Raw genomic sequence first — 57,671 nt, forward strand, 5'->3', positions numbered from 1 at the left:
AATAATATTTCTACCGGTTCTGTCAAAAAGTCGTACACTAAGTTCTTCTTCAAGTTTTTTGATTGCATAGCTGATTGAAGGCTGTGGCACCATATTTTTCTTTGCAGCATTAGAAAAATTCTCTAATTCTGCGGCATCTTTAAAGTATTTAAGCTGAAGTAATTCCATATCGAACCTCCTGTAAAACGATTCTAATATATAGGTTAATAAAATGCAAATATAATTCATAAAGTATTCTTTATAATTATATATAGAAAAAAGTATTTTTTATATTTGCAAAAGTAATATACAATAATAACGTGCGATTGTTGATTCCTATAGCAACAAAGAAAGGCAGGCCTCCGGGTCTGCCAATTTTCTTTTGTAGGATGAAAACGTTTTAACTACATCTAATATCAACAATATTTGATGCAAAAGTCAAAAAATTTAAAAAATAAAAAGGCGGGGAATAAAAGTGGAAATTATATTGAACATCATTTGTGTGCTACAATTTGTATTATTTGCGATGCTAAGTTGTGCAGAGATTTATTTGCTAAAAACAAAGTTAAAAAAAAGAAAAAAGAATAAAACAAGGTGAAAAACAGGAAAGAAAAATAATAAACAATAAAACAATAGGAAAAATAGCATATTTTAGTAAAAAAAATGTAAAATCAGTTGAAATTAAATATATTTATAAAGTATAATAATCTCCAAATAAAAAAATATCAGGAGGTAATTATGAAAAAGATTACAAAACTATTAACAGTTGCTTCAGCTATGCTTGTTATGATGTTAGCAATGACATTTACAACCATGGCAGCAACTACAGTAACACCAACACGATCAATGACAGGTAGTGAGAAGGCAGTAACACAGTCTTATACTTTTACTCAGAATACAGTTTTAGATACTGAATTTACTTTATATAAGACAGCAGGAGTTGTAATTCCTGTTAAGGTCAGCGAAAGTGGTGCATTAGAAATAAATGTAAAGGCAAACAAAGTAGAAAAGATTTTTTACATGACACTTTACACAGATGCAGCTTGTACAAACAAGGTATCAGGCTTGTATGATAGTTTTAATGTGGGAGATTCAAACATCACAAAATATGTAGCTTTAGGTTCAAAGAATACATATTATTTACGTTTGGAAACAAACTCATTCTATACACCTAATAATGAGCAGTTTACTGACTCAATTACAGTATCATATAGATTTTTCCCAAGAGCAGAAAGAACTATTAAGTCTGGTCAGACAATTAAGTATTACAGAAATCAGGGCTCAGATATTTATACATTTAAGTATAAGGCAGAAGCAACAGGAAAAGTTACAGTATCATTACCATATAAGTGGGGAAGTTATTTAACATTTAAGAATCAGAAGAAGAGTGATATTCTTACTGAACAGTGGGTATCATCAATTTATAGTTACAAATATAATGTTTATGTAAAGAAGGGGGCAGTTTACTATTTTGTAACAAAATCAAATGGTATTAATGCCAATACTTTACAGTCTATTAGTATTAAGAATACAGCCGTAAAAGTAAAAATGGCTACAAATAGAAAAAAAGCAATTACTATTAAGAATAAAAAGTCAGCAAAATGTTTAATTACACCGGGAGATAAGTCGGCAAAATGGTATAAGATTTCCTTAAAGAAGAATCGCCATCCTTATTTTGACTTGAGTGGTGATGTAACAGGAGTTTGGAAACTTCAGATTTGCAATAAAAAAGGAAAAGCAATAAAGAACATGACATTTAGATGGTATGGTAGCAAGAGCAAGATAACAACATGGGGTGGCTGGAAGAAAGGTACATACTATTTCAAGGTTACACCAGCTGATTCAAAATCATATGGTCTTGCAACATTTAAATATAAACAGGCAAAATAATTTCATAAACAGACAAAATAACTTTGAGGGGCATACAGCCCCTCATTTTTTGTAATAAGAAATTCCTTCAGAATGTCGCAAGTAACATTCTTTGTTTAAATTTCAGATTTTCGTTGCATAAAAATATTTTTAAAATTATACTGATTGTAAATTACGAAAGAAAAGTGGGGCAGATATGAAAAACATAAAGAAGAAGATACTTATTGTTGAGGACAGTGAGTATTATATGAATCTGGTAACAGATAGTTTGATTAACATAGAAAATACTATTCTTTATAAGGCAGTAAATATTTCTGAAGCTTATAGAATCGCAATGGAAAAGAACATTGATGTGTTCATTGTTGATGTGGTTTTAGACACGAAAGTTTTAGGAGATGTATCAGGGATTGTTTTTGTAGATCGTATTCGAACAGTTCCAAGATATAGATTTTCGCCTATTATCATTACTTCATCTTTGGAAGATCCCAAGTATCACGCATATAATTATCTGCATTGTTTTAGATATTTTGAAAAAACGTATGACGTTTCAGAATTGGTGGAAACTGTAAAAGAAGCTCTAGAATTTAAGCAAAGTGAAGACATAGAAAAAATAATATATTATAAAAGACAGGGAATTCTTTTCTCTTTAAGAACAAAGGATATTGTGTATGTTGAAAATCATAATAAATATATTGTTTATTGTTGTAGGGATGGTAAATATAAAGCACCATACAAGTCCTGTAAGAAAATAGTGGAAGATATAGCATCAAAGGATTTTATACAGTGTAACAAAAATACAGTTGTAAACCGGCAGTATATTCATAATATCGATGGAACAAACCGTTATATTACACTTGTTGAAAATCGGGGAAAACTGGAAATTGGACCACGTTTGAAAAAAGAGTTTTTAAGGAGATTAGAGAATGATTGAGTTCTTATTTTTACTGGTAGAAATACTGGCTATTGTTTATTTAATACATAATATAGTAGGTGTTTCAGTTAAAGTTGATGTGTATTTAATTATGTTGTTAGCAATTGGCTTAGGAATAACAATAGCTATTATTAATGATTTAATATGGGATAAAGGGGTTTGCATAGTGTATGGACTTCTTGGACTATACGTGGTTGTAGAACTGAAGAAAAGAATGGTGGATGCAATATGTATTTGTGGTGTGGCATTGTGTCTGGTTACAGTTTTGCAGACAGTTTTGTTCTTGCCAATGGGGTTGCTTTACTATTTGGTGCCTTATGAAGATTTGCTGGTTCTAATAACTAATGGCGGAGTTTTTATTATTTTAAAATTACTAAAGAAAACTAACATATACAGTAAGACTAAGGAATTTCTTGAAAATAGCGGGATAAAAATAATTATATCTATGTTTGTTCTAATATACATTTATTTTTATTTTGCCCATATTTTCAAAATTACAGGTAAAATTCCTATTGAAATATATGCCATGATGTTGGCGTTCATGTTGGTTACTGCGTATATAATTTACAGTTTGCAAAAGTCCAATTACATGCTGAAACTTAAGGAAGATGAAATAAATATTTCAAGAATGTGCAGTGAATCTTTTGAACAGCTGATTAATCATGCAAGGAAAAATCAACATGATTTTCATAATCATCTTTTAGCAATCAAAGGGATGCAACATTCAATAAAAGATTTTGATGAATTAGTAAAAAAACAAGAAAAATATATTCAGAAAATAAAAGAAAATAACAGATACGACAGTATATTGTATACAATACAGGAACCTATTTTGGCAGGCTACGTTTTTAACAAAGTTTCAGAAATAGAAAATGAAAAAATCAGAGTTCATTATAATTTTGCTGTTACCACAAAAAGAATCGAATATATATCAATATTTCATTTAAATGAAATAATTGGAATACTTTTAGATAATGCTAAAGAAGCAGTTGAACAAATGGAAGAAGCTAGGCGAAATATTAATTTTCATATAATGGAAACAGTGGATAAGCTGACCATTAAGGTTACAAACATTAGTGAAAAAATAGAACAGAATAAAATTATAGAACTGTTTAAGGAAGGGTACAGTTCAAAAGAAAATCATGGTGGACTTGGTCTTAGAAAAATTAAAGAACTAGCAGACAAGTACAGCTATGATATTATGCCTTATAATCAAATGATTAATAATGAAAATCATATTGTATTTGAAATTGTAATTTACAAGTAGAACATATTAAGTTGGAATTATAAACCAAATACAAACAATATTGTATATAAAATTTCAAGATATAACTAGAATGAAAATAAAAGATGAAGTGCTTTTGTTAAACAGAAACACTTCATCTTTTTCTTTTAATTATTCTTCAAAATCAGGATATTCTGGCTCGCCTAAAAGACATAAACTGAATTTTGAAAATCTAATCCAAATAGTTAATGCAAGACAAAAATTGCAAATTGTATGCATTGTAGATAATTTGATTTTTCTCATTAATACAGACCTCTCTTTCGTAAAATTTTGGCAACTACAAGTTGAAAAACATGAAGCAGAATAGTTTGGTAAATAACCTGTATATATAAATTCCCAATTTCCATCAAATTGAAAATGCCAGCTAAAATAATAAAAAATATAATTACACTAACAGAAATAATCTTGCATTGGATAATTGTTTTCTCGTTTGCCTTAGGTCTGAGAGGTGAGGCTATAGGACCGACTTTTAACAATGCATGTATAAAAATAAAAGAGGAAACAACCATAGAACCATACGAAACCGTAACTAAGTCAGGCAAAATCATAGTAGTCATCAGGAACAGAAAAAGTGTTGAAATAAAGCACATAAAGTAATTATTAAAATGTAGACCACCGCCATTAGTTCTAAGAATAAATAGAAAAATAAATGAAATTGCAAATACATCTAGTCTATGTAAAAAATAAAATATTATTGCAAGTAAAAAAATTTTACTGGCTTCATAAACAATACATGTAAGAACATACTTTGCCATTAGCAGTTCATTATGAGTGTAGTTGTATTCAGTTTCAAGTTCACTAAATATATTCATTTAAAACTCCCATACTTTTATTAGCCCAAAAGCCATTTAAGTATAGAAGCAATTACAGGAAGTAAACGAAAATTATGAAAAAGTATGTTAAATGGCAAAAAAACGCACAATAAAAATAATAGAACAAGGGAACAGAGCCGCTAGGCAGGAAAAATATAATCACCTTAATTTTAAAATTATGGTATAATACAATGGTTACATATTTATTAATTATAAGATGGAGAATATATGAACTTAGATAACGAAAAAAGTAGTAAAGGAAAGTTCTTTGGATATTTAATATGTACAGACTGTGATGGAACACTTACCTATGATATTGGAAAGGTTTCAGAAAAGAACGTTGGGGCAATTAAATATTTCCAAAGTGAAGGTGGACTGTTTACACTTGCAACAGGTCGTTTTCCTAATCATTTGGAAATGTTTAAAGGACAATTTGAAATCAATGCCCCTATGGCTTCTTTAAATGGAACATTATTATATGATACAAAAAATAATAAGCCCATAAAAACATGGACGGTTTCATCGAAAAAGTGTCTTAATATGATTAAGTACATATTAGAAAAATATGATATATGGGAACTTTGGATTAATGGTGTTACAAGTGAAGGCAAATTCACCGGTGTGGGTTATAAGCCTTCTGAACATAAAAAAGGTGATGGCAGTATAGATGAAACATTTAATGAGATGCCTTTTGAAATATTTAAGATAGTAGTAATGCAACCGGAGAATTTAACATATATTATTCAAAAGGATTTAAAAGAAAAGTTCGGTCAGGAATTTAGATTTGATACAAGCTGGGCTAACGGGCTTGAAATACAAAGTATTGACAGCGGAAAAGGTGTTGCTGTTAAGTACATGAAGGAAAATGTATGCAAAAATGTTCATACTACTATTGGCATAGGTGATTATGAAAATGATTTGTCATTACTTGAAAGCTCTGACATTGGCTATGCTGTAGATAATGCTATAGACAGTGTGAAAGAAGCAGCAGACAGAATAACAGTTGCAAATACAAATGATGCAATAGCTGCCATAATTGAGGAACTGGAAAATAACATAGATGCAAAACAATAGGAGAAAAGAATGAATAAGAAAGTTAAAATAACAGCTATAGCGTTAGTGGTTATAGTGCTTTTAGTAATACTTGTAACTTGCTTTAGTAATAAAGAAGATACGAATAATATAAATGAAACAACTGTTGAAACAACATCAGCTAAAGAAAAAATAAAAACAAATTTTACCACAGAGAGAGAAGAAGAAGAAGAAGAAGAAGAAGAAGAAACAGACACAAAAGAGTATGCAACTTTACCTGAAGTAACTGAAACAGAGAATAATGAAACAACTGATTATTTTCAGAATGTAAGTGTGTATGAGGAAACAACAAAGAAAAGTAAAAAATCAAAAAAGAAGAAGAACACAGATAAAAAAGAGTCAGAAGCATATCCTGGTGAAAATGATGGTTGGTCACCAATTGTATCTCCTGATGATTTAGATTAAAAACAGGAATAGAGGTATAAAATGGATGACAAATTAGTTGTAAAAACCGCTGTAAAAGTATCAACAGTGAGTATTGTACTTAATATTGTTTTAAGTATGTTAAAATTATTGGCAGGAATATTTGGAAAATCAATGGCAATGCTTTCTGATGCCATACATTCCCTTTCAGATGTGTTTGGCTCCATAATTGTAATAATTGGGGTGAAAGTTTCAAAAAAGAAGGAAGATGCAGACCATCCTTTCGGTCATGACAGATTAGAATGTCTTGCAAGCCTTGCCCTTGGTGCAATATTGTTTTTTACCGGTGCAATGCTAGCCTACGAAGGAATTAATAAAATATACACTAAGGCACCAATAAGCACACCTGGAAAAATAGCATTATTTGCAGCCATTGTATCAATTATTGCAAAGGAAGGAATGTTTTGGTATACAAAGATTAATGCTAACAGAATTAATTCCGATGCATTAAGGGCAGAAGCATGGCACCACAGATCCGATGCACTTTCATCTGTAGGAAGTTTGATTGGTGTAGCAGGTGCAATGTTAGGACTAAAGATTTTAGATCCTATTATGGGTTGCGTTATTGGCTTGGTAATCATAAAAGTTGCCTTTGATATTGCAAAAGAAGCCATTGATAAAATGGTTGATAAAGCCTGTGATGATGAAACAATAGAAAAAATGAAAAAAGAAGTGCATAATGTTGACGGAGTAAAAGGGCTTGACTTAATAAAGACAAGAATGTTTGGAACAAAAATTTACGTTGAAATCGAAATAAGTGTCGACGGAAATTTAATTTTAAAGGATGCACATGCTATTGCAGAGCAGGTTCATGACAACATTGAAAAGAATTTTGAATATGTAAAACATTGTGTTGTACATGTGAATCCGTATGGTTATAAGCATAAAAAGAAGCAATAGTTATCAATAAGGTACTTTATTCAACAAAAAAGCAGTTTTTTTGAAATAGTCGGTTTACACCGGCTATTTTTTGTGTATAATATATGTTGGACCGACAGATACTTAAAAAAGAAACAAAGTTTCGATTTTAGAAAGGACATTGCATTGAAACAACAAGATTTTAATCAGAAAATTGAGGAATTAGTTGCAATTGGTCAGAACAAAGCTGGCAAATTAACAACAGAAGAAATCAGAGAATTTTTTAGTAAGGACAAGCTTACTGCTAAGCAGGAAAGTACAGTTCTTACAAAAATTAAAGAACATAATGTTGCTGTTGTTATAGCCAAGAAGGATACAAGTTCTGATAATACAGCTCCTCAGAAAGAAGAAACGGAAGTAAAGGATATGTCAGACAGTGATGAAATGGTAGAAATTAATGTTGATTTAATTACTGATGTTACAGAACCAACTGACGAAGATATTGCTTCGGTAGCTGAGGACGAAGAGGATTTATTGGATTCTACAGACGAGAATTTTGAAGACGATAAGGAAAGTTCAGCAGAGTTAGATGCTATTGATTTGCTCGAGGGTGTAGGAACAGAAGATCCTGTTAGAATGTATTTAAAGGAAATTGGTACTGTTGCTTTGTTAACAGCAGAGGAAGAGTTAGAACTTGCAAAACGCAAGACTGAGGGAGATCCTATTGCAAAAGAAAAATTAATAGAGGCAAACCTACGTCTGGTTGTAAGTATCGCAAAGAGATACACAGGACGTGGAATGAGTTTTCTTGACTTAGTTCAGGAAGGTAATTTAGGTCTTATAAAGGGCGTTGAAAAATTTGATTACACTAAAGGTTATAAGTTAAGTACATATGCTACATGGTGGATTAGACAGTCGGTTACAAGAGCATTGGCGGATCATGCCAGAACAATCCGTGTACCTGTTCATATGGTAGAAACTATTAACAGAATGTCAAAGATGCAAAGAAAGCTTACTTTAGAGTTAGGTTATGAACCATCAACTAAGGAATTAGCAGATGCACTTGAAATGACAGAAGAAAAAGTATTAGAAATTATGCAGATTGCAAGAGAACCTGCATCACTTGAAACTCCTATAGGAGAGGAAGATGATTCAAACCTTGGCGATTTCGTAGCAGATAATAATACTGTTACTCCTGAGGCAAACATTGAATCAGTAATGCTTCGTGATCATATAGATGTTTTATTACAGGATTTAAAAGATAGAGAGCGTGAGGTTATTATTCTTCGATTTGGTTTAAGAGACGGTCATCCTAGAACACTTGAAGAAGTTGGTAAGATTTTTAGTGTTACAAGAGAACGTATCAGACAGATTGAAGCAAAAGCCTTAAGAAAGTTAAGAAATCCCGTTAGAAGTAAGAAAATTAAAGACTTTTTAGGCGAGTAAACTTAACTAAAAAAGAAAAAATGCATATTAAACTTAATTTTGTTTGACAAACGTGTCGAAATAGTTTATAAAATTAAGTAGAGATTAATGAGGGTACAAGGAAGTACATAGGTAAAATAGCTTATGGTTCTTTGTGCCCTTTTTCGTTTATTATAAAGAATATTTGTTGAAGATGATAAACAAAGAAAACAAACCATAAGAGCTATTGGTAATGTCTTTATAATAAACTCATTGATAGATAAATTAAGGAGGAAAAATCATGGATCAGAATGTACTATTCAAAGAAGCTGAAGAAAATGGACTATATGATTCTCGTTTTGAACACGATAACTGCGGTATTGGAGCTGTAGTAAACATTAAGGGAAAAAAGAGTCATGAGACAGTTGAAAATGCACTTAAAATTGTTGAAAACCTAGAGCATCGTGCTGGTAAAGATGCTGAAGGTAAAACAGGTGATGGTGTTGGTATTATGCTTCAGATTTCCCACAAGTTTTTTAAGAAGGTAACAAAGCCATTAGGTTTTGATATTGGAGAAGAAAGAGAATATGGTGTGGGAATGTTTTTCATGCCACAGGATGACTTAAAGCGTCATAGAGAAATGAAGATGCTTGAAATCATTACTGAAAAAGAAGGCCTTGAATTTTTAGGTTGGAGAGAAGTTCCTGTTCATCCTGAAGTATTAGGTTCAAAAGCTTTAGAATGTATGCCTTATATTATGCAGTGTTTTATTAAGAAACCTGAAGATGTTGAAAAAGGATTAGCATTTGACAGAAAACTTTACATTGTAAGAAGAGTTTTCTCACATAGTAATGCCGGAACTTATACAGTGTCAATGTCAAGCAGAACAATTGTATATAAGGGGATGTTTTTAGTTGACCAGTTAGGACCTTTCTTTGCAGACTTAATGGACAAAAATTATGAGTCAGCAATTGCTTTGGTACATTCAAGATTCTCAACAAATACACAGCCAAGCTGGAGAAGAGCTCATCCTAACAGATTTATTGTTCACAACGGTGAAATCAATACAATTAGAGGAAATGCTGATAATATGTTAGCCAGAGAAGAATCAATGACTAGCGAATACATGGAAAGTTCATTACAGAAGGTCATGCCTGTAGTTGATGTAAACGGTTCAGACTCAGCAATGCTTGATAATACATTAGAATTTTTAGTAATGAATGGTGTTGATCTTCCTTTAGCAGTAATGATGTGTATACCTGAACCATGGGAAAAGAATGATACAATCAGCCAGTCAAAGAGAGATTTTTATCAGTATTATGCAACAATGATGGAACCATGGGATGGACCTGCATCAATACTTTTCTCTGATGGTGATTACATGGGAGCAATCCTTGATAGAAACGGACTTCGTCCTTCAAGATATTACATTACAAGTGATGACCAGTTAATTCTTTCATCAGAAGTAGGGGTACTTGATATACCTGCTGAAAAAATAGTTGTAAAAGAACGTCTCCGTCCGGGCCGTATGTTACTGGTAGATACAGTTAAAGGAAAATTAATAGATGATGATGAATTAAAAGAAAGCTATGCAGCAAGAAAACCATATGGTGAATGGTTAAACAACAACTTAGTTTATTTAAAAGACATTAATATACCAAATGTAAAAGTAGAAACTTATGACAAAGAGGAACGTCAGAGATTACAGAAAAACTTTGGATATACATTTGAAGATTTAAAGAGAATTATTCCAATGGCAAATAATGGAATTGAAGCTACAAAGGCAATGGGTAAGGATACACCACTTGCAGTTTTAAGCGAGAGAATTCATCCATTATTTAACTACTTTAAACAGTTATTTGCACAGGTTACAAACCCTCCTATTGATGCAATTAGAGAAGAGATTGTAACATCAACATCTGTTTACATTGGAAAGGACGGAAATATATTAGAAGAGCAGCCTGAAAACTGTAAGGTTCTCAAGATTAAACATCCAATCCTTACAAATACGGATATTTTAAAGTTAAAGAACATTAACAAGCCGGGATTTAAGGCAGCAGTTGTACCAATTGTTTATTACAAAGGTATAGACATTGAAAAAGCTATTGAACAGGTATTTGTGGAAGTTGATAAGGCTCATAAGGATGGAGCTAATATTATTATTCTTTCAGATAGAGGAGTAGATGAATATCATGTACAGATTCCATCACTTCTTGCAGTTTCAGCCGTTCATCAGCATTTAGTAAAAACAAAGAAGAGAACAACATTATCATTAGTTCTTGAAAGTGGTGAACCAAGAGAGGTACATCATTTTGCAACATTGTTAGGATATGGTGCCAGTGCAATTAATCCATATCTTGCACATGAAACAATCAAGCAGATGGTTGATGAAGATATGATTCAAAAAGATCCATATGCAGCAATTGATGATTACAACAAAGCTATTTTAGGTGGTATTGTAAAAATCGCATCTAAGATGGGTATTTCAACAATTCAGTCATATCAGGGTTCACAGATTTTTGAAGCTATTGGTATTAGCAAAGAAGTAATTGATAAATACTTTACAGGTACAGTTAGTAGAGTTGAAGGAATTACAATGAAAGATATTGAAGATGGAGTTGAGGAACTTCATTCAAAGGCATTTGATCCATTAGGATTAGATGTAGATTTAACATTGGAAAGTAATGGCGAGCATAAGCTTAGAAGTGGTAAGGAAGAACATAAGTATAATCCGGCTACAATCCATACTTTACAGCAGGCTACATGGACAGACAATTATCAGTTATTTAAACAGTATACACACATGATTGATGAAGAAATGGCACCATTCCATTTACGTGGATTAATGGATTTCAATTATCCTGAAAATGGTGGCATTCCACTTGATGAAGTAGAAAGTGTTGAATCAATTATGAAGAGATTCAAAACAGGTGCAATGTCATACGGTTCTATTTCGCAGGAAGCACATGAAACAATGGCAATTGCAATGAATATGATTGGCGGCCGTTCAAACTCAGGTGAAGGTGGAGAATCAATTGAACGTTTAACAATTGGAGAAGACGGTCTTAACAAATGTTCAAAAATTAAGCAGGTTGCTTCAGGACGTTTTGGTGTAACATCAAGATATCTTGTAAGTGCCGAAGAAATACAGATTAAGATGGCTCAGGGTGCAAAGCCTGGTGAAGGTGGACATTTACCAGGTAAGAAAGTTTATCCATGGGTTGCTAAAACAAGATATTCAACACCGGGTGTAAGTTTAATTTCACCACCACCACATCATGATATTTACTCAATTGAAGATTTAGCACAGCTTATTTATGATTTAAAGAACTCAAACAGAGATGCAAGAATTTCAGTTAAGTTAGTATCAGAGGCAGGTGTTGGTACAGTTGCAGCAGGTGTTGCAAAAGCAGGTGCTCAGGTAATTTTAGTTTCAGGTTTTGATGGTGGTACAGGTGCCGCTCCTGAAAACTCAATTTACAATGCAGGACTTCCTTGGGAATTAGGTTTGGCAGAAGCACATCAGACATTAATTGCAAATGGTCTTAGAAATAAGGTAGTTGTGGAAACTGATGGTAAATTAATGAGTGGTAGAGACGTAGCAATTGCAGCTATGCTTGGTGCAGAAGAATATGGTTTTGCAACAGCTCCACTTGTAACTATGGGTTGTGTAATGATGAGAGTTTGTAACTTAGATACATGTCCTGTGGGTGTTGCCACACAGAACCCTGAACTTCGTAAGAGATTTAAAGGAAAACCAGAATATGTTGTAAACTTTATGAAGTTTATTGCAGAAGAACTTCGTGAATATATGGCAAAACTTGGTGTTAGAACATTAGATGAGTTAATTGGCAGATCAGACTTACTGAAGGTTAAAGACGGAGTAGACCAGAAGAAAGCAGCAGAAGTTGATTTAAGCAAGATTTTAAGCACTGACTTTGCACATGAAAGGGTTAACTACAGTAAGAAGAATGTATATGACTTTAAGCTTGAAAGCACAAAGGATATGACAGTGCTTCTTCCAAAAATGAAGAAAGCTCTTGATGAAAAGAAAGCAGCTTCAGTTGAAGTTAATGTAACAAATATTGACAGAGCATTAGGAACAATTTTTGGCTCTGAAATTACAAAGAGATACAATGACACATTACCTGATGACATGTACACAGTTAAGTGTTACGGTGCCGGAGGTCAGAGTTTTGGTGCATTTATTCCAAACGGTATGACAATGGAACTTACAGGTGATAGCAATGACTACTTAGGTAAAGGTTTATCAGGTGGTAAGATTATTGTTAAACCACCAAAGGAATCTACATTTAAGCAGGATGAAAATATCATTATCGGTAACGTTGCATTCTATGGGGCAACAAGTGGTAAGGCTTATATTAATGGTGTTGCAGGTGAAAGATTCTGTGTAAGAAACTCAGGTGCAACAACAGTTGTTGAAGGTGTAGGAGATCATGGATGCGAATACATGACAGGTGGTCGTGTAGTCGTAATCGGTAAAGTTGGAAAGAACTTTGCAGCAGGTATGAGTGGCGGTGTTGCTTATGTACTTGATGAAAATAATGATCTTTACAGAAAGACAAATAAGTCACTTGTTTCAACAGAAGAATTATCAAACAAGTATGATGTATTAGAACTTAAGGGAATGATTGAAGATCATGTTAAGTATACTAATTCAGTAAAAGGTAAAGAAATTCTTGATAACTTTGAAGAATACTTACCTAAGTTTAAAAAGATAATTCCATATGACTATAAGAAGATGCTAGAAACAATTGCAAAAATGGAACAAAAGGGATTAAACCCTGAACAGGCACAGATAGAGGCGTTTTACGCAGCAACAAGATAGGAGGATAAAATAATGGGAAAGCCAACAGGATTTTTAGATTATGAAAGAGAAGAAGCTAAAGCAATTTCTCCGAAAGAAAGAATAAAAAACTTTAATGAATTCCATGAACCTCTATCTGTTGAAAAACAGAAATGTCAGGCTGCAAGATGTATGGATTGTGGCGTGCCATTTTGTCAGAACGGACAGGTTATTGCAGGTATGGTATCAGGTTGTCCTCTAAACAACCTGGTTCCTGAATGGAATGATTTATTATATATGGGAAATATGGAGCAGGCATATAACAGACTTCATAAAACAAATAATTTTCCAGAATTTACATCACGTGTTTGTCCTGCACTTTGCGAAAAAGCATGTACATGTGGACTAAACGGTGATCCGGTTTCAGTAAGGGCAAATGAACATTTAATTATTGAAAATGCTTATGAAAAAGGATATGCAAAAGCAAAGGCACCGGCAGTCAGAACAGGAAAAACAGTAGCTGTTGTTGGTTCCGGACCATCAGGACTTGCAGTTGCAGATCAGTTAAATAAAAGAGGTCATAGTGTTACTGTTTTTGAAAGAGATGACAGAATCGGCGGTCTTTTAATGTATGGTATTCCAAACATGAAATTAGAAAAGCATGTTATTGATAGAAAAATTGCCATTATGAAAGAATCAGGCGTTGAGTTTAAAACAGGTGTAAACGTAGGAAAAGATGTTAAAGCAAATGAGTTATTAAAGAAATACGACAAGGTTGTATTAGCTTGTGGTTCAAGACATGCAAGAGACATTAAGGCACCGGGAAGAGATGCTAACGGAATTTATTTCGCAGTAGATTTCTTAACATCTACAACAAAGAGTCTTTTAAATAACAACGGCAAGTTGGTTGATGGAACTTATGTATCAGCAAAAGGAAAAGACGTTGTTGTTATCGGCGGTGGTGATACAGGTAATGACTGTGTAGGTACAAGTATTCGTCATGGAGCAAAGAGTGTACTTCAGTTAGAAATGATGCCAAAAGCACCAGATGAAAGATTAGAAAGTAATCCATGGCCTGAATGGCCACGTATCTGCAAAACAGATTACGGTCAGGAAGAAGCTATTGCAATGTTTGGACATGATCCTAGAGTTTATCAGACAACTGTAAAAGAGTTTGTTAAGGATAAAGCAGGCAATCTTAAGAAGCTTGTATTAGTCAAGTTAGAAGCTAAGAAGGACGCAAAAACAGGTCGTTTGAACATGGTTGAAATAAAAGGCTCAGAATATGAGGTTGATTGCCAGTTAGTTCTTATTGCGGCAGGATTTCTTGGCAGCGAAGACTATGTTACTAAAGCATTTAAGGTTGAAACTGATGGAAGAACAAATGTAAAAACAGAACCTGGTAAATATGCTACAAGTGCAGAAAATGTATTTACAGCAGGAGATGTTCATAGAGGACAGTCATTAGTAGTTTGGGCAATTAGAGAAGGAAGAGATTGTGCAAAAGAAGTTGACCAGGCACTGATGGGTTATAGTAATTTATAATTAAAAGGATTGGAAACTTACAGTAAATGACATAATATTATAGCTCCAAGGTATTTTAGTGTTTTAATGCCTTGGAGCTTTTTATACTTGAAAATGGAACTAGAAATCCATCATTGAAACTCTTGAAACGTCTTGCACATGGTATGGGAATACAATTAAAAATTGAATTTGTGCCGATACAAAAACAGTTAAGAAAATAGTCTGTATAGTTGTTTTATGTCAGGCTTAGATAATATGATAAGATTATTAAAACACAAAATGGGTTGTCAGCGACAACCCATTTTGTGTTTATTATATCTATCTGTCTACTTCCATATTTTTTGGAAGAATTAAGTTAAGTACAATTGCCATTATAAATACAACAGCTACACAGTTTTCTGCAAATACTGTTTTAACAATTTGTGGGAAAATATTGAAAATCTCAGGAACCTGTGTAAATCCAAGTCCAACACTGAGAGACAAAGCTACAATAGTGATGTTTCTTTGAGAATATCCACATTTACCAAGCATCTGCATACCACTGATTACAATATTACCAAACATCATAATAGTACAGCCACCTAGAACTGCATCAGGAAGTGTGGCAAGTATTGCACCGATAACAGGGAAAAATCCTGCTAAAATCATAATAATTGCACCTGCGGCAATAGCAAAACGGTTTACAACTTTTGTCATTGCTACAAGACCAACGTTCTGACTAAATGATGTAATTGGAAGACATCCGAATAAAGATGAAATGGCACTGACAAAGCCGTCACAGCCAATAGAACCTGAAGTTTCTTTTGTAGTTGCATTTCTATCTAATGCTGATGATGCAAGAGCACTTGTATCACCAATAGTTTCAGTTGCCGAAACCAAGAAAATAAGTGTTACTGAAATAATGGCATTCCAGTTAAATTCCATTTTAAAAGGCATAAAATGTGGTAGGGCAATAAATGAGCTTTCAGTAATAGCTGTAAAATCAATCATCCCCATACATGTTGCAACAATGTAACCAACAATTAATCCAAATAAAACAGATAACTGTTTCCAAAAGCCTTTTGCAAATATGTTAAATAAGATACAAGCAAGTAAAGTAATGCATCCTAGAATCCAATGTTGTGCAGAACCAAAAGTTTCACTTCCACTTCCTCCACCAAATGATGAAGCACCAACAGATAAAAGTGAAAAACCAATGGCAGTAACTACGCTGGCAGCAACAACCGGAGTAATAAGCTTAATCCAATATTTTGCAAAAAGTCCAAGAGTACCTTCAATGATACCACCAACTAAAACCGCACCCATTATGGCACCGTAGCCATACTTAGGTCCGATAAAACAAAAAACAGATACGAATGTAAAACTAATTCCCATTACAATAGGAAGTCCTGAACCGATTTTCCAAACAGGGAAAAGCTGTATTAAAGTTCCAATACCTGCAATAATCATGGCACATTGAATAAGCATTGCTGTTTGTGAAGCTTTAAGTCCACAGGCACCTGCTACAATTGAGATAGGTGCAATATTAGCTACAAACATTGCAAGAATGTGCTGAAGTCCAAAAGGAATCGCTGTTTTTACAGGAATCTTTCCATCAAGCTGGTAAAGATTTTCTGTGTTTCCAGATTGTTTTGTTTTGTTCATAATAAATATCTCTCCTGTATTTTATAGAAATTCCATAGTTTGTAACACTAATTTATACTAAAAATCAATGGAGTTTTTCATATGATTATTTGCGTTATTATTTGCAAATAAATTATTGTTCGCGAAATTCAATAGTTCCATTTTCTGCATCCATGTTGTCTACAATGGCAAGAGATTCCAGACGATAACCAAGATTTCTAATCATACGGCCACCTGCCTGGAAGCCTTTTTCGATGGCAATGCCAATACCTTCAACAGTTCCACCAGCTTCACTGACAATAGAAATTAATCCCTGAAGAGCACAACCATTAGCAAGGAAGTCATCAATAATAAGAATATGGTCATCTTCATTTAAAAATTTCTTTGAAACAATAACCTGATTCTTGCACTTATGTGTAAATGATTCGACTTCGGCTACATACATATCACCGTCAATATTAATGCTCTTTGATTTTTTTGCAAAAACAACAGGCACATTAAAATATCTTGCAACAATACATGCAATACCAATACCAGATGATTCAATAGTTACGATTTTTGTAATGTTTGCATCAGCAAAACGATGTTTAAATTCAGCACCCATTTCTTCAAATAAATTAATGTCCATCTGATGATTTAGGAAGCTGTCAACTTTTAATACATTGCCTTCTTTAACAATGCCGTCTTTTACAATTCTTTCTTCTAAAAAGTTCATTGTGAAATCCTCCAATTGTATATTTTTAATTCTTAAAAAGTTTTCATAAAGAATAGGGTATCAAATTTATGAATATATTACAATAGAAGAAAACATATAAATATAAAGAAAATTGTGTTATAATACCAAAGGTTAAAAGATTAAGATTTAAAATTGGTATGTTTATTTTTTGGAGGAAATATATGAAGGTATTAATGTTTAACGGTAGTCCGAAAGCAAAAGGATGTACATATACAGCTTTGGAAGAAATGGCAAAGGTTTTAAATGAAGAAGGGGTAGAAACAGAAATCATGCATGTGGGTGCTCATCCACAGGGAAGCTGCATGGGCTGTGGTGGATGTAGTAAGACCGGTGAGTGCGTGTACGGCGGCGAAGTTGTAGAGGCAGCAAAGAAATTAAAGGATGTTGACGCAGTAGTGTTTGGAAGCCCTGTGCATTATGCTTCAATTAGTGGAAACATGATGGGATTTATGCATAGACTTTCATGGAGTGCAGGAAAGGATTTGAAGTATAAACCGGCTGCAATGGTTGTAAGTGCAAGAAGAGCAGGTACAACAACAGCACTTGATGAGATGGTAAAGATACCTGAATTTTTCCATATGCCTTTAATCAATGGAAATTACTGGCCAATGGTTCATGGAAGTAATCCTGATGAAGTAAAACAGGATTTAGAAGGTCTTCAGATAGTTAGAAATATAGGCAGAAACATGGCTTGGATACTTAAATGTATTGAACTTGGAAAAGAAAACGGAATTGTTCATCCTGAACCTGAAGCACCGGTAAAAACTAACTTTATCAGATAAAACACAGAATATTCACATTATTCTTACAAATCATTTATTGCATAACGGAGTTGCTTCTATTATACTAGAACGAGTGGTGAAAACCAAAAGAAAGGTATGAACATGAATAAAGACAATATTAACAATAATGAAATTACAGAAGAAAACAATTCTGTATACGATTCAAAAAACAATACAACTGAAAACAGTTCAGAAAATAATTTTGAAGAAGGTGAAGCTTTAGACAATACAGAAACATCTGGTGAAGAAACAGCCAAGTCCGAAGATTCAAGTAATCAAAATAAAGAGACCAAAAAGAAGGGTAAAAAAAATAAAAAGGATCAGCAGGAGTTTAGTCTTGTAAGAGAAATTTTAAGCTGGGTTAAAATTTTTGTAATTGCAGTGGTAATTGCTTTTGTTGTAAACAACGTAATTATTATGAATGCAAATGTTCCATCAGGTTCCATGCTTAACACTATCCAGATTGGAGATAGAATGATAGGACTTAGAACTGCATATTGGTTCTCAGATCCACAGCGTGGTGACATTGTTATTTTTGAAAATCCTGATTTTAACGAAAACAGCCCAAGCGATGAAAAATACTATGTTAAACGAGTTATTGGTTTACCTGGTGATAAAGTGGTTATAAAGAATGCAAAGATTTATATAAACGACAGTAAAACACCTTTAGAGGAACCTTACTTACCTGAAGAGTGGACAGAAGTTAATGGATCAGACGAGCCATTAACATATAATGTTCCTGAAGACAGTTATTTTATGTTAGGTGATAACCGAAACAGATCAAGTGATGCAAGATATTGGACTAATACTTTTGTAAAGCGAGATGGCATAATTGCAAAAGCAGAGTTTAAATATTGGTCACAGGGAAAAGTTGATGTTGAAAAGTTTGAGCATGAAACATACTCAATTGATAATAAAAGCAGCAAATAAGAATTAAAAAGTTAATAACTGACAGTAAAAAAAAATGACAGTGAAATAAAGATTATAGTAAAAATTCAGAACAGAAATTATAAAATAAAAAGCCTATAAAGTATGTGGCATGAACTGATATCCGAAAGGTTGGATTATAAAATCTAACTTATAGGGGGGTCACAAGCCGGTTACTTTATAGGCTTTTACTATAGGTTACAGATGTTTCCTTTTCTACAAATCCCATTTTTGTATAAAGTTTGTAAGCGGGTATGTTTCCTTTTTCCACATGTAAAACTACAAAGTGATAGTCTTTTGAAATTTTCCTGAAAACAAATGCGAGAAACTTGTAGCCATAGCCTTTGTTTTGAAAATTGTCATCAATGGCAACTTCCGATATGCAGGCACAATCAGGAAGAATTGAAGTAACAAGACAGCTTCCAATAGGAATATTATCATTATATAAATAAAAATATCCATCCTCATATTCGTAATCTATATTTTCAATAGTGTTGTGATTTACAAAATCTTTTAAATCCAATTCCATTAATACATTAGAATTATTATATTGAAAAGCTAAAGTATTAATGTAATTTTTTCCAAAAATATTGTTTGGATGAATGCTTGTTTCCACATAGAAGTTTATGTAATCTTCCTGAAATTCCATAAAAAGATTTCTACCAAGATGCCCACCACGATATTTAGGCATAACAAACATACAGATTTCACAATGGGAATCATCTATTACAAAAACAGAAAGAAAGCCAACAATTTTTTCGTTAAAAGTTCCATAGTATAATCGTGGAAGATTTTTACATATTGAAAAGTCGTCTTCCAAAAAAAATTCATATTGAAGATTATCCACAGTGGAACAGATTTTGTGAATATTTTTGCAGTTTTTTATTAATCCTAATGTAAAAGCACTGGTTCTGTTTATAACATAATCAGGGTTCATTGTTTCACCTCATTTCTAACAGAAAAAGTTATTTAAAATAATTTAATCACTGTTGCCATAAAGAAAATGTTCGTTTTTTATTATAACAAACCTAATAGAAAAAATACACTATCTGTGCTATATTAAAAAAGCGTCTGTATGTAAAAAATGTACGGCGGGAAAGGATAGAAATATGTTAAAAATAGGTTCTCATGTAAAAATGAGTGGAAAAGACATGCTTTTAGGTTCAGCAAAAGAAGCTAAGACTTACGGTGCGAATGTATTTATGGCATACACAGGAGCACCACAGAACACAAGAAGAAAAGACATAAGCGAATTAAATATAGATAAGGCATGGGAGTACATGAAGGAAAATGATATAGAAGAAATCATAATTCATGCACCATATATTATTAATTTAGGAAATACGATAAAACCTGAAACTTTTGAGATAGCAGAAACTTTTCTTGGCACAGAATTAGAAAGAAGCAGTGCAATGGGAAGTAAAGTTATGGTTTTACATCCGGGATCTCACGTTGGTGCAGGCGTGGATGTAGGCATCAACCAGATTATAAAAGGATTAAATAATGTGTTAACAAAGGACACAGATGTATATGTGGCACTTGAAACAATGGCTGGAAAAGGCAGTGAGATTGGAAGAAATTTTGAGGAACTTGCAAGAATTTACGATGGAGTAAAATACAATGACAAGTTAAGAGTTTGTTTTGACACATGCCATGTAAATGACAGCGGGTATGACTTAGTTAATGATTTAAGCGGTACTTTTACACAGTTTGACAAAATAATAGGTGCTGACCAAATTGCTGTTTTCCACATTAATGACAGTAAAAATCCATGTGGTGCCGGAAAAGACAGACACGAAAATATTGGTTTTGGAAACATTGGCTATGATACTTTAAGAGAAATTATATATATGAAGGATTTTGAAAATGTGCCTAAAATATTAGAGACACCTTACGTCAAAGATCCTGAAAACTCAAAGAAATCATACGCCCCTTACGGTTATGAGATTGCCATGATTAAAGAAGGAAAATTCAATCCCAACTTACAAAATATTATTTTGGAAAACAGCAAGTAGAAAAGAGATGACATAAATGGATAATTTAATTTATAGTTTAAACGCAACAGTTCCTGTTTTTGTAGTTATTGTTGCAGGTTACATATTTAAGAAAATAGGTTGGATAAATGATGGCTTCATTAAAGCATCAAACAAATTAACATTTACGGTAACATTACCACTTTTGTTGATTCAGGACATGATGAATAATGATTTCCTAAAAAAGTTTGATTTAACATACGTTTTGTTTTGCTTTTTTGTTACGTTGCTATGTTGTATAGGAACAACTATTGTTACCAAGATAGTAATGAAGGACAAAAGCATAATTGCAGAATTTGTACAGGCATCTTATAGAAGTAGTGCAGCAGTTTTAGGAGCAGCTTTTATTTTAAATATTTATGGAGACGCAGGAATGTTACCGTTAATGATAATCGGAGCAGTGCCTCTTTATAATGTGTATGCGGTTATAATTCTTACTGTTGAGTGTCCTGAAAAGGGAGCAAAACAGGAGAAAACATTAGCAAAAACATTAAAGGGAATAGCTACAAATCCAATTATTTTAGGTATTGTAATAGGTGTTATTTTTTCAGCGTTAAAAATAAAATTTCCACCAATGCTTGATAACACAGTAAACAACTTTGCAAAAATCACAACACCTTTGGCGCTTTTAGCCATCGGTGGTAGTTTCGAATTTGGAAAAGCAATAGAGAGAATGAAACCGGCAGTAATTGCCACAGCTTTAAAATTAGTTGGCTGGCCATTAATATTCCTTCCAATTGCCATAAAAATGGGCTTTAGAAACGATGAATTAATGGCACTTGTAATTATGCTAGGCTCACCAACAACACCAAGTTGCTATGTAATGGCTAAGAGCATGAGGTCAGAAGGAACATTAACAAGTAGCGTAATTGTTCTTACAACTTTATTCTCAGCATTTTCAATAACAGGCATAATTTTTGTTTTAAGAAGTTTGGGATATTTGTAGAAATTAGTGATATTAATGAAAGCTTAGAATGTTTGTAGAAGTTTGTACATTAATGGAAGTTTGGGATATTTGTAGAAGTTTATGACATTAATGAAAAATTGGGATATTTATAAAGGAAAGAGTGTAATATGAAAAGATCAGAACAAAAAATTAACGACACATGGAACATGGAAGATATGTTCCCAAGTGATAAAGTTTGGGAAGAAGATTTTGAAAAGGCTACAAAAGAAGTAGCTAAGTACAAAGAGTTTTCAGGAAAAATAAAAGACAGCAAAGATAAACTAATAGAGTTTTTGAAATTTAATGATGAAATAAGTTTGCTTGCTGAAAGACTTTATGTTTATGCAAATCAAAAATATCATGAAGACATGGGTAATGGAAAGTATCAGGCATATTCAGGAAAAGCACAGAAACTTGTTGTAGATATTGGCAGTGCAAGTGCATTTTTTGAACCAGAGGTTCTTGAAATAGATGAAGCCACAATTAACCAGTGGTTAGAAGATGAAAAATTAAACAACTATAAAAGATATATTGAAGAAATATTAAGAAGTAAAAAGCACACTTTAGATAAGAAAACAGAAGAAATATTGGCAAAAAGTAAAAAGATGGCAAATGCCGCTGATAATATTTATGCCATGTATAATGGAGCGGACATTGATTTTCCTACAGTTAAGGATAGTGAAGGAAAAGAAATAAAAATTACTCATGGAAATTTTGTCCCGATTTTATCAGGAGAAGATAGAGAATTAAGAAAGAATGCTTTTACAGGACTTTACAATACTTATGGTGCAATGAAAAATACAATTGCGGCTACTTATAATGCAAACGTGGAACAGGCAAATTTTTATGCTGACGTAAGAAAGTATCCATCTTCAAGAGCAATGTATCTGGATGGCAGCAATATTCCTGAAAGCGTGTACGATAATCTTATAAAAGTTGTTCACGAAAACATGGATTTAATGTATAGATATGTAAGGCTTCGCCAGAAAGCTTTAGGTGTAGAAGAGCTTCATATGTATGATATTTACGCACCAATTGCAAAGGCTCCAAGTAAAAAATATTCCTTTGAGGAAGCTAAGACAATAGTAAAAGAAGGTCTTGCACCTATGGGAGAAGAATATTTAAGTAAACTTCAGGAAGGTTTTGATAACCGTTGGATTGATGTGTACGAGAATGAAGGAAAAAGAAGCGGTGCATATTCATGGGGCGCATACGGAACACATCCTTATGTACTTTTAAATTTTCAGGGAACTTTGGACCATGTATTTACTTTGGCACACGAAATGGGACATGCTCTGCACTCATATTATTCAGATGCAAACCAGACCTACATTAATGCAGGTTATAAAATCTTTGTGGCAGAAGTGGCATCTACATGCAATGAATCCCTTTTAATTCACGATTTATTAAAGAAAACAAAAGACAAAGAAACAAGAGCGTATTTAATTAATCACTTTTTGGAACAGTTTAAAGGAACATTGTATCGTCAGACAATGTTTGCTGAATTTGAAAAAATAACACACGAAATGGTTCAAAAAGGAGAAACACTAACAGCAGATGTATTGTGTGAAACATATTATGATTTGAACAAATTGTATTTTGGTGAGGATATTGTACTTGATAAGGAAATCGCTTTAGAGTGGGCAAGAATACCACACTTTTACAATCCTTTTTATGTATATCAGTATGCAACGGGAATTTCAGCTGCAATAACTCTTTCAAGAAAAATAATGAAAGAAGGAGAAGCAGGAGTAAAAGATTATATGAAATTCTTAACAGGTGGTGGTTCAAAAGCTCCAATTGATTTGCTTAAATTAGCAGGTGTGGACATGACAAAAAAAGAACCTGTAAGAGAGGCATTGCAATTGTTCAGGGAACTTCTTGATGAAATGGAAGCATTGATTTAGAATTTACAGATTATTTCCAATCTCACTACAGAAACAAATGAATATTACGAAAGCACGCTCCCGCTGCTCTTCGCTCGTAGCGGTTCTACAAAGCCGACTACGCTGCCTTTGTGAACCGACGGCTCCGCAGCACTTTCTTAAATATTCATTTGTTCCATTAGTAGGTTTGACATTACTGTATATGGTTTATAAGAAATATTACGAAAGGAAAAGGGATGATTGAGAAAGCACAGGGATTGATTTTTGATTTAGATGGGACTATAATTGACAGTTCCTGGGTATGGGATATGGTTGATATAAAGTTTTTGGGAGACAGAGGTTTTCAGGTTCCTGAAGATTATGTTGAGACAATCTCTCCAATGGGAGCAGAAAATGCAGCAGTTTATACAATTGAAAGATTTGGACTTTATAAGGAAAGACCGGAAGATTTAGTTCGCGAATGGTTTGATATGGCAAAAAAAGAATACAAGGACAAGGTTCAATGTAAGCCCTATGCAAAAACTTTTATTAAGAAAATGAAAGAGCAGGGTAAGAAGCTCTCAATTGCCACATCTTCCGACAAGGAACTATTTATTCCAACACTTGAACGAGAAGGAATAATTGACTCCTTTGATGAAATTATTACTGTTAATCAGGTGCCAAGAGGAAAGAATCATCCTGACATATACATAGAAGCAGCTAAAAGAATGGAAATAGAAAAAAATAGCTGCGTGGTATTTGAAGATATCATAACAGCAATAGAATCGGCAAAAAGAGGCGGTTTTGGAGTTGTAGCTGTAGAAGATGAAAAGTCATTAATTAATAAAAGGGCAATTATGGAAATTGCTGATAAATATATAACAACGTTTAAACAATTATTGTAATTAAAGTTGCTTCTACCATTGTTACAATGGGAAAAGCAGTAGGCTTAATTGGAGAATGGATGGATAAAAGATATTCATTTGTATCTAAATACTTTTGCCGGTTTTTGTAGGTAATTGGGCTAAAACAATTGCTATAAAAATAAGTCCGCAGCCGCAGAGTTGTTTAAGTCCCATGGTCTCACCGAGAATAATCCAACCTGCCAGAACTGAAAAAACTGATTCTAAACTTAAAAGTAACGAGGCGACAGTAGGATTCATACCTTTTTGTCCGATAATCTGACCTGTATAGCCTACACCACAAGACATAATTCCGGCATATAGAATAGGAATCCAGGCACTAGGGGATGTAAAAACTTTTGCCCATGTGCCGATGTTTGCAAAAGAGTGTCCCATTTCAGAAAAAAACATTGGCACCAAACCTAAAATTCCGCAAACAAAGAATTGTATGCATGATAATTTTATTCCATCTACCAACGGCGAAAAATAATTAATAACTAAAATATGTATGGCAAAAAATAAAGCACAAAGTAACAAAAGTAAATCCGCTACTTTAAAAGAAAAAGAACCGTCAAAACACAACATATATAATCCAATTAAAGTAAGTACAACACCTATCCAAATATTTATGCCGCATTTATTTTTGAAAAACAAACCGATAATTGGCACTAACAGAATATAGCAGGCTGTTAAAAATCCGGCTTTTCCGGCAGAAGCCCCCAGATATAAGCCAAGCTGTTGAAGTGTACTTCCTAAGAAAAGGCATGCACCGCAACATAAGCCACCTAAAATTAAAAACTTTCGTTGTTTATTTTTTGAAGTGAAAGGTGATTGACTGTTTTTTGAAAAAATAAAAATAACAGGTATTAAAACTAATGCACCTATAAAAGAACGGATGCAGTTAAAAGTATAAGGCCCCAGGCTGTCGCCACCAACACTTTGAGCTACAAATGCCACACCCCATATTAATGCCGTTAAAATTAAAATAAGTGAATTTCTGATTTTTAATGAATTCATTGCGTGTCTCCTTTGTAATAATCGCAGTTATCAGTATAAATGGAAGAGAGAAAATTTGCAAATTTTGGAAAGTAGCCGGGAACTGTTTGGAGTACAATACCTGTTAGAATTGGAGTTGGTACGGTTACTGCGGTGCTTGGTGTGGGAAGAGTTATTGCATTATTTAACTACATATTTATGAGAAAATTTGTTAAACTGGAAATTAAGTAAATTGATTAACGCTAGTAGAAAAATGAGGAGAAGAAAAATGAAATTAATATCATGGAATGTAAATGGAATAAGAGCTTGTGTAACAAAAGGGTTTATGGATTTTTTTAACGAAATTGATGCAGATATTTTTTGTATACAGGAATCAAAAATGCAGGCTGGGCAGTTAGAAATTGATATGCCCGGATATTATCAGTATTGGAATTATGCAGAAAAGAAAGGCTATTCAGGAACTGCTATTTTTACAAAAAAAGAACCTATGTCAGTAAGTTATGGTATTGGGATAGAGAAACATGACAAGGAAGGGCGAGTAATAACTTTAGAGTTTGAAAAGTTTTATATGGTTACCTGTTACACACCAAACTCACAAAATGAACTAAAACGTTTGGATTACAGAATGGAATGGGAAGATGATTTCAGAGCCTATCTCAAGAAATTGGAAGAAACAAAGCCGGTTATTATATGTGGAGACTTGAATGTTGCTCATAAAGAAATCGATTTAAAAAATCCAAAAACTAACAGAAAAAATGCCGGTTTTACAGATGAAGAGCGAGAAAAAATGACAACGCTTTTGGAAGCCGGTTTCATTGACACATTCAGATATTTTTACCCGGAAGATGAAGGCCGCTACAGTTGGTGGTCATACAGGTTCAAGGCAAGAGAAAAGAACGCAGGCTGGCGCATAGACTATTTTCTTGTTTCAAAAGCACTGGAGAAGAATATAAAGGGCGCAGATATTCACAAAGATGTAATGGGTTCGGATCATTGTCCTATAGAGTTGGAAGTGGAGATGTAAAAAGGCTATATTAAGAAAATGGAAAAATAATTAGTCCATCAGAAATATATGATATAGATGTTTCAAAGGTGTTACAAGAAGCATTAATGGCAAGATTGGGAGTTACAATATAAATTATTGTTATATAGAAGTATAAAGGAGAACAGAAAAATGCCGAAGGGAAAACCAAATAGTCAGACACTTGCATCGCAGAAGTGGAATGCAAAAGCAGGATACGTTGCAAAAACATACAAATTGAAAAAAGATGTGGCATATGCGTTTGCAGAAACATGTGATAAGTTAGGAGTAAGTAAAGCAAGTCAGCTTACAAGAATGATGACAGAATTTATTGAAGAGAATAAGTAATTTAATGCTATCAGACCATCAACCTATATAGACTGATGGTCTGATAGTATTATTTAGAACAAAAGATGAGTAAAAAAATATTGGTAAGATAATCGGAGGTTTAGTGATGAAAAAAATTATTTTAATGGGTGTAATCTGTGGTTTGATGTTATCTGTTTCAGGTTGCAATACAAGTGATAATAAAGAAAAAGCTGTAAGGTATATAACTGAAAAGAAATCTGTAGAAAAAACAGAAACAACTACTGAAACTAAAGACTACAAAAAGCTTATAAATACTGTGTACGCACAGTTAGGTAATAATGATAAAAAAAGTGTAGTGAACATTAATGAGGCGAAAGTTAAAAAAATTAACATTAAGTCTGAAAAGAACATTGCGTTAGTTGATAAAAATAAAAAATTGCCAGAGGAAAGTTTTAAAATTATATATCAAACAGATGATGCAATATTAGGAGATTTAGTTGTATATGTTGATGCTTCAAATAATAAAATAATTGCTTATGGGTTAAGGGATTAAATATTGATAGGAAAATTGTAATAGTTTACGTTAGCGAGTTACTTGATATGGAAAGTAATTTAATAAAAGAACTTAATATGTAGTACATACTAATATTTAATAAAGGAGGAATACTAATTATGAACAAATTAAAAAAAATAACATCAATAGCTCTTGCGGTTTTGCTAGTATTTGCTAGTATACCTACAATAAATGTAAGTGCGGCAAAAATTAAACTTAACAAAACCAAAATAACTATTTATGTTGGAAAAACAGTTACTTTAAAGGTGCAAAATAATAAAAAGAAAGTAAAATGGACAACATCAAATAAGAAGATTGCAACAGTCACAAAAAAAGGAAAAGTAAAGGGTAAAAAAAGTGGAAAGGCTACAATTACTGCCACTGTAGGAAAAAAGAAATATAAGTGTAAAATTACAGTAAAAAAAGCAAAAAATGTTAGCAAACCAACAAAGAAACCTATAAAAGAAAATATTCCTACAACTACAAAGCAGGAGGAACAAACCTCAAAGAATAACCAACAGGAATCTACAATTGTACCAGAGACAACAACAAGGGCAACAGAAGAGACAACAACGAAGGCTCCTGAAACGGAAAATACAAAATTAAATGAAAATGATGTAAACGCATTACAAGAAATAATTAAAAATCAAAGGAATAGTGGTGCAACAGTAAACACAGATGTTTCAAACAAAGAAGAATATACATGGTCAGATGGTAGACTTATTAGTATTAATTGGACATACAAAAAACTAGCAGGCACATTGGATATTACAGGATTAAGTGAACTTAGAACATTAAATGTAAGTGGCAACAGTTTGACTGGCCTAAATGTGGAGAACAGTAGTGAACTTGAAGTACTAGAATGTTTCGAAAATCAATTAACAAGTCTTGATATAACAAATAATCAGAAGTTAAAAGCTCTTAGTTGTGCGAATAATAAACTGAAATCATTGAATGTAACAAACAATAAAAAATTATCTTCATTGAATTGTTGTTATTGTAATATTGAAAACATTGATGTAGCTGGCAATGAACAGTTAGTTTCACTTTATTGCAATAATAATGAATTAGTTCAAATAAATGTTTCAAACAATGAACATTTGGAAATTTTATATTGTGGAAATAATAAATTAAAAGATTTAGATACTATACATAATCCACGCTTGAAAAAATTAGATTGTGGATATAATGAAATATCCAATTTGGATACATCAAAAAATTTAGCTTTAGAAGAACTTAATTGTGCTAATAATAAAATTACAAAGCTGGATTTATCCAATAATGTTCTGTTAGAAACTTTACATTGTGATGATAATGTAAATGTTGTGAGAATGGAAAAATAATACTGTAAAAAATGTTGTAATTTATCATTGAAAAAATAATATAAAAGACATTTTAATTTAATAGAGTAATTTAAAATAGATGAGGCAAAAATGTCGCATCTATTTTTTTATACTTTATAAAGACAACAGAAATATTAAAGAACGAATATAACACTACTGTTGAACGAAAAACTATCAAAAGAAACATTATGAATCTTATTGATTTTGGATATGAAATTGAATACACAAAGACAGTTCGTTATGTAAAAAACAGAGAGGGAGTTAAGGAAGAGAGCTCGATACTATCTGACTTTTATTTAAAAAGAGAATTTACGGACAGTGAGCTACGACTTCTAATTGACAGTTTATTGTTTAACAGATATTTACCGGCTAGACAATGCAAAGACATGATTGCAAAGATTGAGGGATTGTCTAATGAATTTTTTAAATCACGTGTTAAACATATTCAGAATTTGCCGGACAATATGCCACGCAATAATCAGCTATTTTTTACACTGGACATATTGGATGAAGCAATAACAAAACACAGGAAAGTTGCTTTTACATACAATGAATACGGAATGGACAAGAAACTTCATCCAAGAAAAAGTGAACCTTATATAATTAATCCGTATCAAATGGTGGCTGTCAATGACAAATACTATTTAATTTGTAATGTGGATAAATATGATAACGTGGCTCATTTTAGAGTTGACCGAATGACAGATATAAAGATGCTTCAAGAAAAGGTTAAACCGCAAAAACAGGTTAAAGGCTTGGAAAACGGAATTGATCTTCCAAAACATGTTATGGAACACATATATATGTTTAGCGGCGAAAGCATACGTGTGAAGTTTAAAGCTAAAAAATACATATTGAGCGAAATCTTTGACTGGTTTGGGAAAGAGGTTCAGTTCATGGACGAAACAGACGATGAAGTAACATGTTCGGTGTACGTGAATGAAATGTCAATGAGAAAATGGGCGTTACAGTATGCATTGCATATAAAGGTATTAAGTCCACAAAATCTGGTAGATAACATTAAGGCAGATTTAAAAGCAGCAATGGATAAGTACGAGGAAAATTAAGAGAAATAAAAAAGACTGACTGAAATAATAGATAGTTTTTATGGACAAAAAAATAAAGCTTACGTGGGACTATTAGGCATGGTTAAGCAGGCAGGAAAAATTAGAGACAAAGGAGAATGATTATGAGCAAAACAGAACAATTAGATAATTTATTTGATGAATGGAGAAGGAAGCAGGCAGATGAATGGCAACAATGGAATGAAGGGAAGAAGGACAAGAGTAGCTATTTAAAAAGGTATATGGAACATGAGAATCTGAAAAAAATCAATCCGGCTAAATCATTTACTCCAGATGGAATAATAGATAAAGAGGCTTGGAATAATGGAAAGAAAATACTGTTCATATTGAAAGAGGCAAATGGTCAATGGATGCTTGACGAAAACTTAGAAGATAATACTGTAGAAATAGATAATGGTGAGTTTTGGTTTAGAAAAATTGTTATAGATAATATAAATCATAATATTAAAAGAAAGTTAACCAAATTATCATTTGAAAAATTTGGTGAGAGTGAATTGAAAGCGGTTGCATACATGAATATAAATAAAAGAGGAGGTGCAAAATCAGAGTTAAAGAGTGTTTTAAATGAGTACATTAATGAGTATAAGGAGTATATAAAAAGGGAAATAGAAATAATTGCACCCGAAAAAATATGTATTTGTTGTGGAAAAAATAAAGCTTATGTAAGTACTCTTGAGGAAATAATTCAGGAGTTGGAGTGTAAGCCGAAAGTAGAAAAATATTATCATCCTGCAGCTAGGATAAAATGGGAAAAATATAAAGAAGGTATTGATAATATATAATCACAAATCATAAAAGCACAAACAAAAACAAAGAACAAAGGAGATTATTTAAATGATGAAAGATGAAAAAGAAAATATTTTTGAATTAGAATGTCATTGGGATACTTTATTGGAAGATTTATATGAATGTGAAGAGTTTGATTACGAATTTTTTTAAAAGTTAGCGGTTAAAACTTTTGCTATATTATTTCCTTATCATTAGAAAGAGAAAATCTCGGAGGACATTATACAGATAATATTGAAAATTAATCAATTTGCAAACTTTCCGGTTGGTGGAATATCGACAGAGTATGAGGCAACTCAAATGGTTGCTATGGAATTTTGCAATCAAATATCAAATGCGTGGGTTATGATTGATGATAAGTATGATGAAAACTACTTTGCAGTATTGTGTGAAAATGGAGATGCTAATCCTGACAAATCTATAATAGAAGAAATGTATTTGCCAAACAGAATGAAACTTTTAGGATTTTCGGATGCAGCTATTAGAAAAATAGAAAATTTTATGTTTTCAAAAAATGGGAAAGGTGAAGATATTGAGTCGGGGGCTATAGTGAATGTTATCATAGAAGAATTCTACGATAATGAAACACCTGTATTGGAAAGATATTATAAGTTGTTAATGATTTTAGATGACGATTTTCTTTGTGCTGAAGATATAGCAGGAATTGAAGAAAAAGTGCTTGCATTGTTAAGACAGGATGGAAAATTATCAGCCAATCAATTATCGATGTCAATTAAAACCAATGCCTATAGGTGAAAAAAATATAGACATTGGAATTGTGTGTGGTCGTTTATTTAGTTTTAAACCAAAATGTAGTAAGCTCTTTATTGCTGTTACATCCATATTCAAAATGGTGTAGCATTAATATATTTTTGGCAATTGACAGACCAATACCGGAGCTACCAAGGCGGTTATGTTTTTTGAGTTCTGTTTTGTAGAAAACATCCCATATTTTTTCGATTTGAGTTTTATTAATCATTTCACCATCATTAGAGACGGAAAGGCTAACACCTTTGCTTGATTTTTCAACGTTAATAATGATTTGATTTGTTGCGTGTTTAATAGCATTCGTAACAAAGTTTTGAATCACTGTTTTTATCATTTCAAGATCAGCATCAATTAATATTTCTGATTCATTATGTTTAAAATTAATATCTAAATTTGACTCAGCTATAATTAGACGTAACGAATTGATAACAGCATTAGTAAGACTGACTAAATCGATAGTCTCAAAATTAAGTGGGCGTTTGTTGGCTTCCAGTCTTGATAATTCAAGAAAATCGGTTACCAAATCACTTAGTTTATCTACTTCATTATTGATTTTTGTGCTGTATAGTGGTTTGTCTTCATCTTCTATATAGTCCCAGTTTTCTGTGTATGATTTAATTAATGCAAGTGGTGTCTTAAATTCGTGTGCAACACCGCTGGTAAAATTATTACGCATTTGGTCATATTTTTCCTGTTGTTTAATAGTCTTGTTAATTAGTATGTTGATTATAATAATTAGTACAATAGCTGCGAAAACAATCAGAACAATTCCTAACAATAATTCTTTTACAGCCATTTCAAACGGGTGGATAACCGTAGCACTGTACACATTGTAGTACCCCATGCCATTGTTGTGCTTGTCTTTTAAAATTATTGTTGTTTTAAAGATGTTTTTGTTTTCATATTCTACATTATCATCACTGGTAGGATTTTTTATAACGTCGTAAACAAGAGTTTTGGCTTCGTTATTAACTACATTTTTATTAGAAAATCTGTCATTGGCTAAGAGATAGTACCCATTTATTTTATAATCAATCTTTTTTGCATCAGATGGCACATTGTTATTTGATAAAGTTAGAGTATGTTTTTTTTCATGACTCAAACATTCAAATGTGATTTTTTCCGGATAAATAAAAGATTCATCTTCATATCCTTTGATGTGAACTTTTTCGGTAGAGTTGATGTAGTGTAATAAATCGTATTTGATAGAATGTTCATCAACTTGTCCACCTAAAAGAATATATTTTTGAGTATCGTTAGTTTCGTTATCAACAATAAGCATATTCTGTGTGTTAGCTAAAACGTTCCCATTTAAATTCGTAAGGACTGCATAAAAGCCAATATGATAATTAAGTCTTGCATTAGATAATTCTCTGTAAAAATAAGAACTTGCTGTTCTATCATCTTTCTTTTGGTCTAGTGCAAGAGTAGCTCTATAGGCTTTGTCTGCTCTGGTGCAATATTCATTATACATATCGGTAAGATAATCATCTTGAATTTCTATTGCCTTATATAGTGTCAAACTAAGACTGCCTAATATTGCTGCAACAAATATCATAACTGTTAATTTTACTTTTAAACGTTTGTAGTGATTTTTCATTATTATTGCCTCCAAATATATCCACCTTTTATAATTGTATGAATATAATGGTTTTCCTCTCCAAGTATTGCTCTAAGTTTTTTTACATGAGTGTCAACGGCTCTGTCATAACCTTCATAATCATAACCCCATACAGCATCAAGAATCTGGGTTCGACTAAGTACCTGATTTTTATTGTCAATAAAGTACATTAGAAGCTCATATTCTTTTGGAGCAATGGAAATGACTTTTTTATTTACTGTCACAATACGTCTGGCAGGCTCGATTTGAATATTGCCAATTGTTATTAAACCTTTTTTGATTGTAAGACCATGGTATCTTTTTACCAATGAATTAATTTTCGCCATAAGTATTGGCATGGAAAATGGCTTGGTAACATATTCATCTGCTCCAATTTCATAGCCTTGAATAACATCCTGTTCTTTACCTAGTGCGGTAAGAAAGATAACAGGCACATCATATTTTGTTCTAATGTATTGACAAACCTGCCTGCCATCAATTTCAGGCATCATAATGTCTAATACAATAATATCAAATACATTTTTATCAACTGCGGCTATTGCCTCGGCACCATTTTTGGCAGTGATTACATCAAATCCGTTTCGTTCTAAATATTTTTTTGTAATGTCCCGTAAACCTTGCTCGTCATCTGCTAACAATACTTTGTAAACCATATATATTCTCCTTACAGTTGAAACAATAATTAATTCATGTGTATTCTTTATGTACATAATAACATAAATAAAAAAATTTTGATGAATAGGATAAATGATTTGCGATAAGTTTTACATAAAAACTTGGTTGAACAATTTGTTACAATATAGTTGAAGAGAAAACGAAAGCTAGATGTAATCTAGCCTCTGGCAGTATGCAAAATTTACAAAGTAGTGCTACATTTACCAGGTATGGGCATTACTTTTCAGCATTAGTAGTAGCTGATAAAGGGCATGACAAAAGGAGGAATGAAAGAATATGAGTGAAATGTTTGAATATGATGGAGTACAGTATACAAAAGAACAATGTAATCAAATAACTTCTGAATTTTTTAATCCAATTCTTTTAAATCAGTATCCTTTTGTTCATGCGGGGATGACTGTTAGAGATTATCTGGAAGAAAAACAATACTATTTAAATCATTGTAAAGAAGTTCGCAATTGAACATATAAGCCGTTGTGGAAACAAAAATAGATGGAGAGTGAATGTATATGATGAAAAAACAAAGTGATTGGGCTTCATATGTAATGATGGAAGAACCTTTTTGGCGAAATGATATGACCCCGGAAGAATTCGAATTAGAGCGTGCATATCTTGTAAATATATATAGTAGGGGAATAAAGGCTAAAATTAATTATAAACCACTTTGGTATCAAGGGAAAAAGGTTAATTATGATTCATCACAGGATTTTATGGAAATTGTAGAGCTTGCAGGTAAAATAGCACATATGACAGATGACGAATTAGAAAAGATTATTATTGATGTATAAACATAATATTATTAAATGCTAAAAAGAAAGGTATAATATGGAAGTAGATACTTTAAAAAAAGATGTTTTGGGGATTCACATGGGCTCTCGCCAGAAGCGTTGGAGGAGAGTGTGAAAAAAGCAGATGAGGAAAGTAAGAATTTAAAAGAATGGCCAGAGGATTGATATAATCTAGTTATCGAAAAAAGATTAGGTGCTCCTAAATTTTTTATTTAAATTTATGCAACGCAAAATGCAACGCAAACGGTTTCAAATACAAGAAAAGCCCTTTAAATAAGGGCAAAAAAACGCGAGGCGGGTTGCGGGTGTCCAGTGGACACCTCTGACGAAGTCAGAAGCAACGACCGAGGCGGAAGCCGAGAAATTGAACCGTCGATTCTAAGGTCAGCCTCGATATTACAATAAAAAAGGCACCTGTTAAGGTACCCATTTTATTGCAAAAAAAAGAAGCGTGAGACGGGGATCGAACCCTAAAGTGAATCAATCAGAGTAGAGCATACAGTTTTTCTTATCTTATGAACAGACCGATATTTAATGTTTGTATTATCACATAAAGTTATCAAACGTTTTTCAAAAATTCAAGGTCGAACAAATTTATCATTAACTAAGAACATAAATGAATCCATTGAAATATCATTTTGTGTGTAGTAGAACTGCAATTCTTGAGGTAACGTTTTGTCATATGGCTGTTTGTCTATTTCAAAGCATTAAAAAAGAAGAGAAAACCGGATTTTGGCTTTCCCTCCTTTTTAACTGTTTATAATTTTATTTTTTTATCTTAACCTGCTTTGGCTTTGACCATTTGCCCTGATAAGTTTTCTTTCCTTTGACAACAATGGCTTTTGCTCTTGCATACAATTTTTTAGCCTTTTTAAACTTGCTATTTGATACACTATATGTCAATTTCTTAGTTGTTTTTGTCACTATTGTCTTTTTAAACTTCTTATCTTTTGCAATCTGTACTTTGTACTTGGTTGCACCATTAACTCTCTTCAATGTAAGACTTATTTTCTTAGCATTTTTCTTTTTAATTGCTTTTTTAACAACTGCCTTTCCAACCTTTACAGATGATTTTTTTGTAGTCTGACTTGGTTGTTTTTTAGTTGTTGTTTGTGCATTTGTATTTGAATCCTGTGGCCTTGTAGTTGTTGGTTCTGCAGTAGTTGTTGGTTCTGCAGTAGTTGTTGGTTCTGCAGTAGTTATTGGTTCTGCAGTAGTTGTTGGTTCTGCAGTAGTTGTTGGATTTGCAGTAGTTGTTGGATTTGTAGTTGGTTCCTCGTATTCTGAATATGCAGGATCTGCAAGTTCTGCAGGTGTTTTTCCTGAGAGTCCAGGGTCTGCCTTAATTGACACAGTTTTCTTTAATCCAAATGATTCTACATTGTTACTTGTATACTGTGATCTTACTTCTACTTCATATGTACCTGTCGCAAGTCTGTTTTCATAGTAACTTGCCACATTCCCATTGATTCCTACCTTAATACAAACACCATCTACAAAAAGATTCAATCTCTGACCTGTTAAATCTGCCACATCAGACCATGCAATAGTAAATCCATAGTCTATACCTTCTGTTAAAATTGAAAGTCCAAGTGGTAATGTTGGCTGATTTGGTTTGTCAAATGACTGTGCATTATCTATAACCTCACCTTTAACAGTAACCTTTGATGACTGACCAAATGATGGTGCCGCCAAAGCTGACTCTCTGCCTTCTGCATCCACTGCTGATAAATATGCCAGATATTCACCTGATGATACACTTTCCAATATAACATTTGATTTGGTAATTCCATCTACATATACACGTCTGTAAGGTGTACCTGTCTTTGCATCAAATAAATATAAATTGTAACCTACAACTGATGAATCTGCTGATGGAATACTTGCTTCTGATGATGGTGCCCATGCAACACCTAATTTATTGTCTGCCTGCGCCGGATTGTCAGCAGGAACTTCCGGATTTCCTGTAATATAACTTAATCCTGCCGGTGTTTTTGGACCTATGCAATCAACAGGATATGTGTAATTAAGAGTTGCTCCTGTTACTGTAAAGCTAACTTTTTCTGATAATGTTCCCTCACCCATGCTGTTTACATTTGCAGCCTGCGCTGTATATGAACCTGCTGGAAGTCCACCTACTACACCGCCTTTTGTAGCATTGCCAATCTTTGTAACTAACTCTCCATCCTTGTAAATGTAAATGACTGTTGCTGTAACTGTTGGATCATATCCAGCTACATTTGCTGGGTCATCGGCTCCTGCCCATGCAAACATAATTGCATTTTCAATTGTATCCGAACCACTTTTGCTAACAGCAACAAGTCCTATTACTTCCTTAGGTAGTGATGTTGCTGCTGCACTTACATTGCTTGTTGGATAGTATGTAATCGAAGATACTAACATTGCAATGGCACAAATAATCGCACCAAATTTCTTTAATCTTTTCATTTCATAAACCTCTCTTTCATTTGATTAAATATACATTGTAATTATACACTTATAAAAAGTTATGTGTTAGTATCTTATTTTTATATAAGGGATTAATTTTTTAGAAAAGTGTTTTAATTTTAAGATTTTTCATATATATGTACAAACACAAAAAAGTCCTAAAAATGGCAAAAAAAGTACGAGACGTGTTGCGGGTGTCCTGTGGACACCTCTGACGGAGTCAGAAGCAACGACCTAGGCGTCAGCCGAGAAATCGAACCTTCGAGCCTGAACTCAGGCTAGATTTTGCAATAAAAAAGGGCACCTGTTAAGGTACCCATTTTATTGCAAAAAAAGAAGCGCGAGACGGGGATCGAACCCGCGGCCCCCTCCTTGGCAAGGAGGTGCTCCACCACTGAGCCACTCGCGCATTGCTTACTGTGTGATGTCTTGTGTGTCACACGCAAGATATATGATACAGTATGAATTAACTTTTGTCAACAAAAAAATCAAAAAAAATTAAAAAAATTTACAACCACTATTTTACTAATAAATCATACCAAAAAACAAATACAAAACATACACAGAAATTAACATAATGATATACATTAAATATAATTGCAAATATTAAACATTTTGATTTGAATTTAAACAAAAACTAAAATCCTATAAAAATAATAGAAAAAATATAAATGAAAATAGACAAAAGCAGGGGATTGTGTTTTAATAGTAGTGTTGTAAAAAAAGAGAAGTGAGGTCGGCTTATGGCAATTGATTGGACCATATTAGACGGTATACAAAAGATATTTGGTGGAAGTTTTATGGACTGGCTGATGCCAAAGATAACGGTACTTGGAAATGGTGGCATTGTCTGGATTATAATTGCAGTATGCCTAATATTGACTAAAAAACATCGTAAAGCAGGCTTTTTAGTTTTAATAGGAATGTTACTGGGGCTTATAATAGGAAATGGCATCCTAAAGAATGTAATAGCCAGATCAAGACCATGTTGGATTAATAAGGATTGGCAGATGCTTATTAGCATACCAAAGGATTATTCGTTCCCATCAGGTCACACACAGGCTTCAGTGATTGCGGCAACAATTCTTACTTTATATAAGAAAAAATGGGGTATAGTTGTTATACCACTTACAGTTATCATAGCATTTTCAAGACTATATTTATATGTGCATTTTCCAACCGATGTGTTAGGTGGAGCATTGCTTGGTTTAATAATAGGCTTGTTTACATACTATGTAGGAAATAAGATTATTGAAGCAAGAATATATAGTAAGAAGTAATTAAATGATTCAAAAAATGAGATAATTCTGAAACTGTAAAGAGAAGTGTAGATTCGAAAACTAAGGACGCTGGTATAAGTATTATGCAGAAAAATAGGCATTATATTTAACAAAATAAATATAAAAAGAAAACATTAAAATATATAACACATAAAGAGGGCAGAAAAATGAAGATTTCAACAAAAGGAAGATATGCATTGAGAGTTATGATTGATTTAGCACAAAATGCAGATGGAAAATATATTTCCTTAAAGGATGTGGCAGAAAGACAGCAGATTTCCATGAAATATTTGGAAATGATAGTTTCGCTACTTCATAAAGGAGGTATGGTTAATAGTTTAAGAGGAAAGTCAGGTGGATACAAATTAGCAAAAACACCGGCTGAATATAAAGTTGGTGATATTATCAAATTAGCTGAAGGTTCACTGGCACCGGTTACCTGTTTAGAAGAAGGTGAAATATGCGAAAGAGCAGAGCAGTGTGTAACACTTCCCCTTTGGCAGAAATTAGATTCAGTTATAAATGATTATCTTGATAGTGTAACTTTAGAAGATGTAATTGAAAAGAAAATTTCTTAAAAGAAGAATCAGATACATTAAGAATAAAAAATTAAGAATAAAAAATTAAAAATAAGCAACAAAAAAACATCCATTGGATGTTTTTTTTGTTGCTTATTTAAATTGATGACTTTGAATTGATAATCTCGCACCACTTACATATCCACTAAAGAATAAGTAGCTTGACATATTAATAGTCTGTTTCTTATATCTTACATTCTTATCACCGTTAAGAGTTCTCTTTGCTGCTGTGATACAACTTTTATTTAAAGATTTGTTATCGTACAATGCTAATGATCTTTTTAATGAACCATTTCTAACAGGACCGAACTGATAAGGCTGATAAATAACACCATTTAATGAGTTTGGATAACTTTTAGATTTTACACGGTTCATAATAACAATACCAACAGCCTTTTTTCCGGCGAAACATTCAGCACCGGCTTCGCTATAAATAATAGCAGACATTAATCTTAACTGTTTCTTTGTGTAATTATTTTTTACTTTAATATTAATAGTAGCGTATGTTTTCTGATTTGCATTTGAAATCAATGTAACTACAGAAGAACCTTTTTTAACACCTCTTATAACACCTGTTGCTGAAACAGTGGCAACTCTTGGGTTGCTTGATGTTATTGTGTAATTCTTCATTTTTTTTCTCTTTATCTTAAGTAATTTGTATGCTTTTACATTTTTGTTTACTTTTACTGTTTGTGTGGCTGTTACTTGAGTAGTGGATGCTGTCTGCTGAACTATTGTCTGCTGTGTAGGTTCAGCCGCTTTAACAGTCATAGTGCTTACTGCACATGATGTAAAAAGTAAAAGTGCTAAACTTAAAAATCTCTTTTTCAAAATAACCTCCAAATTTGTTACAAATTTATTACATTTGTCTCACGGATGTCAATTATGCCGTAAAATTTGTAATTTGTCAAGGTTATTCATGTAATAATAATGCCATATTCCAGTAATTTCCTAATAATTATTTACTTATTTTAGGAGGATATTTGGGTATGCTCAAAGTAAACTTACCTTATACAAACCTATAATAAATATATAAACAAGGGTAGATTAGGTCATTTTTCACTATAATTTGTCACTAAGAATATTTTACAGAAAAATGTCAAAAATAAAGATTAAAAAAATCCTATTAACCTTATATATTACATTGGGAAAAGAATTGTAAAAAAATAAAAAATGTGTAGAATATATAGAGAAAAGGTTATTCCTATAAGAAACAAAGGAAAAAGTTTTGAAAAGGTATTTACAAATTTTGAATAAGGCTATATAATTCCTAGTGAATTAATAGGAATTAATAAGGAGGAAAGTATTATGTATATATACGCAGATAATGCAGCAACAACTAAAATTAGTAAATCAGCACTTGATGCGATGATTAAAACAAATGAAGAAGCTTACGGAAATCCATCCAGCTTACATAGCGTTGGACAGAAGGCTAAGGAAGTTTTGGAACAGGCGAGAGTTGATATAGCTAAGTGCATTGGTGCGGACTTTAAAGAAATATATTTCACATCAGGCGGAAGCGAAGCTGACAATCAGGCAATTATTTCAGCTGCTAAACTTGGTGCATTAAGAAATAAGAAACATATTATTTCTACAAAAATTGAACATCATGGAGTTCTTCATACTTTAAATAAATTAGAAAAAGAAGGATTTGAAATTACGTTATTAGATGTGCCTGAAAACGGTGTTGTTAATGTAGAAGATGTTGAAAATGCAATTAGAGAAGATACAGCATTGGTTACAATTATGTTTGCCAACAATGAAATCGGAACATTACAGCCAATTAAGGAAATCGGTGCAGTTTGTAAGAAACATAGTGTTGTTTTCCATACAGATGCAGTTCAGGCAGCAGGTCATGTTAAGATTGATGTAAATGAATTAAACATAGACATGCTCTCAATTTCAGGTCACAAATTCCATGGACCAAAGGGTGTAGGTGTTTTATTTGCGAGAAAAACTGTTCCACTTACTAATGTAATAGAAGGTGGCGCTCAGGAAAGAGGTAAGCGAGCTGGTACAGAAAATCTTCCGGGAATCGTAGGAATGGCAGTAGCTTTACAGGAAGCTTGTGCTAATATGGAAGAAAATGCAAAGAAGGAAACAGCTTTAAGAGACAGATTGATCAAAGGTTTATCAGAAATTGAATATTCAATGTTAAATGGTGATCATGAGAAGAGACTTCCAGGTAATGTAAATTACATTTTTGAAGGTATTGAAGGTGAATCTCTTCTATTATTATTAGATGCAAGAGGTATTGCAGCTTCATCAGGTTCTGCATGTACATCAGGCTCACTTGATCCAAGCCATGTATTACTTGCAATTGGAAGACCTCATGAGATTGCTCATGGTTCACTTAGACTTACAATTACTGCTGAAAATACAGAAGAAGAAATCGACTACATTGTTGAAAAAACAAAAGAAGTAGTTGCTTACTTAAGAAGTATTTCACCGGTATGGTCAAGAATGATGGAAGAAAAGAACAACAAATAAAGTACATTAATATATATTGTGATTAGATGCAAAAGCAATTTTGTATTGAAAGGAGATTTAATATGTTATATAGTGAGAAAGTAATGGATCATTTCATGAATCCTAGAAATGTAGGAACAATCGACGACGCAGACGGTGTTGGAGAAGTAGGAAACGCTAAATGTGGCGATATAATGAAAATATTTATAAAAGTAGATAATGATATTATTTCAGATGTAAAATTTCAGACATTTGGATGTGGTTCAGCTATTGCAAGTAGCTCAATGGCAACAGAATTAATTAAGGGAAAACCATTAAGTCAGGCACTTGAGCTTACAAACAAGGCTGTGGCTGAAGCATTAGATGGTTTGCCAGCACACAAACTTCACTGTTCAGTATTAGCTGAAGAAGCTATTAAGGCAGCTATTGAAGATTATCAGAAGAAAAAAGAAGCTGGAGAAGTAAAATAATTTTATTAATTCTCTTGCATTCTAGGTTGTTGTGTGATTAAATAAAGAGTCGATTGTCAAGACAGAGGCTGGCATAATTTATACGGTTGATACGCATTTATGCCTGACACCCATTGGGTGTGATGTGCAGGATGCCACTGGCTATGTTTTGGCGTATGAAGATTGACTGATTTTACAAGCTTATAATTCATAAGATTAAAAACAAAAAAGGATTGGAAGAGAAAAGTGAGTATTAAAGAAATTCAAGATGAAATTATTAAGTTAAAAAAAGAAAAAGATATTTGTATATTAGCCCATTGTTATCAGAATCCTGAAATTTTGGAAGTGGCAGATTTTACAGGTGACAGTTTTGGACTTTCTGTTGAAGCGGCAAAAACTGATGCAAAAACAGTTATTATGTGTGGCGTTAGATTCATGGCTGAAACAGTTAAGATTTTATCACCTGATAAGAAAGTTATTTTGTCAAATGCTGATGCAGGTTGCCCAATGGCAGAAATGATGGACAAGGACTTAATCGAACAGGTTAAGAAAAGTTATCCGGATTACACAGTTGTAGCTTACATTAATACAACAAGTGAGTTGAAGACAATATGCGATGTTTGCGTAACATCATCTTCAGCAGTTACAATTTGTAATAAGATTGAAAATGACAAGATTTTATTTATACCGGATTGTAATTTAGGTGATTGGGTTTCACAGCAGATTCCTGATAAAGAATTCAAGTTACTTTCAGGTGGTTGTCCAACTCATGCAAGAATGAGTAAGGAAGATGTGAAGAAGGCAAAAGAAAAATGGCCTAACGCACAGTTGTTAGTTCATCCTGAGTGTAAACCTGAAATTGTTGAACTTGCTGATTATGTTGGCTCAACAACAGGAATTATGAATTATGCAAGAAAAAGTGATCATAAGGAATTTATTATTGGTACAGAGAATTCTATCGTAACTCATTTACAGATGGAATGTACAGATAAGATTTTCCATCCATTGTCAAAAGATTGTGTATGCCACAATATGAAGGCAACAACTTTAACAGATGTTTTAAACTGTTGTAAGGGTATTAGTGGTGATGTAATTGAAATGGATGAAGATACAAGAATTAAAGCGAAGAAATGTATCGACAAAATGATTGAAATGGGATAAATTAAAATTAAATTAAAATAATGAGTATAAGGCTGAAATGTATTTTCAGCCTTATGTTATTATCAAAATCCTATAGAAAATTTAGGAGGAAAATATGAAAGCATTAATAGCTATGAGTGGCGGTGTTGACAGCAGCGTTGCAGCAGTTTTTATGAAAGAAAAAGGATATGATCCAATAGGCGTTACAATGAAGCTTTACGACAACGAGGATATTAATATTTCTAATGAAAAAACATGTTGTTCATTAAGTGATATTGAAGATGCAAGAAGTATTGCTTTTCAAGAAGGATTTCCATATTATGTTTTCAATTTCAAGGCACAGTTTAGAGAAAAGGTAATGGACAAGTTTGTTAATTGTTATAAATGCGGTATGACACCTAATCCATGTATTGACTGTAACAGATATTTGAAATTTGACGAGTTAGACAGAAGAGCCAAAGAGTTAGGCTGTGATGTTATCGTAACAGGTCATTATGCAAGGATCAGATTTAACGAAGAGACAGGCAAGTACGAACTTCTTAAAGGTATAGATGACTCAAAAGACCAAAGTTATGTTCTTTATTATATGACTCAGGAAGAATTAAGCAGAACAATGTTTCCTTTAGGGGAATATACAAAAGACGAAATCAGAAAGATTGCAGAAGAGCATAAACTAATTAACGCCAACAAACACGATAGTCAGGATATTTGTTTTATTCCTGACGGTAATCACATGAAGTTTATAGAAGAATATACTCATGAAAAAGTTGGCAGAGGTAATTTCCTTGATATTAATGGAAAAGTAATTGGCCATCACAATGGTTATTACAGATATACAGTAGGTCAGAGAAAAGGAATTAATGTTAATCGTGATGGAAAACATTATGTATTAGAAATCAGACCGGAAACAAATGAAGTTGTAGTTGGTAGAAATAAAGACTTGTTTGCTAATCAGTTAATCGCATCTGATTTTAACTGGATTTCAGGTGAAACTCCAACAGAGCCTATAAGAATCAGTGGTCGAACAAGATACCATCAGCCATTAACAGAAGGAACAGCAGAAGTTTTAGAAAATGGTGACGTAAAAGTTACATTTGATGAACCAATCAGAGCCATTACAAAAGGCCAGTCAGTTGTTTTATATAACGGCGATGTTGTTTTAGGTGGCGGTGCCATAGTGAAATCAATGAACAGCCAGGTATAAATTTATCAATTAAGATTAGGGCTAACACCAAAAATATAATATGTGAACAAAAAAGCAATTTCTATTTAAACTATTTTTTACAAAAACATAAAGTTTAGTAAGAAGAACAGTTTTAAGTAGAAGTTGCTTTTTTACAAAATAATTGGTGTTTTAACATAGGATTCAATATAGTAAAATAGAAAATATAAAAAACATCTTAAAACATACTAAATATATATACAATAAATATTTTTTTAAAAAAGTTAATATTTCCTATTGACATTGTAGGAAATAAGTTGTATCATTCCTATTGTAAACAAAACCTACTAAACATATAGGAAATAAAACATTTCTTATAACAAGGAATTAAAAAGGAGTAAGGTAATGAACAAGACAAAGACAGCGTATAATTACAAAATGAGAAAAACATACTGTTGTGTCAGAAGTTACATAGGAAATGCAAAGGCACGAATGTGCAGTTAATATATAATAAGAAGTAATGATTTGAGATTACCGATGAGCCAATTAAATGTAAGCCAAAAGAAAGCTAAAGGAGATATCAAATTATTGAATTAAAGTTTTATAAAAAAATGGAGGAAACAAAAATGGCAAAAGTTTACGAAAGTGCATCAGAGTTAGTTGGTAAGACACCACTACTTAAATTAAATAAATATCAGAAAAGCGTAGGAGTTAAGGACGCAAGCATTTTAGCAAAGCTTGAATATTTAAATCCTGCAGGAAGTGTTAAGGACAGAGTTGCTCTTCAGATGATTGAAGATTTAGAAGAGAGCGGACAGATTAAACCAGGAGCAACTTTAATTGAGCCAACATCAGGAAACACAGGTATTGGTATTGCAGCAGTTGCCGCATCAAAGGGATACAAAGTAGTAATTACAATTCCTGAAACAATGAGTATTGAAAGAAGAAACATTATTAAAGCATACGGTGCTGAAATTGTTTTAACAGACGGAACAAAGGGAATGAAGGGCGCAATTGCTAAGGCTGAAGAGTTAAAGGAAGCAACTCCTGGTTCAGTAATTCTTGGACAGTTTGTAAATCCTTCAAATTCTAAGGTTCATAGATTAACAACAGGACCTGAAATTTGGGAAGACACAGATGGGAAGGTTGACATTTTTGTTGCAGGCGTTGGTACAGGTGGTACTGTTACAGGTGTAGGTGAATATTTGAAATCAAAGAACCCTAACGTAAAAATTGTTGCAGTAGAACCAAAAGACAGTCCTGTTCTTTCAGAAGGCAAAGCTGGAGCACACAAGATTCAGGGTATTGGTGCAGGATTTGTTCCTGATGTACTTAATACAGAAATCTATGATGAAATTATTCCTGTATCAAATGAAGATTCTTTTGAAACAGGTAAGGCAATTGCGAAAACAGAAGGTGTTTTAGTTGGTATTTCATCAGGTGCAGCATTATTTGCAGCAAAGGAACTTGCAAAGAGACCTGAAAACAAAGGAAAAACTATTGTAGCATTATTTCCTGACTCAGGAGACAGATACTACAGCACAGCTTTATTCCAGTAGAAATTAAATAGAAATATAAAAAAATAAACCAAAGATAGAATAACAAAAGAAAACATGGCTTTATAATGACAGTAAATGTAAAGCTAGATAAAAGCACTGATTTTAGCAAAAATATATTGCAAAATAAAGAACAAAATACAATTGAATAAGAAATTATATTAAGTATAGTAAACAAGAAAAACAGATAGGAGATTTTAAATGAGCGAAAGAAATTATAGATTTGAAACATTACAGTTACACGTAGGACAGGAACAGCCGGATCCGGCAACAGATTCAAGAGCAGTACCAATTTACCAGACAACATCTTATGTATTTAAGAACTCAGCACATGCAGCAGCAAGATTTGGATTAGCTGATGCAGGTAACATTTATGGTAGATTAACAAATTCAACACAGGGTGTATTCGAAGACAGAATCGCAAAACTTGAAGGTGGTGTAGCGGGTCTTGCAGTTGCATCAGGTGCAGCAGCAATTTCATACACAATTCAGGCTTTAGCAGGAGCAGGCGAACATATTGTTGCCCAGAAGACAATTTATGGTGGTACATCAAACCTTTTAGCACATACATTACCAAACTACGGTATCACAGCTACATTTGTAGATGCTCATAACTTAGAAGAAGTTGAAGGAGCAATTCAGGGAAATACAAAGGCTATCTACCTTGAAACATTAGGAAACCCTAACAGTGATATTCCTGATCTTGATGCAATCGCTGAAATTGCACATAAGCATGGACTTCCTGTAGTAGTTGATAACACATTTGGTACACCATACCTTATTCGACCAATCGAACATGGAGTAGACATTGTTGTTCATTCAGCAACTAAGTTCATCGGTGGCCATGGAACATCACTTGGTGGTGTAATCGTTGACGGTGGTACATTTGATTGGGCTGCAAGCGGAAGATATCCTGGAATTTCAGAACCAAACCCAAGTTACCATGGCGTAAGATTTACAGAAGCAGCAGGTCCTGCAGCTTTTGCAACATACATTAGAGCAATTTTACTTAGAGATACAGGTGCAACAATTTCACCATTTAATGCTTTCTTATTACTTCAGGGTACAGAAACATTATCTCTTAGAATTGAAAGACATAACGAAAATACTAAAAAGGTTGTTGAATATTTATCAAATCATCCATTAGTTGAAAAAGTAAATCATCCATCATTACCAGATCACCCAGATCATGGGTTATATGAAAAATATTTCCCAAATGGTGGGGCAAGTATCTTTACTTTCGATATCAAGGGTGGTCAGGAAGAAGCTCATAAGTTTATTGATAATCTTCAGTTATTCTCATTACTTGCTAACGTTGCAGATGTTAAGTCATTAGTAATTCATCCTGCAACAACAACACATAGCCAGTGCACAGCTGAAGAATTAGCAGAACAGAACATTAATCCAAACACAATCAGATTATCAATTGGTACAGAAAACATTGATGATATTATTGAAGACTTAGATGAAGCATTTAGGGCACTTCAGTAATTAACATAACAATTGATTGAAAAATATATAGGCAGGCATAGACGGGAAACTGTTTATGTCTGCCTTGATTTTTTTAAAAATATTATAAGTACCATATAAATGAATGTGTACTTGATTTTTAAAATAAATAATATAAAATCGTTATAGGTATTAATATTTGTTTCGCGAAAATTATTTCGTGTGTGTTAAGGTTAAGTTCATTCATATTAGAGGACAGTTAGAATAAGAACTTTAGACACGATGATTTTATAAATAAATTAATGAAAATTGAACAAATTAAGTAGTAAAAATTAAATAAATATATTGCGAGGTTGTATATGGATTATTATAAAAGAGCAGTAGAATTAAACGATGACACAGTAGCTAACAGACGTTATATACACGAAAATGCAGAAGTAGGTTTGGAACTTCCAAACACAGTTGAATATATAATGAAGAAGTTAGAAGAGTATGGCTTAAAACCTGAAAAGTGTGGCCATGGTGTAACCGCAACAGTAGGTAGAGGTGGAAAAGTTATTTTACTAAGAGCAGATATGGACGCCCTTCCAATGACTGAGGAAAGTGGCGAAAGTTTTGCCAGCAAAAATAAAAATGCGGCACATTGTTGCGGCCATGATTTTCATGCAGCCATGTTATTAACAGCAGCAAGAATGTTAAAAGAAAACGAAAAAGAACTAAAGGGAACTGTTAAGTTTATGTTCCAGCCGGCAGAAGAAATTTTTGAAGGTAGCAAGGACATGGTAGAAAATGGCTTGCTTAAAAATCCAAAACCGGATGTAGCACTTGCAACTCATGTGGTAGTTGGTAGAATCCCAATTGGAACTTATATGTATAACAGCAAAGATACAATGATGTATTCAGTTGACGGCTTTAAAATCACTGCTAAGGGAAAAGGTTCTCATGGGGCATATCCTCATGTGGGAATAGATCCAATCAACATTGGGGCACACATTCATTTGGCATTACAGGAGTTAGTTGCAAGAGAAAGTGATCCTTCAAAAGCAGTTGCTTTGACAGTTGGAAAATTTCAGGCAGGTACAGCAGCAAACATTATACCTGAAACAGCAGTTTTAGAAGGCACTCTTCGAACAAACGATAGCAAAATGAGAGAAAAAATTGTTAACAGAATAAAAGAAGTAGCAGAAAAAACTGCAGAAGTTTATGGTGGCAGTGCAAGTATTGAAATGATATATGAAGTGCCTACAATAACATGCGATAGCAAACTTACGGAAGAGTTTGTTAAGTATATTAAAGAAATTAACGGCCCTGAAATGATACCGTATCCTGATGTTACAGCTAGTGCTTCAGACGATTTTGCAGTAATAGCTGAACAGATACCAAGCACGTATTTATATATTTCGGCAGGTTTTATGGATGAGAGAGGTGATTATCCTGTTCATCATCCAAAAGTAAAGTTTAATGAAGAAGTTTGCCCTATAGGAGCCTCGGTTATGGCTCACTTGGCAACAAGATGGCTGGGAGAAAATTAATGAATAACAAAAAAGAAGTAATTAGAATGATAAAATTTATGCTGTTTTCAATATCAGCAGTAGTTATTGAGGGTATAGTTTTTGGAAAAGCAACAGACACAAAGGAGACGATATCATGTTATCAAATAGAAGAATAGTTATTATAGGAGCAGGTCACGTGGGAACTCATTGTGCAGCAGCACTGAGTTTTCAAAATATATGCGACGAGATAGTTTTTATTGACAGAGATAAGGAAAAAGAAAAAAGTCAGGCAATGGATTTAGCTGACAGTGTGGCATTTTTACAGTCGGCACCGGTTATAAGAGTTGGAGATTACAAAGATTGTGAAGATGCAGATATTATTGTAATTGCAGCAGGAGTACCAAGGCTACCGGGCCAGACAAGACTTGATACATTAGGGGCATCAGTTGAATGTATTAAGGATGTTGTGGAAAACTTAAAGCCAGTGAAAATAAATGGTATTGTAATTACAATTACTAATCCTGCCGACATAATAGCTGATTATGTAAGGAAAGGGCTTGATTTGCCTAAAAATCAGGTATTTAGCACAGGTACATCATTAGACACAGCCAGAACAAGAAGAACCGTTGCAGATTTATGTAATGTAGATCCAAGAAGCGTTCTAGCTTTTGCAATGGGAGAACATGGCGATTCATCAATGGTTCCTTTTTCTCACATGACAATATTTGGAAAGCCTTATAAAGAATTTGTATCAGAAAATAAGGGAAGAGTAAAAGAATTTTCTGAAGAAAAAGTAGTTGAAGGCACACATATGCGTGGAATGGATATTATTAACGGAAAAGGTTCAACTGAATTTGGCATAGGTGCGGCACTTGCTGATATGGCAAAGGCTGTTTTAACAAATGAACACAGAATACTTCCTGCATCAACTTTACTTGAAGGGGAATACGGTCAGAAAAATGTTCACGCAGGAGTGCCATGTATCATTGGTAGAAATGGCATTGAAAGTGTAGTGGAACTTCATTTGACAGAAGAGGAAAATAAGCAGTTTGCAAAATCCTGTGATATTATAAGAGAGCACATAAAAATGGCAGAGACTATTTAAAGTTAAAAACAGAAAGAAGGAAAAATGGAAAATTACAGCATACATCTTCCAAGTTATTCTATTGGAGACAAGGTATATAACAAGATTCCCGAAATATGTGGAACTTATGGAAAAAAGATTATTGCAATTGGTGGTCATAAGGCAATTAATGCAGCAAGAGAAAAAATAGAAAAAGCAATTGAAGGTTCAGATTTAGAAATACTGGATTTTTTATGGTACGGTGGAGAGGCAACTTATGAAAATGTCGAAGCCTTAATGGAAAATCAGCTTGTAAAAGAAGCCGACATAATTTTTGCAATTGGTGGTGGAAAATCAACAGATACAGGAAAATGCTTGGGGGTAAAAATAGACAAACCGGTATTTTCTTTTCCAACAATAGCATCAAACTGTTCAGCTTGTACAAGTGTGTCCATAATGTATTATCCTGATGGAAGATTTAAGGAGCCTTTCTTTTATCCGGCACCACCGGTTCATGCTTTTATTGATACAGAAATTACAGTAAATTCACCATCAAGATATTTATGGGCTGGTATGGGCGACACTTATGCAAAATATTTTGAAGCTGAAATGTCTTCAAAAGGAGAGGAATTACAGCATTATTTCCAAATGGGTGTAAATGCAAGCCGAATGTGTTACGAGCCTATAATGAAATATGGAAAAGCTGCCATGGATTCAAATGACAGAAAACAAAATTCTTATGAATACGAGCAGGTTGTATTGGCAATTATAGTATCAACTGCTGTTGCTTCAATTTATCTTACGGCAGAGCACACAGTTCATTACAATTCAGGATTGGCACATGCTATATTTTATTCTTTGACAGCGCATCCTCATATTGAAAAAAATCATCTTCATGGGGAAGTTGTAAGTTATGGTGTTTTAAATCTTTTACTTGTAGACAACAATATGGAAGATTTTGAAACAGTATATAAATTTAACAAGTCAGTAGGACTTCCAACATGTCTTAAAGATTTGGAATTTACAAAAGACAACATAGAACAATTAGCAGAAAATGCGGTAATAATGAAAGATATCGAGCATAACCCATACGTTATTACAAAGGAAATGTTAATAACATCAATGGAAAAATTAGAAGAATTAAATAAATAAAATTGCAAAGGATAAGATTAATGGACAAGAAAATAATATTTTTGGATTTAGATGGAACATTAACAAATGATGAAAAGAAAATTACACCTAAAACAAAAGAAGCCCTTATGGACATTCAAAGAAGAGGTCATATTGTGGCTCTTGCGTCTGGCAGACCAACGCCTGGCATGGGATTTATTGCAAAAGAGCTGGAACTTGAAAAATATGGTGGATATGTTATGTCATTTAATGGTGGAAAAATTATCGACTGGAAAACAAAGGAGACAGTTTTTGAGAATACTCTGGATAGAAAATATCTTCCTGATTTAATAAGATATGCAAGACAAAACAATCTGGGGCTGATTACTTATGACAACAAGCAGGGACTTGTGGCTACACGAGTAGATCCGTATGTAATGCTTGAAACTGTAAAAATCAACAGAATACCGGCATTTTTAACAGATGTAGTAAAGTATGTGGACTACAATCCAAACAAATGCCTTTACACTGTAGATCCTGAAATTTCAGAGTATCACGAAAAAAGGCTTGCCGAAAAATTCGGAGATGTTCTTTCAGTGTATCGTTCTACAGATTACTTTATTGAAATTGTACCAAAGGGAATTGACAAAGCTGCATCAATTAAAGTTTTAATTGACAAATTAAACATACCTCATGAAAATACAATTGCCTGTGGTGATGGATTTAATGATTTGTCAATGATTAAATATGCAGCAGTTGGTGTTGCAATGGAAAATGCTGTAGATGCAGTGAAAGAAAATGCTGATTATATTACAGCATCAAACAACGATGATGGTATAGCAAAGGTAGTAGAAAAGTTTATAACGGATTAATGATGGGATGAATGTATTACTTCTAAACCTGATGAAGCAATTGATGATTTAGAAAATGGTCGTGTACTTACAGAGGAAGAGTTATGGGAAGAAATTGACAGCATATAGAGGATTAGGTATGGAAACAAAAGACTGCAAAATAGAAATTTAGGGTTGACTGACAGAAATGGTTGACGTATAATTCTTACTAACAGTTGAAGATGACCATTGAAACCGTTGATGCGGAGATAAAAGTGAATCGTGCACTTACAGAGAGTAGGGAGTAGCTGAGAACCCACAGAACGCAGCTCACATAAATGGACCGCAGAGGGCATGGAACAAAACTTTTTTAGAAGCCAGTATTTCATGACGTGAAGGCATACGTTAGTTGCACAGAGTATGTTTGTACTCGTTGAGAGCATATCGTTTGATATGAATCAAGGTGGCACCGCGGAAGATTTTTAGATTATCCGTCCTTGATAGTAGATTAATACTATCAAGGACTTTTTTTCGTATAAAGAAAAATAGATTATAGAAGTTATAAAAGTAATTTAATTTCTATATACTCTGAAGGGTTATCTAAACTGAAATAACTTTTAAAAGGAGAAAGATTATGAGAGGATTTAAGAAAGTTTTAGGTTTAGTTTTAACAGTAGCATTAGCTACATCAGTATTCACAGCATGTGGAAACAGCAAAAAGGGTGGAGATAATGACAATGACAAGAAAAAAATTGGAATTATCACAATGGTAGAAAATGGCGCTTTTATGGATATGAAAGAAGGAATTCTTGAAGAATTAAAAGCAAAAGGCTACACAGAAGACAACACAACTTTTGATTACCAGTGTGCATCAGGTGATGCAACAACTTTATCAACTATAGCAAGTAACATGGCTGACGGTTCATACACGGCGGTGTTTACAATTGCAACACCTCCAACACAGACATTTGTAAGTACAGAATCAGACACACCTGCATTTTTCTGTGCAGTATCAGCACCACTTGCAGCAAAGGTTTTAACAGACATGGATAAGCCTGACATGAATGCTACAGGAACATCAAATGCAATTCCTGTTTCAGAAATAATTGATTTTGCACAGGCAACAACACCTGCAAAGAAATACGGTCTTATTTATAGTGGAAACGAAGACAACGCTACAAACACAATTAAACAGGTTGAAGAATACTTAAAGAAAATCGGTGTTGAATATGTTGAAAAAACAGCTCCTACAGCAGCAGATGTAGAAAACGCAACAAACGCTTTAATAGCTGAAAAAGTAGATGCAGTATTTGTTCCAAATGATTCAATTATTCAGGACGGTGTTTCAAAACTTACAGAAATCTGCAAGGACAAAAAAGTTCCAACATATTGTGCATCAGCAACAACAGTTCAGTCAGGTTGTTTTGCAACACTTGCAATTGACGACAAGGGAATCGGTAAGAAAACAGCAGATATGGCAGTTGAATATTTAAAGAATGGTAAGAAGGTAGAAGATATACCGGCACAGGTTGTAGGTATTGACTACTGTTCAGTAAATAAAGACACAATGAAAGCTTTAGGACTTACAAAGAAAGATATAAAAACAAAGTATGAAGTAAAAGAACTTGATACAGCTAAGTAAGTTTAAAAGTATAAATTAGATAACATGAAAAAACATTTGAAAAGTATAAAGCAAAAAGTTTGCTACAAAAATGAAAATAATAGAGTAATGAAAAACTGAGAATTAAAATATTACAATAATAATTGAAAGTGAAAAAGAAATGGTAGAATTACAATATTATTTATCAAATGTGCCAGAGGCATTAATTTACGGTTTATTGGCAATGGGTATATATATTTCTTTAAGAATATTAGATATACCTGATTTAACAACAGAAGGAAGTTTTGGATTTGGAGCTGTAATTTCTGTTTTAGTTTCTCTTAACGGTCATCCGATTCTTGCAGTTTTTGCTGGAATGGCAGCGGGAATGATAGCAGGATTAATTACAGGAGCTTTGCAGACTAAACTTAATGTGCATCCTGTTTTGGCAGGTATTATTACAATGAGTGGTTTGTATTCCATTAATTTGGTTTGCTATTCTTTGACAGATAAAGGTCAGACTACAAACTTAAGTTATGGTAAAGTAACAATTTTTGAAAAAGTAAAAGAAACCTTAGGTATTAGAGGTATGTTTGAAACTTCTATGGTAAAGGCTGGTGTTAGTTTTATTATTGCTTTAGTTGTAATTCTATTAGTGATTTGGTTTTTTAAAACTCATTTAGGACTTTGCATTAGAGCAACAGGCGACAATCCTGATATGGTAAGAGCATCATCAATTAACGTAGACAGAACAAAGATTGTTGGTTTGATGATGGCAAACGGTCTTATTGGTTTATCAGGTGCACTGCAGTCACAAAGCATTAGCTATGCTGATATTAGTTTACAAAACGGAACTTTGATTTATGGTCTTGCTGCAGTAATTATTGGTGAAGTTATTTTTGGAAAAAGAAGTGTGGCAACAGGAATTGTTTCAGCAGTAATCGGTTCTGTTCTATATAAAATAATAGTTGCATTCGTTATCAGACAGCAGTTGTTTGGCGACATGAGTTCAAACCTTATGAAATTCACATGTGCATTAATAGTAGCTATTACATTGGCAGTACCTGCAATTAAGGAAAGAATGGCTGCAAGAAAAATCAGAAAGGGGGCAATGTAATGTTAGAAATAAATAACATATCAAAAACCTTTGCCAAAAGTACAGTTAATGAACATACAGCAATTAACCATATGTCATTAAACCTAAAAGATGGTGATTTTGTAACAGTAGTTGGCTCCAATGGTGCAGGTAAATCAACCTTATTTAATGCAATATGTGGTACCTTTATGGTGGATAAAGGGAATATTTTATTAGATGGAGAAGATATTACTTTTAAGAGTGAACATACAAGAGCTAAATTAATCGGCAGAGTTTTTCAGGATCCAATGAAAGGAACAGCTCCTAATATGACAATCGAAGAAAATCTTGCGTTGGCATATACAAGAGCAGGAAAGAAAAATTCACCTTTTAAGAGAGCCATAACTAAGAAGCAGACAGCTTTCTTTAGGGAGAATCTTGCAAGATACAATATGGGAATTGAAGACCGAATGAAAACCAAAATCGGCTTACTTTCAGGAGGCCAGCGACAGGTAGTTACATTGTTAATGTGTACTTTATCAATTCCAAAGTTGTTATTGCTTGATGAGCATACAGCAGCTCTTGATCCTGCAACAGCAGAAAGAGTAATGGAAATAACAAAAGAAATTGTAGCAGAGAATAACATTACCACAATGATGATTACACATAATTTGAATCAGTCATTAACCACAGGTAACAGAACAATTATGTTAGACAGCGGTGAGATTATATTGGATCTTTCAGGAGAAGAAAGAGACAATATGACAATGGATGATTTGATTAAGATGTATTCAGCAAAGAAACAGAAAGCATTTGATAATGATAGAATATTGTTAAGTTAAGAAAAAAGAAGTTGTAGCATTGCTACAGCTTCTTTTTTTGTGTAATAAGAACTTCCTTCAGAACTTCTTATTACGCAAAAAAACAATACGCAATTATACAATTTGAGACAAACGTATAAAAAACAGAAAGAATGGTTGCATTTAGCAAAAAGTAGAGTTATATTACAAATATAAGAAAATCATACACAAGTATAAAAAAGATGCTAATGTAATATTTAGATACATTAGTATAAGGAGGATGTTATGGCAAATTCAAACATTACAAAGAAAGCTTTGGCGCAAAGCTTAAAAGAGTTGGGGGCCACAAAGATTTTGGATAAAATAACTGTTGCAGACATTACAGACCATTGCGGTGTTAACAGACAGACATTTTATTATCATTTTAATGACAAGTATGAATTGCTTAGTTGGATATATAATCAGGATTTATTTATTCCATTAACACAGGATTTGACTTTTGAAAACTGGGTTGAAAAGTTAATTGGATTGTTCAAATATATGAAGCAGCAGAAAGCGTTTTTTATGAACACTATTAAATCATCCAACAATTTCTTCGCTGAATATAGTAATAAAATTTTCGCAGAGTTGTTTGTGAAGGCAATAGCAGAACTTGACTTATATCAGCATTTAGATGATAAAGAACAGGATATATATGCGAGATTTTTCGCTTATGGCTTAACAGGAGTAATTGTTGACTGGGCATTAAAAGGTATGAAGGAAAATGAAGATGATTTAGCTGTTTTGCTACAGAAAATGACATTACAAACTGAAGAGTTAGGTCATGAGATTTACATGTATAAAAGAAATACAAAGAATTAAAAAAATGATTTAACAGGAAATTGATTTTAGTCTATTTGAAAATATACAGAGTTATATTTTTACAATAAAGAGGTACAAATGAAATCTAATATCTGTTTATTATACAGAAAGTAAATGACTTATACAATTTCATACAGGTGTCATAAAAATACATTGGTGTATAAGAATGTATAATGATTTTTTTACATATAAATGTATACTGTACAATAGAAAAGAAAAGGAGTGTATGTTGAAATGAGAAAGTATGTTCAAAAAGGAATAAGTTTGGCGTTGGTTATGACAATGTCAACCTGGTGTTTGTCAGGATGTGGAACTACAAACACACAGTCAAAGAAAACAGAAAAAAAACAAACAGAAGCTTCTGACACAATTAAACAGTCAGATTTGCAAACATTATTAAGCAGTAAGATTGGTGACACAGCCAATACTGAAAAGAAAGAAACAGTTTTCGTGGAAATGGATCCATCTGGTGAAGTTACTAAGACAACAGTAAGTGATACTTTGAAAGTTTCTGATAAGGATAGCATTAGTGATGTATCAAATCTCGATAATATTACAAATTTAAGTGGTGATGAAAAATATACTACAGATGAGAATGGCAATATTGTTTGGGAGAATAAAGGAAAAGACATTACATATCAGGGTACAACAACAGAGTCTACACCTATTAAAGTAAATGTTAAATATTATTTAGATGATGAAGAAATATCACCAGATGATTTGGCAGGAAAAAGCGGAAAAGTAAAAATTGTTTATGACTATGTTAATGAAACATCATCTGAGGGAAAATTCATTCCATTTATTACTTTAACAGGTATGGTTTTAGATGATAATTTCACAAATGTAAAAGTTGATAACGGTAAAGTAGTTGAATATGATGGCTCAAACATTGTAATCGGTTATGGAGCACCGGGCTTTAAGGACAATCTTATATCAACAGTTAGCAAGGCTGAAGATTATTTAAAGGATATTGATATTCCTGAATCATTTACAGTTGAAGCTGATGTAAAAGACTTTAGCTTAAACATGTCACTTACAATGGCAACATCTGAAATTGCTGATTTAGATTTAGACAAGAGCTTAGATTTCTCAGATATTGAAGATAAGATGGATGAGTTAAAGGACGGTACAAATCAGTTAGTAAAAGGTGCTGGAGATTTAGTATCAGGTGCCAGCAAATTAAATTCAGGTGCAGATAAGATTGATAAGGGTGCAAAGGATATTGCTAAATATACATCTGATTTATATTTAGGAACAACTACATTATTAACAAGCTATAAGAAGTTTGACTGTGCTCTTGTTTCAGGTGTTAAGAGTGCAAACAAAGGTGCTAAGAAATTATACAAAGGAACAAAGAGTGTTAAGTCAGCATCTAACAAGTTGAATTCAGGTGCCCAGACATTAAACAGCGGCGCTAAGAAGGTTAACTCAGGTGCACAGGAACTTGCAAAAGGTTTAAGCAGTGCAAAAGCAGGTTTTGAAGATGTTAAGGACAGCAAGGGTAATGTTAAGAGCCAGGGCTTAAAGAATGGCTCAAAGGCTTTAGCAACAGGAACAAAAACAGC

The 57,671-nt window shown here is 33.1% G+C and carries 53 protein-coding genes and 1 tRNA gene (2 of these 54 cut by a window edge); 42 read left to right on the forward strand and 12 right to left on the reverse strand.

Annotated elements, in window-relative coordinates:
- Positions 1-168, reverse strand: partial view of a LysR family transcriptional regulator gene (locus DW006_RS01770; RefSeq protein ID WP_158561036.1) — the start only. It extends 696 nt beyond the left edge of the window; the window shows 168 of its 864 coding nt (coding positions 1-168); its start codon is at positions 166-168; its stop codon lies beyond the left edge, outside the window.
- Between the two features lie 549 nt (positions 169-717).
- Here DW006_RS01770 and DW006_RS01775 point away from each other — a divergent pair.
- From DW006_RS01775 to DW006_RS01785, 3 genes are all read left to right on the forward strand, one after another.
- Entirely contained in the window at positions 718-1,869 is a 1,152-nt protein-coding gene (locus tag DW006_RS01775; RefSeq protein ID WP_117998778.1) for a hypothetical protein, read from the forward strand.
- 175 nt (positions 1,870-2,044) lie between these two features.
- Entirely contained in the window at positions 2,045-2,779 is a 735-nt protein-coding gene (locus DW006_RS01780) for a LytTR family transcriptional regulator DNA-binding domain-containing protein (RefSeq protein WP_117998779.1), read from the forward strand.
- The gene (locus DW006_RS01785; protein ID WP_117998780.1) at positions 2,772-4,046 is read left to right on the forward strand and encodes a GHKL domain-containing protein; all 1,275 of its coding nucleotides are present in this window, start codon (positions 2,772-2,774) and stop codon (positions 4,044-4,046) included. Before DW006_RS01780 ends, DW006_RS01785 begins: the two co-directional genes overlap by 8 nt.
- A gap of 129 nt (positions 4,047-4,175) precedes the next feature.
- Here the strand turns inward: DW006_RS01785 and DW006_RS12355 are convergent, their stop codons facing one another.
- Together DW006_RS12355 and DW006_RS01790 are read right to left on the reverse strand one after the other, a co-directional pair.
- Positions 4,176-4,307: a hypothetical protein gene (locus tag DW006_RS12355; protein ID WP_278286600.1), complete on the reverse strand. Its 132-nt coding sequence runs from the start codon at positions 4,305-4,307 to the stop codon at positions 4,176-4,178.
- Positions 4,307-4,876 carry an accessory gene regulator B family protein gene (locus tag DW006_RS01790; protein WP_117998781.1) on the reverse strand — a complete coding sequence of 190 codons (570 nt, stop codon included), beginning with the start codon at positions 4,874-4,876 and terminating at the stop codon, positions 4,307-4,309. The genes DW006_RS12355 and DW006_RS01790 overlap by 1 nt, the downstream gene beginning before the upstream one ends.
- A 228-nt stretch (positions 4,877-5,104) precedes the next feature.
- Here DW006_RS01790 and DW006_RS01795 point away from each other — a divergent pair, with 228 nt between their 5' ends.
- The 6 genes from DW006_RS01795 to DW006_RS01820 all read left to right on the forward strand — a co-directional run bounded on the left by DW006_RS01795 (position 5,105) and on the right by DW006_RS01820 (position 15,005).
- Positions 5,105-5,950, forward strand: a complete 846-nt coding sequence (locus DW006_RS01795) for an HAD-IIB family hydrolase (protein ID WP_117998782.1) — start codon at positions 5,105-5,107, stop codon at positions 5,948-5,950.
- 9 nt (positions 5,951-5,959) lie between these two features.
- On the forward strand, positions 5,960-6,373 hold the full coding sequence (locus DW006_RS01800) for a hypothetical protein (protein WP_117998783.1): 414 nt from the start codon (positions 5,960-5,962) through the stop codon (positions 6,371-6,373).
- A gap of 21 nt (positions 6,374-6,394) precedes the next feature.
- A complete protein-coding gene (locus DW006_RS01805; RefSeq protein ID WP_117998784.1) occupies positions 6,395-7,291 on the forward strand; it encodes a cation diffusion facilitator family transporter in 897 nt (298 codons plus the stop codon).
- Positions 7,292-7,435: 144 nt separating this feature from the next.
- Positions 7,436-8,695 carry an RNA polymerase sigma factor RpoD gene (gene rpoD / locus DW006_RS01810; protein WP_117998785.1) on the forward strand — a complete coding sequence of 420 codons (1,260 nt, stop codon included), beginning with the start codon at positions 7,436-7,438 and terminating at the stop codon, positions 8,693-8,695.
- A 259-nt stretch (positions 8,696-8,954) separates the two neighbouring features.
- Positions 8,955-13,502 (forward strand): glutamate synthase large subunit, encoded by a 4,548-nt coding sequence (gene gltB, locus DW006_RS01815; protein WP_117998786.1) that lies wholly within the window; start codon positions 8,955-8,957, stop codon positions 13,500-13,502.
- Between the two features lie 12 nt (positions 13,503-13,514).
- Positions 13,515-15,005, forward strand: coding sequence for a glutamate synthase subunit beta (locus DW006_RS01820; RefSeq protein WP_117998787.1), 1,491 nt, complete (start codon positions 13,515-13,517; stop codon positions 15,003-15,005).
- A gap of 297 nt (positions 15,006-15,302) precedes the next feature.
- On the opposite strand, the gene DW006_RS01825 is transcribed toward DW006_RS01820, so the two are convergent.
- Together DW006_RS01825 and DW006_RS01830 are read right to left on the reverse strand one after the other, a co-directional pair.
- Complete coding sequence (locus DW006_RS01825; RefSeq protein WP_117998788.1) at positions 15,303-16,628, reverse strand: nucleobase:cation symporter-2 family protein; 1,326 nt, start codon at positions 16,626-16,628, stop codon at positions 15,303-15,305.
- A gap of 112 nt (positions 16,629-16,740) precedes the next feature.
- The gene (locus DW006_RS01830; RefSeq protein ID WP_117998789.1) at positions 16,741-17,322 is read right to left on the reverse strand and encodes a xanthine phosphoribosyltransferase; all 582 of its coding nucleotides are present in this window, start codon (positions 17,320-17,322) and stop codon (positions 16,741-16,743) included.
- 182 nt (positions 17,323-17,504) lie between these two features.
- On the opposite strand from DW006_RS01830, the gene DW006_RS01835 reads away from it, so the two are divergent.
- Together DW006_RS01835 and lepB are read left to right on the forward strand one after the other, a co-directional pair.
- Positions 17,505-18,125 carry a flavodoxin family protein gene (locus DW006_RS01835; RefSeq protein WP_117998790.1) on the forward strand — a complete coding sequence of 207 codons (621 nt, stop codon included), beginning with the start codon at positions 17,505-17,507 and terminating at the stop codon, positions 18,123-18,125.
- A 96-nt stretch (positions 18,126-18,221) separates the two neighbouring features.
- Entirely contained in the window at positions 18,222-19,055 is an 834-nt protein-coding gene (gene lepB / locus DW006_RS01840; RefSeq protein ID WP_243002557.1) for a signal peptidase I, read from the forward strand.
- 175 nt (positions 19,056-19,230) lie between these two features.
- Here the strand turns inward: lepB and DW006_RS01845 are convergent, their stop codons facing one another.
- Complete coding sequence (locus DW006_RS01845) at positions 19,231-19,989, reverse strand: GNAT family N-acetyltransferase (RefSeq protein ID WP_117998792.1); 759 nt, start codon at positions 19,987-19,989, stop codon at positions 19,231-19,233.
- Positions 19,990-20,161: 172 nt separating this feature from the next.
- On the opposite strand from DW006_RS01845, the gene DW006_RS01850 reads away from it, so the two are divergent.
- The 4 genes from DW006_RS01850 (at position 20,162) to DW006_RS01865 (ending at position 24,801) form a co-directional block, all read left to right on the forward strand.
- The gene (locus DW006_RS01850) at positions 20,162-21,067 is read left to right on the forward strand and encodes a deoxyribonuclease IV (protein WP_117998793.1); all 906 of its coding nucleotides are present in this window, start codon (positions 20,162-20,164) and stop codon (positions 21,065-21,067) included.
- Between the two features lie 16 nt (positions 21,068-21,083).
- Complete coding sequence (locus DW006_RS01855) at positions 21,084-22,031, forward strand: AEC family transporter (protein WP_117998794.1); 948 nt, start codon at positions 21,084-21,086, stop codon at positions 22,029-22,031.
- A 128-nt stretch (positions 22,032-22,159) separates the two neighbouring features.
- Positions 22,160-23,938, forward strand: coding sequence for an oligoendopeptidase F (gene pepF / locus DW006_RS01860; RefSeq protein ID WP_117998795.1), 1,779 nt, complete (start codon positions 22,160-22,162; stop codon positions 23,936-23,938).
- Positions 23,939-24,153: 215 nt separating this feature from the next.
- Positions 24,154-24,801, forward strand: coding sequence for an HAD family phosphatase (locus DW006_RS01865; RefSeq protein ID WP_022165285.1), 648 nt, complete (start codon positions 24,154-24,156; stop codon positions 24,799-24,801).
- A gap of 84 nt (positions 24,802-24,885) precedes the next feature.
- Here DW006_RS01865 and DW006_RS01870 read toward each other — a convergent pair whose 3' ends face one another.
- Positions 24,886-25,815: a DMT family transporter gene (locus tag DW006_RS01870; protein WP_117998796.1), complete on the reverse strand. Its 930-nt coding sequence runs from the start codon at positions 25,813-25,815 to the stop codon at positions 24,886-24,888.
- A gap of 247 nt (positions 25,816-26,062) precedes the next feature.
- On the opposite strand from DW006_RS01870, the gene DW006_RS01875 reads away from it, so the two are divergent.
- From DW006_RS01875 to DW006_RS01905, 7 genes are all read left to right on the forward strand, one after another.
- Complete coding sequence (locus DW006_RS01875) at positions 26,063-26,818, forward strand: exodeoxyribonuclease III (RefSeq protein ID WP_117998797.1); 756 nt, start codon at positions 26,063-26,065, stop codon at positions 26,816-26,818.
- 150 nt (positions 26,819-26,968) lie between these two features.
- Positions 26,969-27,163 (forward strand): chemotaxis protein, encoded by a 195-nt coding sequence (locus tag DW006_RS01880; protein ID WP_117998798.1) that lies wholly within the window; start codon positions 26,969-26,971, stop codon positions 27,161-27,163.
- A 106-nt stretch (positions 27,164-27,269) separates the two neighbouring features.
- Positions 27,270-27,677 (forward strand): hypothetical protein, encoded by a 408-nt coding sequence (locus tag DW006_RS01885; RefSeq protein WP_117998799.1) that lies wholly within the window; start codon positions 27,270-27,272, stop codon positions 27,675-27,677.
- A gap of 119 nt (positions 27,678-27,796) precedes the next feature.
- Entirely contained in the window at positions 27,797-29,020 is a 1,224-nt protein-coding gene (locus DW006_RS01890; protein WP_117998800.1) for a leucine-rich repeat domain-containing protein, read from the forward strand.
- 188 nt (positions 29,021-29,208) lie between these two features.
- Positions 29,209-30,087 (forward strand): WYL domain-containing protein, encoded by an 879-nt coding sequence (locus DW006_RS01895; RefSeq protein WP_117998801.1) that lies wholly within the window; start codon positions 29,209-29,211, stop codon positions 30,085-30,087.
- Positions 30,088-30,209: 122 nt separating this feature from the next.
- Positions 30,210-30,887: a hypothetical protein gene (locus DW006_RS01900; RefSeq protein WP_117998802.1), complete on the forward strand. Its 678-nt coding sequence runs from the start codon at positions 30,210-30,212 to the stop codon at positions 30,885-30,887.
- Positions 30,888-31,125: 238 nt separating this feature from the next.
- Positions 31,126-31,647, forward strand: a complete 522-nt coding sequence (locus tag DW006_RS01905; protein ID WP_117998803.1) for a hypothetical protein — start codon at positions 31,126-31,128, stop codon at positions 31,645-31,647.
- A gap of 34 nt (positions 31,648-31,681) precedes the next feature.
- Here DW006_RS01905 and DW006_RS01910 read toward each other — a convergent pair whose 3' ends face one another.
- Both DW006_RS01910 and DW006_RS01915 read right to left on the reverse strand, forming a co-directional pair.
- Positions 31,682-33,274: a HAMP domain-containing sensor histidine kinase gene (locus tag DW006_RS01910; protein WP_199521867.1), complete on the reverse strand. Its 1,593-nt coding sequence runs from the start codon at positions 33,272-33,274 to the stop codon at positions 31,682-31,684.
- Entirely contained in the window at positions 33,262-33,933 is a 672-nt protein-coding gene (locus DW006_RS01915; RefSeq protein WP_158561037.1) for a response regulator transcription factor, read from the reverse strand. Before DW006_RS01915 ends, DW006_RS01910 begins: the two co-directional genes overlap by 13 nt.
- Positions 33,934-34,231: 298 nt before the next feature.
- Between DW006_RS01915 and DW006_RS01920 the strand changes: the two genes are divergently transcribed.
- Together DW006_RS01920 and DW006_RS01925 are read left to right on the forward strand one after the other, a co-directional pair.
- Entirely contained in the window at positions 34,232-34,417 is a 186-nt protein-coding gene (locus tag DW006_RS01920) for a hypothetical protein (RefSeq protein WP_117998806.1), read from the forward strand.
- 47 nt (positions 34,418-34,464) lie between these two features.
- Positions 34,465-34,743, forward strand: a complete 279-nt coding sequence (locus DW006_RS01925; RefSeq protein ID WP_147337628.1) for a hypothetical protein — start codon at positions 34,465-34,467, stop codon at positions 34,741-34,743.
- 765 nt (positions 34,744-35,508) lie between these two features.
- Here the strand turns inward: DW006_RS01925 and DW006_RS12130 are convergent.
- Complete coding sequence (locus tag DW006_RS12130; protein WP_199521868.1) at positions 35,509-37,191, reverse strand: hypothetical protein; 1,683 nt, start codon at positions 37,189-37,191, stop codon at positions 35,509-35,511.
- A 337-nt stretch (positions 37,192-37,528) separates the two neighbouring features.
- A tRNA-Gly gene (locus DW006_RS01935) sits at positions 37,529-37,600 on the reverse strand.
- A gap of 334 nt (positions 37,601-37,934) precedes the next feature.
- On the opposite strand from DW006_RS01935, the gene DW006_RS01940 reads away from it, so the two are divergent.
- Together DW006_RS01940 and DW006_RS01945 are read left to right on the forward strand one after the other, a co-directional pair.
- Positions 37,935-38,471 carry a phosphatase PAP2 family protein gene (locus DW006_RS01940; RefSeq protein WP_117998808.1) on the forward strand — a complete coding sequence of 179 codons (537 nt, stop codon included), beginning with the start codon at positions 37,935-37,937 and terminating at the stop codon, positions 38,469-38,471.
- 167 nt (positions 38,472-38,638) lie between these two features.
- Entirely contained in the window at positions 38,639-39,049 is a 411-nt protein-coding gene (locus DW006_RS01945) for an RrF2 family transcriptional regulator (RefSeq protein WP_117998809.1), read from the forward strand.
- 93 nt (positions 39,050-39,142) lie between these two features.
- Here DW006_RS01945 and DW006_RS01950 read toward each other — a convergent pair whose 3' ends face one another.
- Positions 39,143-39,880 carry a cell wall hydrolase gene (locus tag DW006_RS01950; protein WP_117998810.1) on the reverse strand — a complete coding sequence of 246 codons (738 nt, stop codon included), beginning with the start codon at positions 39,878-39,880 and terminating at the stop codon, positions 39,143-39,145.
- Positions 39,881-40,357: 477 nt separating this feature from the next.
- Between DW006_RS01950 and nifS the strand changes: the two genes are divergently transcribed.
- The 16 genes from nifS to DW006_RS02025 form a co-directional block, all read left to right on the forward strand.
- Complete coding sequence (gene nifS, locus DW006_RS01955) at positions 40,358-41,539, forward strand: cysteine desulfurase NifS (RefSeq protein ID WP_117998811.1); 1,182 nt, start codon at positions 40,358-40,360, stop codon at positions 41,537-41,539.
- A gap of 62 nt (positions 41,540-41,601) precedes the next feature.
- Positions 41,602-41,988, forward strand: coding sequence for a Fe-S cluster assembly scaffold protein NifU (nifU, locus tag DW006_RS01960; RefSeq protein ID WP_022164753.1), 387 nt, complete (start codon positions 41,602-41,604; stop codon positions 41,986-41,988).
- Between the two features lie 225 nt (positions 41,989-42,213).
- Complete coding sequence (gene nadA, locus DW006_RS01965) at positions 42,214-43,128, forward strand: quinolinate synthase NadA (protein WP_117998812.1); 915 nt, start codon at positions 42,214-42,216, stop codon at positions 43,126-43,128.
- Positions 43,129-43,222: 94 nt separating this feature from the next.
- Positions 43,223-44,311 carry a tRNA 2-thiouridine(34) synthase MnmA gene (gene mnmA / locus DW006_RS01970; RefSeq protein ID WP_117998813.1) on the forward strand — a complete coding sequence of 363 codons (1,089 nt, stop codon included), beginning with the start codon at positions 43,223-43,225 and terminating at the stop codon, positions 44,309-44,311.
- Between the two features lie 584 nt (positions 44,312-44,895).
- Positions 44,896-45,828, forward strand: a complete 933-nt coding sequence (cysK, locus tag DW006_RS01975) for a cysteine synthase A (protein ID WP_117998986.1) — start codon at positions 44,896-44,898, stop codon at positions 45,826-45,828.
- A gap of 198 nt (positions 45,829-46,026) precedes the next feature.
- Positions 46,027-47,316 carry an O-acetylhomoserine aminocarboxypropyltransferase/cysteine synthase family protein gene (locus tag DW006_RS01980; protein WP_117998814.1) on the forward strand — a complete coding sequence of 430 codons (1,290 nt, stop codon included), beginning with the start codon at positions 46,027-46,029 and terminating at the stop codon, positions 47,314-47,316.
- Between the two features lie 317 nt (positions 47,317-47,633).
- Complete coding sequence (locus tag DW006_RS01985) at positions 47,634-48,806, forward strand: M20 family metallopeptidase (protein ID WP_117998815.1); 1,173 nt, start codon at positions 47,634-47,636, stop codon at positions 48,804-48,806.
- Positions 48,806-48,943, forward strand: coding sequence for a hypothetical protein (locus DW006_RS12010; protein WP_158561038.1), 138 nt, complete (start codon positions 48,806-48,808; stop codon positions 48,941-48,943). The genes DW006_RS01985 and DW006_RS12010 overlap by 1 nt, the downstream gene beginning before the upstream one ends.
- Positions 48,922-49,872 carry an L-lactate dehydrogenase gene (locus DW006_RS01990; RefSeq protein WP_199521869.1) on the forward strand — a complete coding sequence of 317 codons (951 nt, stop codon included), beginning with the start codon at positions 48,922-48,924 and terminating at the stop codon, positions 49,870-49,872. Before DW006_RS12010 ends, DW006_RS01990 begins: the two co-directional genes overlap by 22 nt.
- A gap of 24 nt (positions 49,873-49,896) precedes the next feature.
- Entirely contained in the window at positions 49,897-50,982 is a 1,086-nt protein-coding gene (locus tag DW006_RS01995) for an iron-containing alcohol dehydrogenase family protein (RefSeq protein WP_117998817.1), read from the forward strand.
- Positions 50,983-51,002: 20 nt separating this feature from the next.
- Entirely contained in the window at positions 51,003-51,812 is an 810-nt protein-coding gene (locus DW006_RS02000; RefSeq protein ID WP_117998818.1) for a Cof-type HAD-IIB family hydrolase, read from the forward strand.
- 592 nt (positions 51,813-52,404) lie between these two features.
- Entirely contained in the window at positions 52,405-53,412 is a 1,008-nt protein-coding gene (locus DW006_RS02005; RefSeq protein ID WP_117998819.1) for an ABC transporter substrate-binding protein, read from the forward strand.
- Positions 53,413-53,551: 139 nt separating this feature from the next.
- Positions 53,552-54,487, forward strand: coding sequence for an ABC transporter permease (locus DW006_RS02010; RefSeq protein WP_117998820.1), 936 nt, complete (start codon positions 53,552-53,554; stop codon positions 54,485-54,487).
- Complete coding sequence (locus DW006_RS02015; RefSeq protein ID WP_117998821.1) at positions 54,487-55,287, forward strand: ATP-binding cassette domain-containing protein; 801 nt, start codon at positions 54,487-54,489, stop codon at positions 55,285-55,287. Before DW006_RS02010 ends, DW006_RS02015 begins: the two co-directional genes overlap by 1 nt.
- Positions 55,288-55,530: 243 nt before the next feature.
- Entirely contained in the window at positions 55,531-56,106 is a 576-nt protein-coding gene (locus tag DW006_RS02020) for a TetR/AcrR family transcriptional regulator C-terminal domain-containing protein (protein WP_117998822.1), read from the forward strand.
- A 234-nt stretch (positions 56,107-56,340) separates the two neighbouring features.
- Positions 56,341-57,671 carry the 5' portion of a hypothetical protein gene (locus DW006_RS02025; protein ID WP_117998823.1) on the forward strand. 919 nt of this gene lie beyond the right edge of the window, so 1,331 of the gene's 2,250 nt are visible here — the first part of the coding sequence; its start codon is at positions 56,341-56,343; the stop codon falls past the right edge of the window.

The organism is Eubacterium sp. AF36-5BH (assembly GCF_003460505.1).
Lineage (GTDB): Bacteria > Bacillota > Clostridia > Lachnospirales > Lachnospiraceae > Eubacterium_G.

Coding starts and splice junctions, on each gene's coding strand:
- DW006_RS01775 (WP_117998778.1), top strand. CDS start 718: ATGAAAAAGATTACAAAACTATTAACAGTTGCTTCAGCTATGCTTGTT.
- DW006_RS01780 (WP_117998779.1), top strand. CDS start 2,045: ATGAAAAACATAAAGAAGAAGATACTTATTGTTGAGGACAGTGAGTAT.
- DW006_RS01785 (WP_117998780.1), top strand. CDS start 2,772: ATGATTGAGTTCTTATTTTTACTGGTAGAAATACTGGCTATTGTTTAT.
- DW006_RS12355 (WP_278286600.1), bottom strand. CDS start 4,307: ATGAGAAAAATCAAATTATCTACAATGCATACAATTTGCAATTTTTGT.
- DW006_RS01790 (WP_117998781.1), bottom strand. CDS start 4,876: ATGAATATATTTAGTGAACTTGAAACTGAATACAACTACACTCATAAT.
- DW006_RS01795 (WP_117998782.1), top strand. CDS start 5,105: ATGAACTTAGATAACGAAAAAAGTAGTAAAGGAAAGTTCTTTGGATAT.
- DW006_RS01800 (WP_117998783.1), top strand. CDS start 5,960: ATGAATAAGAAAGTTAAAATAACAGCTATAGCGTTAGTGGTTATAGTG.
- DW006_RS01805 (WP_117998784.1), top strand. CDS start 6,395: ATGGATGACAAATTAGTTGTAAAAACCGCTGTAAAAGTATCAACAGTG.
- gltB (WP_117998786.1), top strand. CDS start 8,955: ATGGATCAGAATGTACTATTCAAAGAAGCTGAAGAAAATGGACTATAT.
- DW006_RS01820 (WP_117998787.1), top strand. CDS start 13,515: ATGGGAAAGCCAACAGGATTTTTAGATTATGAAAGAGAAGAAGCTAAA.
- DW006_RS01825 (WP_117998788.1), bottom strand. CDS start 16,628: ATGAACAAAACAAAACAATCTGGAAACACAGAAAATCTTTACCAGCTT.
- DW006_RS01830 (WP_117998789.1), bottom strand. CDS start 17,322: ATGAACTTTTTAGAAGAAAGAATTGTAAAAGACGGCATTGTTAAAGAA.
- DW006_RS01835 (WP_117998790.1), top strand. CDS start 17,505: ATGAAGGTATTAATGTTTAACGGTAGTCCGAAAGCAAAAGGATGTACA.
- lepB (WP_243002557.1), top strand. CDS start 18,222: ATGAACATGAATAAAGACAATATTAACAATAATGAAATTACAGAAGAA.
- DW006_RS01845 (WP_117998792.1), bottom strand. CDS start 19,989: ATGAACCCTGATTATGTTATAAACAGAACCAGTGCTTTTACATTAGGA.
- DW006_RS01850 (WP_117998793.1), top strand. CDS start 20,162: ATGTTAAAAATAGGTTCTCATGTAAAAATGAGTGGAAAAGACATGCTT.
- DW006_RS01855 (WP_117998794.1), top strand. CDS start 21,084: ATGGATAATTTAATTTATAGTTTAAACGCAACAGTTCCTGTTTTTGTA.
- pepF (WP_117998795.1), top strand. CDS start 22,160: ATGAAAAGATCAGAACAAAAAATTAACGACACATGGAACATGGAAGAT.
- DW006_RS01865 (WP_022165285.1), top strand. CDS start 24,154: ATGATTGAGAAAGCACAGGGATTGATTTTTGATTTAGATGGGACTATA.
- DW006_RS01870 (WP_117998796.1), bottom strand. CDS start 25,815: ATGAATTCATTAAAAATCAGAAATTCACTTATTTTAATTTTAACGGCA.
- DW006_RS01875 (WP_117998797.1), top strand. CDS start 26,063: ATGAAATTAATATCATGGAATGTAAATGGAATAAGAGCTTGTGTAACA.
- DW006_RS01880 (WP_117998798.1), top strand. CDS start 26,969: ATGCCGAAGGGAAAACCAAATAGTCAGACACTTGCATCGCAGAAGTGG.
- DW006_RS01885 (WP_117998799.1), top strand. CDS start 27,270: ATGAAAAAAATTATTTTAATGGGTGTAATCTGTGGTTTGATGTTATCT.
- DW006_RS01890 (WP_117998800.1), top strand. CDS start 27,797: ATGAACAAATTAAAAAAAATAACATCAATAGCTCTTGCGGTTTTGCTA.
- DW006_RS01895 (WP_117998801.1), top strand. CDS start 29,209: ATGAATCTTATTGATTTTGGATATGAAATTGAATACACAAAGACAGTT.
- DW006_RS01900 (WP_117998802.1), top strand. CDS start 30,210: ATGAGCAAAACAGAACAATTAGATAATTTATTTGATGAATGGAGAAGG.
- DW006_RS01915 (WP_158561037.1), bottom strand. CDS start 33,933: ATGGTTTACAAAGTATTGTTAGCAGATGACGAGCAAGGTTTACGGGAC.
- DW006_RS01920 (WP_117998806.1), top strand. CDS start 34,232: ATGAGTGAAATGTTTGAATATGATGGAGTACAGTATACAAAAGAACAA.
- DW006_RS01925 (WP_147337628.1), top strand. CDS start 34,465: ATGATGAAAAAACAAAGTGATTGGGCTTCATATGTAATGATGGAAGAA.
- DW006_RS12130 (WP_199521868.1), bottom strand. CDS start 37,191: ATGAAAAGATTAAAGAAATTTGGTGCGATTATTTGTGCCATTGCAATG.
- DW006_RS01940 (WP_117998808.1), top strand. CDS start 37,935: ATGGCAATTGATTGGACCATATTAGACGGTATACAAAAGATATTTGGT.
- DW006_RS01945 (WP_117998809.1), top strand. CDS start 38,639: ATGAAGATTTCAACAAAAGGAAGATATGCATTGAGAGTTATGATTGAT.
- nifS (WP_117998811.1), top strand. CDS start 40,358: ATGTATATATACGCAGATAATGCAGCAACAACTAAAATTAGTAAATCA.
- nifU (WP_022164753.1), top strand. CDS start 41,602: ATGTTATATAGTGAGAAAGTAATGGATCATTTCATGAATCCTAGAAAT.
- mnmA (WP_117998813.1), top strand. CDS start 43,223: ATGAAAGCATTAATAGCTATGAGTGGCGGTGTTGACAGCAGCGTTGCA.
- cysK (WP_117998986.1), top strand. CDS start 44,896: ATGGCAAAAGTTTACGAAAGTGCATCAGAGTTAGTTGGTAAGACACCA.
- DW006_RS01980 (WP_117998814.1), top strand. CDS start 46,027: ATGAGCGAAAGAAATTATAGATTTGAAACATTACAGTTACACGTAGGA.
- DW006_RS01985 (WP_117998815.1), top strand. CDS start 47,634: ATGGATTATTATAAAAGAGCAGTAGAATTAAACGATGACACAGTAGCT.
- DW006_RS12010 (WP_158561038.1), top strand. CDS start 48,806: ATGAATAACAAAAAAGAAGTAATTAGAATGATAAAATTTATGCTGTTT.
- DW006_RS01990 (WP_199521869.1), top strand. CDS start 48,922: ATGTTATCAAATAGAAGAATAGTTATTATAGGAGCAGGTCACGTGGGA.
- DW006_RS01995 (WP_117998817.1), top strand. CDS start 49,897: ATGGAAAATTACAGCATACATCTTCCAAGTTATTCTATTGGAGACAAG.
- DW006_RS02000 (WP_117998818.1), top strand. CDS start 51,003: ATGGACAAGAAAATAATATTTTTGGATTTAGATGGAACATTAACAAAT.
- DW006_RS02005 (WP_117998819.1), top strand. CDS start 52,405: ATGAGAGGATTTAAGAAAGTTTTAGGTTTAGTTTTAACAGTAGCATTA.
- DW006_RS02010 (WP_117998820.1), top strand. CDS start 53,552: ATGGTAGAATTACAATATTATTTATCAAATGTGCCAGAGGCATTAATT.
- DW006_RS02015 (WP_117998821.1), top strand. CDS start 54,487: ATGTTAGAAATAAATAACATATCAAAAACCTTTGCCAAAAGTACAGTT.
- DW006_RS02020 (WP_117998822.1), top strand. CDS start 55,531: ATGGCAAATTCAAACATTACAAAGAAAGCTTTGGCGCAAAGCTTAAAA.